43 protein-coding genes, 2 tRNA genes and 1 riboswitch (1 of these 46 cut by a window edge) are annotated in these 57,671 nt (G+C 41.8%); of the genes, 12 read left to right on the top strand and 33 right to left on the bottom strand.

Annotated elements, in window-relative coordinates:
- Positions 1 to 20 precede the first annotated feature (20 nt).
- Positions 21 to 1,697, bottom strand: a complete 1,677-nt coding sequence (lysS, locus tag HXT36_RS00630; RefSeq protein WP_421778841.1) for a lysine--tRNA ligase — start codon at positions 1,695 to 1,697, stop codon at positions 21 to 23.
- A gap of 140 nt (positions 1,698 to 1,837) precedes the next feature.
- Here lysS and HXT36_RS00625 point away from each other — a divergent pair.
- Positions 1,838 to 1,911, top strand: a tRNA-Pro gene (locus HXT36_RS00625).
- Between the two features lie 48 nt (positions 1,912 to 1,959).
- On the opposite strand, the gene HXT36_RS00620 is transcribed toward HXT36_RS00625, so the two are convergent.
- Complete coding sequence (locus tag HXT36_RS00620) at positions 1,960 to 4,284, bottom strand: BspA family leucine-rich repeat surface protein (protein ID WP_016787413.1); 2,325 nt, start codon at positions 4,282 to 4,284, stop codon at positions 1,960 to 1,962.
- A gap of 289 nt (positions 4,285 to 4,573) precedes the next feature.
- Here HXT36_RS00620 and HXT36_RS00615 point away from each other — a divergent pair, with 289 nt between their 5' ends.
- Both HXT36_RS00615 and HXT36_RS00610 read left to right on the top strand, forming a co-directional pair.
- The gene (locus HXT36_RS00615) at positions 4,574 to 6,610 is read left to right on the top strand and encodes a DUF4037 domain-containing protein (protein WP_421778840.1); all 2,037 of its coding nucleotides are present in this window, start codon (positions 4,574 to 4,576) and stop codon (positions 6,608 to 6,610) included.
- Complete coding sequence (locus tag HXT36_RS00610) at positions 6,610 to 7,254, top strand: DUF4125 family protein (protein WP_421779219.1); 645 nt, start codon at positions 6,610 to 6,612, stop codon at positions 7,252 to 7,254. Before HXT36_RS00615 ends, HXT36_RS00610 begins: the two co-directional genes overlap by 1 nt.
- Positions 7,255 to 7,259: 5 nt before the next feature.
- Here HXT36_RS00610 and HXT36_RS00605 read toward each other — a convergent pair whose 3' ends face one another.
- The 6 genes from HXT36_RS00605 to hflX all read right to left on the bottom strand — a co-directional run bounded on the left by HXT36_RS00605 (position 7,260) and on the right by hflX (position 13,258).
- Complete coding sequence (locus tag HXT36_RS00605; protein WP_421778839.1) at positions 7,260 to 7,961, bottom strand: HAD family hydrolase; 702 nt, start codon at positions 7,959 to 7,961, stop codon at positions 7,260 to 7,262.
- A 13-nt stretch (positions 7,962 to 7,974) separates the two neighbouring features.
- A complete protein-coding gene (locus tag HXT36_RS00600) occupies positions 7,975 to 8,436 on the bottom strand; it encodes a metal-sulfur cluster assembly factor (protein ID WP_421778838.1) in 462 nt (153 codons plus the stop codon).
- A gap of 54 nt (positions 8,437 to 8,490) precedes the next feature.
- Positions 8,491 to 9,117: a Fe-S cluster assembly sulfur transfer protein SufU gene (sufU, locus tag HXT36_RS00595; protein ID WP_421778837.1), complete on the bottom strand. Its 627-nt coding sequence runs from the start codon at positions 9,115 to 9,117 to the stop codon at positions 8,491 to 8,493.
- Positions 9,118 to 9,145: 28 nt separating this feature from the next.
- Positions 9,146 to 10,492, bottom strand: coding sequence for a SufS family cysteine desulfurase (locus HXT36_RS00590; protein WP_421778836.1), 1,347 nt, complete (start codon positions 10,490 to 10,492; stop codon positions 9,146 to 9,148).
- Between the two features lie 154 nt (positions 10,493 to 10,646).
- A complete protein-coding gene (locus tag HXT36_RS00585) occupies positions 10,647 to 11,609 on the bottom strand; it encodes an L-lactate dehydrogenase (RefSeq protein ID WP_004130300.1) in 963 nt (320 codons plus the stop codon).
- 131 nt (positions 11,610 to 11,740) lie between these two features.
- A complete protein-coding gene (gene hflX / locus HXT36_RS00580; RefSeq protein ID WP_421778835.1) occupies positions 11,741 to 13,258 on the bottom strand; it encodes a GTPase HflX in 1,518 nt (505 codons plus the stop codon).
- Positions 13,259 to 13,378: 120 nt separating this feature from the next.
- Here hflX and HXT36_RS00575 point away from each other — a divergent pair, with 120 nt between their 5' ends.
- Positions 13,379 to 14,119 carry a class I SAM-dependent methyltransferase gene (locus tag HXT36_RS00575; protein ID WP_421778834.1) on the top strand — a complete coding sequence of 247 codons (741 nt, stop codon included), beginning with the start codon at positions 13,379 to 13,381 and terminating at the stop codon, positions 14,117 to 14,119.
- Between the two features lie 28 nt (positions 14,120 to 14,147).
- Complete coding sequence (gene hrpA / locus HXT36_RS00570; RefSeq protein WP_421778833.1) at positions 14,148 to 18,227, top strand: ATP-dependent RNA helicase HrpA; 4,080 nt, start codon at positions 14,148 to 14,150, stop codon at positions 18,225 to 18,227.
- Between the two features lie 95 nt (positions 18,228 to 18,322).
- Here the strand turns inward: hrpA and HXT36_RS00565 are convergent, their stop codons facing one another.
- The 13 genes from HXT36_RS00565 to HXT36_RS00505 form a co-directional block, all read right to left on the bottom strand.
- Entirely contained in the window at positions 18,323 to 19,726 is a 1,404-nt protein-coding gene (locus tag HXT36_RS00565) for an MFS transporter (RefSeq protein WP_016635694.1), read from the bottom strand.
- 141 nt (positions 19,727 to 19,867) lie between these two features.
- Complete coding sequence (locus tag HXT36_RS00560; RefSeq protein WP_032813541.1) at positions 19,868 to 20,824, bottom strand: nucleoside hydrolase; 957 nt, start codon at positions 20,822 to 20,824, stop codon at positions 19,868 to 19,870.
- A 433-nt stretch (positions 20,825 to 21,257) separates the two neighbouring features.
- Entirely contained in the window at positions 21,258 to 22,595 is a 1,338-nt protein-coding gene (gene glnA / locus HXT36_RS00555) for a type I glutamate--ammonia ligase (RefSeq protein ID WP_004132594.1), read from the bottom strand.
- 175 nt (positions 22,596 to 22,770) lie between these two features.
- Positions 22,771 to 23,460 carry a hypothetical protein gene (locus HXT36_RS00550; RefSeq protein WP_016635698.1) on the bottom strand — a complete coding sequence of 230 codons (690 nt, stop codon included), beginning with the start codon at positions 23,458 to 23,460 and terminating at the stop codon, positions 22,771 to 22,773.
- A gap of 147 nt (positions 23,461 to 23,607) precedes the next feature.
- A complete protein-coding gene (dnaE, locus tag HXT36_RS00545; protein ID WP_421778832.1) occupies positions 23,608 to 27,168 on the bottom strand; it encodes a DNA polymerase III subunit alpha in 3,561 nt (1,186 codons plus the stop codon).
- Between the two features lie 52 nt (positions 27,169 to 27,220).
- Positions 27,221 to 28,177 (bottom strand): RluA family pseudouridine synthase, encoded by a 957-nt coding sequence (locus HXT36_RS00540; RefSeq protein WP_016840741.1) that lies wholly within the window; start codon positions 28,175 to 28,177, stop codon positions 27,221 to 27,223.
- Positions 28,170 to 28,664: a signal peptidase II gene (locus tag HXT36_RS00535; RefSeq protein WP_016808726.1), complete on the bottom strand. Its 495-nt coding sequence runs from the start codon at positions 28,662 to 28,664 to the stop codon at positions 28,170 to 28,172. Before HXT36_RS00535 ends, HXT36_RS00540 begins: the two co-directional genes overlap by 8 nt.
- A 68-nt stretch (positions 28,665 to 28,732) precedes the next feature.
- Positions 28,733 to 30,046 (bottom strand): DivIVA domain-containing protein, encoded by a 1,314-nt coding sequence (locus tag HXT36_RS00530; protein ID WP_016787380.1) that lies wholly within the window; start codon positions 30,044 to 30,046, stop codon positions 28,733 to 28,735.
- A gap of 271 nt (positions 30,047 to 30,317) precedes the next feature.
- The gene (locus HXT36_RS00525; RefSeq protein ID WP_421779218.1) at positions 30,318 to 30,611 is read right to left on the bottom strand and encodes a YggT family protein; all 294 of its coding nucleotides are present in this window, start codon (positions 30,609 to 30,611) and stop codon (positions 30,318 to 30,320) included.
- Positions 30,612 to 30,822: 211 nt separating this feature from the next.
- Positions 30,823 to 31,287, bottom strand: coding sequence for a cell division protein SepF (locus HXT36_RS00520; protein ID WP_016635704.1), 465 nt, complete (start codon positions 31,285 to 31,287; stop codon positions 30,823 to 30,825).
- A 24-nt stretch (positions 31,288 to 31,311) separates the two neighbouring features.
- Complete coding sequence (gene ftsZ / locus HXT36_RS00515; protein WP_032835871.1) at positions 31,312 to 32,520, bottom strand: cell division protein FtsZ; 1,209 nt, start codon at positions 32,518 to 32,520, stop codon at positions 31,312 to 31,314.
- 229 nt (positions 32,521 to 32,749) lie between these two features.
- A complete protein-coding gene (gene dusB, locus HXT36_RS00510) occupies positions 32,750 to 33,904 on the bottom strand; it encodes a tRNA dihydrouridine synthase DusB (RefSeq protein ID WP_116438596.1) in 1,155 nt (384 codons plus the stop codon).
- 81 nt (positions 33,905 to 33,985) lie between these two features.
- Entirely contained in the window at positions 33,986 to 35,506 is a 1,521-nt protein-coding gene (locus tag HXT36_RS00505) for a glycine--tRNA ligase (RefSeq protein ID WP_016635707.1), read from the bottom strand.
- A gap of 167 nt (positions 35,507 to 35,673) precedes the next feature.
- On the opposite strand from HXT36_RS00505, the gene HXT36_RS00500 reads away from it, so the two are divergent.
- Complete coding sequence (locus HXT36_RS00500; protein ID WP_016635708.1) at positions 35,674 to 36,063, top strand: MTH1187 family thiamine-binding protein; 390 nt, start codon at positions 35,674 to 35,676, stop codon at positions 36,061 to 36,063.
- A 64-nt stretch (positions 36,064 to 36,127) separates the two neighbouring features.
- Positions 36,128 to 37,357, top strand: coding sequence for a M20 family metallopeptidase (locus HXT36_RS00495; protein WP_016635709.1), 1,230 nt, complete (start codon positions 36,128 to 36,130; stop codon positions 37,355 to 37,357).
- A gap of 26 nt (positions 37,358 to 37,383) precedes the next feature.
- Here the strand turns inward: HXT36_RS00495 and HXT36_RS00490 are convergent, their stop codons facing one another.
- From HXT36_RS00490 to HXT36_RS00465, 6 genes are all read right to left on the bottom strand, one after another.
- A complete protein-coding gene (locus tag HXT36_RS00490; RefSeq protein WP_248899302.1) occupies positions 37,384 to 38,178 on the bottom strand; it encodes an isoprenyl transferase in 795 nt (264 codons plus the stop codon).
- 80 nt (positions 38,179 to 38,258) lie between these two features.
- Positions 38,259 to 39,500, bottom strand: a complete 1,242-nt coding sequence (locus HXT36_RS00485; protein ID WP_421778831.1) for a phosphotransferase enzyme family protein — start codon at positions 39,498 to 39,500, stop codon at positions 38,259 to 38,261.
- A gap of 103 nt (positions 39,501 to 39,603) precedes the next feature.
- Positions 39,604 to 40,527, bottom strand: coding sequence for an ABC transporter substrate-binding protein (locus HXT36_RS00480; RefSeq protein WP_421778830.1), 924 nt, complete (start codon positions 40,525 to 40,527; stop codon positions 39,604 to 39,606).
- A gap of 168 nt (positions 40,528 to 40,695) precedes the next feature.
- On the bottom strand, positions 40,696 to 41,316 hold the full coding sequence (locus HXT36_RS00475) for an ECF transporter S component (RefSeq protein ID WP_004130359.1): 621 nt from the start codon (positions 41,314 to 41,316) through the stop codon (positions 40,696 to 40,698).
- Between the two features lie 36 nt (positions 41,317 to 41,352).
- Positions 41,353 to 41,454: riboswitch (TPP riboswitch) on the bottom strand.
- Between the two features lie 86 nt (positions 41,455 to 41,540).
- Positions 41,541 to 42,293 carry a DNA repair protein RecO gene (recO, locus tag HXT36_RS00470; RefSeq protein ID WP_016787368.1) on the bottom strand — a complete coding sequence of 251 codons (753 nt, stop codon included), beginning with the start codon at positions 42,291 to 42,293 and terminating at the stop codon, positions 41,541 to 41,543.
- 54 nt (positions 42,294 to 42,347) lie between these two features.
- A complete protein-coding gene (locus HXT36_RS00465) occupies positions 42,348 to 43,706 on the bottom strand; it encodes a DivIVA domain-containing protein (protein WP_421778829.1) in 1,359 nt (452 codons plus the stop codon).
- Between the two features lie 163 nt (positions 43,707 to 43,869).
- Here HXT36_RS00465 and HXT36_RS00460 point away from each other — a divergent pair.
- Positions 43,870 to 43,943: transfer RNA gene (locus tag HXT36_RS00460), tRNA-Val, on the top strand.
- Here HXT36_RS00460 and HXT36_RS00455 read toward each other — a convergent pair.
- Positions 43,934 to 44,851 carry a PDZ domain-containing protein gene (locus HXT36_RS00455; protein ID WP_421779255.1) on the bottom strand — a complete coding sequence of 306 codons (918 nt, stop codon included), beginning with the start codon at positions 44,849 to 44,851 and terminating at the stop codon, positions 43,934 to 43,936. The two genes, HXT36_RS00460 and HXT36_RS00455, sit on opposite strands and share 10 nt — an antisense overlap.
- A 248-nt stretch (positions 44,852 to 45,099) precedes the next feature.
- Here HXT36_RS00455 and HXT36_RS00450 point away from each other — a divergent pair, with 248 nt between their 5' ends.
- Positions 45,100 to 46,893: a zinc-dependent metalloprotease gene (locus HXT36_RS00450; protein WP_421778828.1), complete on the top strand. Its 1,794-nt coding sequence runs from the start codon at positions 45,100 to 45,102 to the stop codon at positions 46,891 to 46,893.
- A 53-nt stretch (positions 46,894 to 46,946) separates the two neighbouring features.
- Here the strand turns inward: HXT36_RS00450 and HXT36_RS00445 are convergent, their stop codons facing one another.
- Positions 46,947 to 48,587 (bottom strand): ATP-dependent helicase, encoded by a 1,641-nt coding sequence (locus tag HXT36_RS00445; protein WP_421778827.1) that lies wholly within the window; start codon positions 48,585 to 48,587, stop codon positions 46,947 to 46,949.
- A 150-nt stretch (positions 48,588 to 48,737) separates the two neighbouring features.
- Between HXT36_RS00445 and HXT36_RS00440 the strand changes: the two genes are divergently transcribed.
- Both HXT36_RS00440 and HXT36_RS00435 read left to right on the top strand, forming a co-directional pair.
- A complete protein-coding gene (locus HXT36_RS00440; protein ID WP_421778826.1) occupies positions 48,738 to 50,306 on the top strand; it encodes a phosphotransferase in 1,569 nt (522 codons plus the stop codon).
- Between the two features lie 9 nt (positions 50,307 to 50,315).
- A complete protein-coding gene (locus HXT36_RS00435) occupies positions 50,316 to 50,540 on the top strand; it encodes a DUF3107 domain-containing protein (protein WP_020758939.1) in 225 nt (74 codons plus the stop codon).
- A 47-nt stretch (positions 50,541 to 50,587) separates the two neighbouring features.
- Here HXT36_RS00435 and HXT36_RS00430 read toward each other — a convergent pair whose 3' ends face one another.
- Positions 50,588 to 51,484, bottom strand: coding sequence for a PHP domain-containing protein (locus HXT36_RS00430; RefSeq protein ID WP_016787355.1), 897 nt, complete (start codon positions 51,482 to 51,484; stop codon positions 50,588 to 50,590).
- 79 nt (positions 51,485 to 51,563) lie between these two features.
- Here HXT36_RS00430 and HXT36_RS00425 point away from each other — a divergent pair, with 79 nt between their 5' ends.
- Positions 51,564 to 52,190: a vitamin K epoxide reductase family protein gene (locus tag HXT36_RS00425; RefSeq protein ID WP_415680728.1), complete on the top strand. Its 627-nt coding sequence runs from the start codon at positions 51,564 to 51,566 to the stop codon at positions 52,188 to 52,190.
- Between the two features lie 31 nt (positions 52,191 to 52,221).
- On the opposite strand, the gene murI is transcribed toward HXT36_RS00425, so the two are convergent.
- From murI to HXT36_RS00410, 3 genes are all read right to left on the bottom strand, one after another.
- Positions 52,222 to 53,004 carry a glutamate racemase gene (murI, locus tag HXT36_RS00420; protein WP_421778825.1) on the bottom strand — a complete coding sequence of 261 codons (783 nt, stop codon included), beginning with the start codon at positions 53,002 to 53,004 and terminating at the stop codon, positions 52,222 to 52,224.
- A gap of 721 nt (positions 53,005 to 53,725) precedes the next feature.
- Entirely contained in the window at positions 53,726 to 57,136 is a 3,411-nt protein-coding gene (gene ileS, locus HXT36_RS00415) for a mupirocin-resistant isoleucine--tRNA ligase (protein ID WP_421778824.1), read from the bottom strand.
- 263 nt (positions 57,137 to 57,399) lie between these two features.
- Positions 57,400 to 57,671 carry the 3' portion of a type II toxin-antitoxin system mRNA interferase toxin, RelE/StbE family gene (locus HXT36_RS00410; protein WP_016635844.1) on the bottom strand. It continues 34 nt past the right edge of the window, so only the last 272 of its 306 coding nucleotides appear in the window; the start codon falls outside the window, past its right edge — the gene reads right to left on this strand; the stop codon is at positions 57,400 to 57,402.

The raw sequence follows: 57,671 nt of genomic DNA, 5'->3' as shown, positions 1-57,671 counted from the left end.
ACAACTAGCGATAATCACAACTAGCGAAGTGGCTTTACGAGTGGGAACGTAATCGTCTCGCGAATGGTTGCGCCCGTAAGCGCGATTAGCAAGCGATCAATTCCCATTCCCATGCCGCCAGCAGGAGGCATACCAACGCCGAGAGCCTCAATAAAGTCCTCGTCAATATCCATTGCCTCAACATCTCCAGCCAAAGCATCCTTAGCTTGAGCAACAAAGCGCTCGCGCTGCACAACAGGATCGTTAAGCTCGGAGTAGCCGGTTGCAAGCTCAAAGCCACGCACGTACAAATCCCACTTTTCAACCATTCCTGGCTTTGTGCGGTGACCCTTAACAAGAGGGCTGGTCTCCACTGGGAAGTCGCGCACAAATGTTGGCTCATAAAGCTTATCCTCGTAGAAGTGCTCCCACAAGTGCTCAACCAACTTGCCGTGATTCTCCACTTCGTCGCGCTCAACGCCAAGCTTGTCTGCGATTGCGCCCAAATGCTCAACGGAAGTTTCTGGCGTAATCTCCTCACCCAAAGCCTCGCTAAGCGAGCCATACATAGTGATTTGCTTCCATTCGCCGCCAAAATCGTATTCTTCGCCGTTAAGCAAAGTCACCTTAGTGGAGCCAAATGCGTCTAGCGCAGCCTTTTGAATCAGCTCTTTAGTAAGAGCGCCAATAGTATCGTAAGTGCCGTAAGCCTGGTAGGCTTCGAGCATTGTAAACTCCGGAGCGTGAGTTGCATCCACGCCTTCGTTTCTAAAATCACGGTTGATTTCAAACACGCGGTCAATTCCACCAACCAAGCAGCGCTTAAGGAAAAGTTCTGGAGCAATACGCAAGTAAAGATCAATGTCGAAAGCGTTCATATGAGTTGTAAACGGACGAGCAGCAGCACCGCCGTGAACCGTTTGCAACATTGGAGTTTCGACTTCCAAGAAGTCGTGGCTGTCGAAAGTGCGACGAAGAGAAGCCACAGCATGCGAACGCCTACGAACCATATCGCGAATCTTCTCGTCTGCAATCATGCCAATATATGGCTTGCGAGTACGAGTATCGTCACTTAATTCCTTATGCAAAGCTGGAAGCGGCTGCAAAGCCTTAGCAGCAATCGCCCACTCTGTTGCAAATACGGAAAGCTCGCCAGTCTTAGAAGAAATCACACGACCGCGAACATACAAATGGTCTCCCAAATCAACCATCTGCTTGAAGCTCTTAATGGATTCTTCGCCAATTTCCTTCTTGGAAACCATCGCCTGAATCGTAGTGCCGTCACCAGCAGCAAGCCTAACGAAGCACAAGCCACCAGCATTGCGCAAGAAAAGCACGCGGCCTGCAATGCCAACCTCGGTATCGGTTTCTTCGCCAGCTTGAAGTTTGCCATCAAAATCGGCGCGCACTTTTTCGATAGTATCTGTAACGTTAAGATGCACTGGGTATGGTTGCACGCCTTCCTTAAGCATCATCGCGCGCTTTGCAACGCGCATTTGCACCTGCTCTGGGTGAGCAAGAGGACCAAACTCTTTATTGCTTGGATCAATTGCTTCATCCAGGCTTGCGCCTTCGTTTACACGCTTGGCGATTGCCTCGTCTTGCGCGAGTAGCATTTCGGCATGCTCAACGGTGTCGATTTCGTTGGCGTTATCTGTTGCGTCATTTTCTGCTGCGGCGTTTTGCGCGGCAAGCATTGTAGTATTCGTGTCACTCATAGACGCTAATTGTAGCTACTAGGTAATACAGCTAAGGACACAAGATAAGCAAGCGCAACAAAATATTTGTATGCGCCAGCCTGTAACATTGCGGACGTTGTTAAAGTTTTGTACGAAAATATTTTGTACGAGTTTAACATCGGGCTGTAGCGCAGTTTGGTAGCGCGCTTCGTTCGGGACGAAGAGGCCGCGGGTTCAAATCCCACCAGCCCGACTTTTGATTTTTGCACTAGCGCAAGCGTTTTAGTTAACCACTTGCTAACTATCTGGCAGCGAATTTACGAGTTGCAATTGCAAGACCAGCAAAGAATCCAGCAAACAGTGCAGCAATTGAAGAAATAACCCAACATATTGCTGCAGTTCCAGTAGTTATTAAATACCCTCTACGCGCGCCGTCACTAGAAAAATCATCGCTCTTATTAGGCTTATTTTCTTGAGCATTATGGCATATGCACTTACTTTGCCCTGGCGTATTATTTGGTATTGCAGGCTTTCCGCCAAAACCACTAAATCCGCCAAGATCTGGAGTAGGATCAGGCTTCAACTCTTGTTTTGGCTCTGGAAGAGGCGCTGGAGCAGGGTTTGGAGCAGGGTTTATAATCTGCGGAATGCATGGTCTAGGCTTATCTGGCTTCTTAGCGTTCTTAATCGTTGCAGTAAACGTTGCATCAACCCATGCGTATAAACGCGTATTTTTTACAACTTTATCGTCTGGAATAAACTGTTCAAATTTTGATCTAACGAATAAAGAATTACTACTACTCTTATTTGATGGACTATAAACACCTGTTTCAGAATCTTGCGCAATAAAATCATAAGGAGCAACCTTATTAATATCCCAAACAACAGTATCCTTCTTATCAATTCCAAGAACAGCTTTTACTTGATTAAAAGTCATAGGAGCAGACCTAGAAGACTCTGCTTCTTTGAGAAGATTCTTTAATGCCGAAATAGAACTACTCTTAGAATTACGAATTATCTTAGCGGTATAACTTAAGCCTATGCTTTCTGCATACTTTGCTAATTCTTCCTTCTTTATACTTAAATCTTTTGTATCGCTTTGTTCATCTGTATCTGTTTTATCAAAATTATCATTACTATATTCATGATGACAATTCAAGAATTTAGCTTCATAATCACCACTATGCAATTCATAAGACTTAAGTCTATATCTTGTATTTGAACCTACTTTAAACTGCACAAGACCTTGCAATGCGTCAACAGAACAAACAAGATAATCATTATTATACGTAGTATTGAAGGTAACTTTAATATAATCTCGAACTATGCGAAGAACATTTTGTTTTCCATCATTTTGAATAAGATTTTCACCAGGAGTTTTACCTGATTTACCACCAAATATTCTCCAAATACCAGGAACAAGACCAGATATAAAAGCTTTTGAAAGATTGCCTCTGCTATCTAAAACATCATACGTAGCATTACCGGCCGTGTTTGGATCAGTATAATCATATACTTTTGGTTGCTCTTTTTTATTTGCAGGAAGGGATAAATCTCGAAGCCCTACCGAATTAAACATAGCACCTATAGAATGATGCACTGTGTCATCAGTTCCCTGTTCAGGAATACTTTTATTCTGAAACTTCCACTTACTTAAATCTAAAACTTCAACTCCGCTACCCTGGAACATTCCTTCCATATCTTCAGCTTTTAAGGTATCCCAATCTTTTATGCCATTAATCTCTTTTAGTTTTGAAGTAAAGTAAAACATTTCCTCCATAGTTGTCACATTTTTGGTATTCAATTTTTCTAAACCTTCTACACTTGAAAGCTTAGATTGACCCCTCCAGCCCATGTTGAACATATCATTTATTTTTGTTAACTTTCCACTTTGGGAAGCAAATAACTTAACACTTTCTAAATTAGAACACATTTGAAACATGCCACTAGCATTACTTATATTAACTTTCTGCCACTTGGATAAATCAATTGATTCTAATTTTTTGCAATAAGCAAACATCAAACTAGCGTCTTCAACATTTTCCATATTCCAGTTTTCAATGCCAGTTAAGCTTAGCAAATTACCGCAACTATAAAACATTTTAGAAATGTTTACAGCTTTTTTATCTTTTTTGACGAACTGTATCTTGTTTAAGCCTTTTACAGACTCAAGACTAGAAAAATCAAAAAACATACTCTCTGCATTATTTATTTTAAAATCATTTCCGTCTATAACAACCTTTTTAACACTTTTGTATCTATCATTATTATTAAGCAAATCTTTAAGATTACTTGCATTAACAGAATCATTAGAATTATTTGCTTGTAAATGCAAAACTGAATTACTTTCTCCGCCTAATCCATATTTAAGATTGCGATCAGAATCTGTAGTCCAGTTTAAAGGCTGCGAATCCGCATCTGATGACCTAGATTGGGAAGCAGAAAAAGAACTGCTAGATAAAGTATGAGTAGAATCCGAAGGAGATTGCTGGTCTAATTTCTGCGTAGATCTCTGACTACCAGACAAGCCAACAGCACTAGTAACGGTCGGAACTAGCATTGCCAGAGCAGCAATAACAGACGCACAAATCGCAATGCTTTTATATAGTCTACGTTGATTCTTCATCTTCTAGTCCTATGTAAATAAAAACACTAATCTAAATAAATCAACGCTAGCACTTTAAAAAAAAAAAATGGAAGAAAAAATGTAAAATTCCCTAAAAGATGATTCTTCTTTATACAAAAACTAATCTTAAACAAAAAAATTTAATATAAAATTATTACAAATCATAAAAAACAAGAATAACGTATATTGCAACACTCTTATAAACTTATAATTCTGTATAAACGCATAATTTTGTATGATTAAGTAGTGAGCAAAACGGAATTTAATCGCAAGAAGCAAGGTGGCTTAAATGTTAAGCGTTTCGCAATTGTATAAAGAACTAGACAGTATGTTTGCTAATCACGCAAGCGCGCAAGAAATCGAAAAATACTTGCTAAACGCTCTAAACCAATCGCAAGCAAAAGCAAACCAAGAAGCAACAAACCAAGAAGAAGCAAACGCTCAAGCATTTCAACTATCTGTATTAAACGAGTTGATGGGATTTTATAGGTCTAGAGGAGAACACGCAAAAAACAAGCCAATCATTGACAATGCGCTAGATTTGGCAAAAAAGATGGATTTAGCAGGCAGCGAAGCTGGAACAACCACTTTGATTAACGCTGCTACTAGCCTACGAGCCGCGGGCAGCTATGAGCGCGCAACAGAAATATATTCTCAAGCTATTAAAGAATCATCGAAAACACTAAAACCAAACGATAGAAAACTCGCTGCCCTTCACAACAATCTTTCAATGCTCTACAGCGAAACAGGCAACACGACCGAAGCAATTAATGAACTTAATATTGCGCTTGAAATATTGCAAAAATCGAGTATCGATCCTTCAACAGACATAGATATAGCAGCAACTCACACGAATCTTGCGCTTGCGATTTTGCAAGAGTGTTCGCAGAACAGCGCAAACACAAACAGCGAAAGCACAAACAGCAAATCCGCTACTCTTAACTCTGCTTTTGAACACGCTTCAACCAGCGTTCGCATGTACATTGCAGGAAACAACCAAAATCAGCCGCATTATGCATCAGCTTTGGCAGGTTTTGCGCAAGTTCAATACGCACGAAAAGAGTATTCCGACGCTGTAGACACATACAGTAAAGCGCTTGATTTGATTGCACAATGCTACGGAAAAGATAGCGAGTCGTACGCGATTACGTTGGAAAATTTGCAGCAAGCGCAGAAGGCAGCAGAAAAATTTACGGCGAGCGGCATGGCGGATGCGATTCAGTGCGCTGCGGAAAAATCGCAAGCAACCGATGATCTGCAGCCAGAGTCAAATAAAACTAAAAAAGCAGAAGATAATCCAAAAATAAAAAACGGCATGCAACTTTCAAAAGAATATTGGCAAACTTACGGAAAGCAACTACTGGAATTACCAAAATTTAGGGACTATAAAAACCGCATAGCTGCAGGATTAGTAGGTCACGGATCGGAATGCTACGGATTCGACGACGAGATTTCGCGCGACCACGATTTTGGCCCAGGATTCTGCATGTGGCTTACAGATGAAGACTATGCGAAAATTGGCGATGATTTGCAAGCCGCTTACAACGATTTGCCGCAAGAATTCGCTGGTTTTGACTCTCGCGAAGAAACGCCGCGCGCTAAATCATGCGAAAGCAGCAAGCGAGTCGGAGTATTTAGCATAAGCGAATTTTTTGAAAACATAACAGGATTTTCCGCCGCACCAAGCAAAAACGAGCCGCATTTATGGCTTTCGCTAAGCGAGCCAACACTTGCTGCAGCTACGAACGGCCAAATTTTTGCAGACCCACTTGGAGAATTTAGCAAAACGCGTCAAAGTTTTAAGCTTATGCCAGACGATGTGAGAATCTCGCTAATCTCTAGAAGGCTTGGCATGATGGCTCAAGCAGGTCAATACAATGTTCCACGAATGCTAGCGCGAAAAGACGGAGCTGCAGCGTGGCTTTCTATAAACGAGTTTGTGCGCGCAACCGCTTCAATCGTATTCTTGCTAAATAACCCAATAAGCGCAGGATATTTGCCATATTATAAGTGGCAATTTGCAGCACTTCGCAAGCTAAGCGCGCGAATGGCGTCTAGGCTTTCTGGCGTAGCAAATCAACTTGAATCGCTTATGCGACTAAGTAGCGCGGCGTGCTTTGGCGGAATCGGATTTGGCGAAGGCACAAAAGGCAGCAGCGAAGCTGAATCTAAAATAAACGAGATTATTCAAAACGTGTGCAACGAAGTAGTGCAAGAGCTTAAATATCAAGGTTTAAGCAATTGCAATGAAACATTTTTAGAATGGCAACGCCCGTATGTTGAAGTGCATATTAATTCGCGCGCTGCGTGCTTAAGGAGCTTATGATGTGCAATTCATTATCAAATCTAAAAACGCAAAATCTAAAAACGCAAAAGCTTGCAGAAGAAATTACAAAACTAGAATGGCAGCAATTCCAGCTTACGCAAAACGAAGGCGGACGCGCGAATTGTCAAGGAAACTGGCCAACATTCCACATTATGCGAATGAGCCAATTTTTAACTTGGCCTCTGGATTTACAAGAGTCTTATAAAAAAGATCTTGAGCACGCAAATAGTGATGGCAGAAATTTGATAACAGAAAAATATGCAAGAATGATGGAGTCTACTGCTCCAGAAATTTTTGAGCGCACGATTAAGCCTTATATTAAGCCGATTTTAGAGCCTAGAAAAAGCGAGCAAGAGAAGATTATTTTAACGCAAGTTAAATGGGCCGACGATTTTCGCAATCACTACCCTCATTTAGGCCTTGCAATGCGCGTTCTAAAAACAAGCGAAGATACAGCAGAAAATACGTCTTTTGAAACGTATTTGCGAGGAGAATTAAGCACGTATTCTGATGATACTTTTGCTAAATATAAGGCTTTTATAGAAGATTTGCTTGCAAAAAATCTAAATCTTACTCAGATGATTATTGAAAATACTGTGCACATGTATGGCTACGATTCACTCGAAGCGGCCGACAAATGTTGAGGCAACTATAGTGTGAATAGTTTTGCAAATGCACAGTCGATTCTTTGCGCAGTTTTTAAGCTACGCAAATCCGATTCAACAAAAACAGTAGAAGATGCGTTCAAAGCATTTTTGTGCAAAAAATCTCGATAAATCATAATATTCGGCTTGCGTAAATGAGATTCGCAAGATGCACTAACGCCATTTATCTCGCCAAGTATTGGGCAAGTTTCGCGCGCACAATCCATCCACTCTTGCGAAGCGTTTCCAAGCGCCCAAACGCGCACACCTTTTGCGATTAAATCGCGAGCAAGAGACGCAAAACGCGCTCGCTCCCCTAAAAATCCGCGTGAAAAATTCTTAAAATACAGGCGATAAAGCCAAGTTACAGCAGGACCGTGATGCTCGCTAAACGATTCCAGTGCGCGCTGGCTGCTCCATGCCGCCTCTCGCAAAGCTTCGTGAAACTCAAAACCCCATTCTGGCTCGTAACTAAACAGAACTTCGCCAATATAATCTGGGTAATCTGACTCCAATGTGCGGCGCGCATCCCAATCAACAAGAAGATGCAAGTCAAAAACAACATCTGTTATGCGGTTTTCAATAATTTTTTGCGCGCACAAATCGCAATAATCGTCGCTATTCTTAATAAAATTATCGCCATTCTTGCAATCGTCACTATTCTTAAAATCATTGCAATTAGGCGAAAAATCTTCTGTGCAAGCCATTAAAAATCCTAAATTATTCAGTTGGCGAAATTCCGCCAATATAGGACGACATTCCAGAAGCGCCAGCAGACCCAACAGCTCCAACACCAACCCCAGCACCAAAGCTAGCAGGCAAATTGTTCAAATTATAGCCAAGCGCCTCAAGCTGCGCGCGCCCATCTTCCGTAATATTTTCAACACTCCAACGCGGCTTCCAAGTCCAATCAATCCTAAATTCGTCCACTAATCCAACAAGCGCACTCGCGCACTCGTCTTCAATCAAATCCGTAAGCGGGCAAGCAGGCGTTGTAAGCGTCATCGTAAGGATCGCGCGACCAAGCTCATCAATCTCAATCCCGTAAACTAAGCCCAAGTCAACAACATCAATACCAAGCTCTGGGTCCACAACATTGTGCAAAGCCTCTTGAATATCTTCCTCGCTTACGCGCCCAATATTGTTTGCGCTAAGAGTTGATTCTGCTTGATTTTCTGCCATCTTGTTCCTTATTTTTAAGTGTTACAACGCGATTTTATAAAGCTACATACGATTTTATAAATCCTCAATAGCCTTTGCAATACCGTCTTTTAAGCCTTCCCACGCAAGCAACGCACACTTGATTCGCATTGGATATTTAGAAACGCCTTGAAAAACCATTGCATCTTCCAACTCATCTTCGTCTTGCTCGTTTTTTAATCCCACTCCCCTAGATTCCATAAGCTTGTGGAAAAGAGTGGCTAATCGCAAGGCATCCGCAACAGTTTTTCCCTCAACCAAATCAACCATAATCGAAAGACTCGCTTGCGAAATTGAGCAACCGTGGCCATCCCACTTAATACTTTTTATAAGCGCATTGCTTGAATTATCAACGTTTTTAGCGAGTTCCACGTGCATAGTAACCTCATCTCCGCAAGTTGGATTAAATTGATGAGATTCCCCAAATGCATAGTCTTTACTAGCTTCTACAGCACAATTTTCGTGATGATTTGTAATTTTTATATTAGAATCGTTTTTTAGCTCATCGGTTGCTTGCGACTCTGCTTTAGAAAGGCTCTCCGTGCTTAAAAAATGCGCCTTTCCGTGCGGATTTCTAGCAGCATCTAAAATCACTTCTTGATACATGCTTTCTAATCCGCTACTTGCACCGTTACCGTCATCATCAAAACTCATATCAAACATGCGCTCTCCTTGCATTAAAATATTACGACTATGCGCCAAAATATGCGCGAACTTGGGAAACAGCTTCGATTAATTCGCGAGCTTCTTCGATTGTGTTATAAACTCCAACAGAAACGCGATTCGAAGCGTACACGCCAAAATGGCGATGAATCGGTTGAGCGCAATGATGCCCAACGCGAATCGCAATACCTTGCGCATCCAAAAACTGGCCAACGTCATGCGGATGCACTCCTTCAACTTCAAAAGAAACCGTTGCAATGCGCTTGCTTAAATCAAGCGGGCCAAGCACGCGAACTCCTGGAACATCTTGCAATTTAAGCAATTCTTCAGCAAGTTCCTGCTCATGCTTTGCAACTCGATTCATGCCCAACGAGCAAAGCCAATCCGCTGCAACTCCTGCAGCAACCATTTGTGCAACTGGCTGAGTTCCCGCCTCAAAACGGTAAGGCGCTTGCATATATTGCGCTGGCTTGTTAAGCCACGCAAGCTCCACCATAGATCCCCCAAAATTAGCTGGCGGAAGAGCGTTCAAAAGATTGCGGCGACCATACAAGAACCCAACTCCCGTCGGACCGTACATTTTATGCGCACTAAAGGCTGCAAAATCAACATCTAGCGCGTGAAAATCAACTGGAATATGCGGAACGGACTGGCAAGCGTCAAGAACAAAAATCGCCCCAACCTGGTGCGCGCGCTTGCAAATCGGCGAAACATCCGTGATTGCGCCCGTAACATTGCTAATATGCGTAACTGCAACGATTTTCGTGCGCTCATCAATAACAGTGCTCAAATAATCCGCGTCTGCGCGCACGCGACCATCTTCACTTACATCGATCCATCGAAGCTCCGCGCCAGAGCGAATCGCAAGCTCTTGGAATGGCAATAAAACGGAATGATGGTCTGCGCGAGAAACAACAATATTATCTCCCTCATTAATCACAAAATGCTGGCGCAAAGTTAAGTTATCTTCCGCAAAACCAGGGCGATTTAACCTAGAGTTAATAGTGGCGTTTCCAATAGAAGTAGCAAGAAGATTCAACGCGCCTGTAGCGCCAGGCGTAACAACAATCTCTTCGCTGCCTTCTTTGCTACAAGCACCAACGAGTTTTGCAACCTTTGCGCGCGCTTGTTCAAACGCAACTGTGCTAAGCGCTGCCAACTCGTGCGCGCCTCTATGCACACCAGCATTAATCGTTTTGTAAAACTCGCTTTCGGCATTAATTACAGCTTGCGGCTTTTGAGAAGTTGCTGCAGAATCCAAGTAAATCAAGGGTTTTGAATGTACTTTGCGACTTAAAATCGGAAATTGGAGCCTTAAATCTTCAAAATCACGCATTAGCGCAAAGTCTGTATCAAGATTTTTATGATTAAACATTCAAATCACCTTTTAATCAAATTTATAACTTAAAAGCCGCTCCCCCAAACAAAGATTGAAGGAGCGACTTTCAAGACTTAAATCTTAGTAATTAGCGCTTTACGAACAGCCAAGCATAAAAGCATAAAAGCTTAAATCATAAAGCAAAAACTAATTAGAATCCAAATTGTGCCGCAGCTTGACGAAGAGTCTCTGCAGAACGCTTCAAAGCAGCAAGCTCGCGATCCGAAACTGGAGTATTCAAGCGAGAATTTACGCCGTTGCGGTTCAACAAAGTTGGAACCGACATGCAAACGTCTGAGATTCCATGGAAGTCTTCAAGCAAAGAAGAAACTGGCAAAATGCGGTTGGTGTCTCGAAGAACAGCCTCAACAATATCTACGCCAGACATTGCAATAGCGTAGTTTGTAGCACCTTTACCGTTAATAATCTTGTATGCTGCGTTCTTAACTTCTTGATGAATCTCTTCGCGCTTAGCTTCATCCAATGGCTCATGACCTGGAAGAGCATTCCACTCGCACATTGGAACGCCACCAATAGTTGCAGAAGCCCAAAGAGGAACTTCGGAATCGCCATGTTCGCCAGCAATATAAGCGTGAACGTTCTTAACATTCACACCAGTGTGCTGAGCAATAAGGAAGCGCAAACGTGCAGAATCAAGGTTTGTACCCGATCCAAACATTTGATTAGCAGGAAGACCAGAAAGCTTCATAGAAACATGCGTAACAACGTCAACAGGATTTGTAATAAGCATGTAAATTGCGTTTGGAGCAACCTTAACAACATTAGGAATAATCGACTTCATAATATTGATAGTTGCACCTGCAAGCTCCAAACGAGTCTGACCAGGCTTTTGACGAGCGCCAGCAGTAATAACAACCATATCGGCATCGCGGCAAATTTCAACATCGTCGGAGCCAGCAATAGAAACAGCTGGGTAGAAGCTAGAACCGTGCTGCATATCGAGCACTTCTGCTTCAACACGTTCCTTAGCGATATCCTCAAGCACAATTTCACGAGCAACACCGCGCTGAGCAGCAGCAAACGCAAGCGTAGAACCTACTGCGCCAGCACCAATAATCGCAAGCTTTGTTGGCTTAACCTGAGAATTCACCATTAGAAAACCCCTTTTCCACAAAACAGAGTCAACCCTCTAGCTAATAAATAACTCAAAATATAAGGGCTGCTCTAACAATAGAGATATATGCATGAACAGTTTTTACTTTAATCACACCTAAGGAATTTCGACTAAAACGCAATTTGCATAAGTTTTGAAGCCATTGAATCTCCAACAAAAGCATCTAATTCTATGCCAGAATCCTTATATTCCACTGATTTTACAATGCCATTTTCTCTAACTTTAGATAGCAAAGATCCAGAATAATCACTATAAGGAAGCTTAACTTTAACGTGAACATGTGGCGAAGGTAACAAATTTTCTACGCGTGCTTTTAGATGCTCAATATTTTCACCACTTTGCGCAGAGACAATAATAGAATCAGGATACAACGATTGCAAACGCAAACGCATTGGCTCTTGCATAACATCCGACTTATTAAACGCAATAATTTGCGCAATGTCTTCTACTCCGTCAATTTGAGCTAAAACCTCGTTAACTGCCTCAATTTGAGAAACAGGGTCTGGGTGAGAACCGTCAACAACGTGCAAAATAACGTCTGCTTGTCCAACCTCTTCCAAAGTGGACTTAAACGCTTCTACTAGCTGAGTTGGCAGCCTTCGCACAAAACCAACCGTGTCTACAAGCGTATACGCGCGACCATCTTTAGTTAAAGACTTTCGAACAGCAGTATCCAAAGTGGCAAAAAGCGCATTTTCTACAAGCTCCTTAGAGCCAGTAAGTCTATTTATAATCGAAGATTTTCCAGCATTTGTATACCCAACTACTGCAACAGTTGGAATATCTTGACGACGCCTAGATCCACGCTTTGTCTCGCGAGTTGGTGCCATTAGCGCAATGTCGTGACGCAATTTTGAAATTCGATTCCTAATTGCACGCCTATCCATCTCGATTTTTGTTTCGCCAGGGCCTCTAGAGCCTATTCCAGCGTCTCCAGCAGCGCGTCCGCCAGCCTGCCTAGAAAGAGCAGCACCCCAACCTCTAAGTCGCGGAAGCATGTATTGAAGCTGAGCAAGCTCGACTTGCGCCTTTCCTTCCCTGCTTGTTGCATGTTGAGCGAAAATGTCTAAAATAACAGCCGTTCTATCTACAACCTTGACTTTAGTAGCGTCTTCCAAAGCTCTTCTCTGGCTTGGTGGAAGATCGTCGTCTACAACAATCGTATCCGCATCATTTTGAGCTACAACCGCTGCAAGTTCACGCGCTTTTCCAGAACCAACATACGTTGCTGCATCTGGCCTATATCTTTGCTGCAACATGCCATCGCACACTACTGCTCCAGCTGTTTTAGCAAGAGCCGCCAATTCTCTAAGAGACTCTTCTGCTTGGCTTAGAGTTCCGCGAGCGCTAGACCACACGCCTACTAAAACAACGCGTTCCAGCCTTAGTTTTCTATACTCTACTTCGGTTACGTCTTGTAATTCTCCAAGACCAGCAACTCGTTTTAACTCGTTTCTTGATTCACGCTCTTGCCAAGCTTCATCGTTACTTTCTATGCTTGATCCAGAGTTTGCATCGTCTAGCAGAACTTCACTATGGCCTGAAAGAAAGTCTTTATGCTCATTTTTATGCTCGGGCATATTATTATCACCACTTGCCAAATCACTATTTGCTAAAGTATCTACCAAAACTATGCCCTTTGCTATTTTTCTTTAACTACTTACGTTAAATCCTTTATTAATACGCGATTTACAACGTTTGTTTTATTATTGTGAATCTAGAAGACATAATTTTTAACCAACACTAAAATGACTATTAACACTTTTAATAAAACTAAAAAGACGAGCAGCATTAATGCTACTAAAACAAACAAAAATGCTAAAGAATCTAAGACTAGCGGCGAACAGTATTTTTCCACTAATCCAAATTCTTTAGACTTAAGACGAACTTTGCAAGTTGATTTGCGAGGCAAAGAAGTTAGCGTGCAAGTTTCTAACGGAGTTTTTAGCTCTTCTAAACTTGATTTAGGAACTTCAGTTCTTCTTAAACACGCTCCACAACCCCCAGAAAATGGGCGATTTTTCGACATCGGTTGCGGCTGGGGCGCTATTAGCTTGGCTTTAGGTTTTGAATCCCCTAATGCGCAAATTTACGCTGTAGACGTTAACGAGCGCGCTCTAGAGCTTACTAATATTAACGCTAAGAATGCTGGATTAAATAACATTCACACTTATCTTGTAGAAGATGCGCTAAAAGAACTAAAAGAAAATGCGCTACAGGAAAATACACAAAGCGAGGACGCACAAAAAAACATTGATCTTATTTGGTCAAATCCTCCAATCCGCGTTGGAAAAGACGTTTTGCACAATATTTTGCTAACATGGCTTCCTCGATTAAAAGTTGGTGGAGCTGCTTATTTGGTTGTTCAAAAAAATCTTGGTTCCGACTCCTTAATCCCTTGGCTTTCTAAAAATCTTGGTGAAGATTTTAGCGTTGAAAAATACGCAAGTTCTAAGGGATACAGGATTATAGAAGTCTTAAGAAAATAGGATTTAGCAAGATTTAACAGGATTGAATATGAACTTTGACTATCCTAGTGAACTGCCGATTTGTTCTGCACACGATCAGATTATTGAAGCTATTAAAGAGTCGCAGATTATAATCGTATCTGGTCAAACTGGTTCTGGCAAAACCACTCAAATCCCAAAAATGGCTTTGGAACTTGGCAGAGGCGGTCGCGGAAAGCAAATTGTTCACACGCAACCTCGCAGGCTTGCTGCGCGCACAGTTGCCGAGCGAATCGCAAGCGAAATGGGTGTTAAGCTTGGCGAAGAAATCGGCTACCAAGTGCGTTTTAACGACGAAAGCTCATCTAAAACAAAGCTTCGCATAGTTACAGACGGTATTCTACTTGCTCAAATTCAGCGCGATCCACTTCTTACGCGCTACGACACGATTATTATTGACGAAGCTCACGAGCGCAGCCTAAACATTGATTTTTTGCTTGGATATTTAACAACTCTTTTGCCAAAGCGCAAAGACTTAAAGCTTATTATTACTTCTGCAACAATCGATTCTGCAAAGTTCAAAGACCATTTTGAGCAAGCTTTACACATTAAAGTTCCTGTTATAGAGGTTTCCGGGCGAACATACCCCGTGCGCGTACTTTACGAGCCGCTTGGAAGCGCGCCTTCGCTTATGAAGCATGTTCCAGGTTTTGCCGATATTGCTATGGACGATGAAAGCGTTGCGCAAAGCCAAAGTCTTTCTAGTTTTTCGCAAAGCGGAGATATTTGCGATGAAGACATTGCTTCTGCTGTAACTCGCGCATGCGCTCAACTTGTGATTCATTCAAACCACACTCAAGGCGCGCGCGATATTATGGTTTTTGCTTCTGGCGAGCGCGATATTCGCGAGTTTGAAGCATCGTTGCGTTCTTATTTCGGTGCGCGCACAAGCGACATGAATCGCAGTGACGCCATTGAGATTGTTCCACTTTTTGCACGTCTTTCTTCTAAAGACCAGCATCGTGTTTTTGAGCATCACACGCATCAGCGCATTGTAATCGCCACTAATGTTGCAGAAACTTCTCTTACAGTGCCTTCGATCCGCTACGTTGTAGACCCTGGCTTTGCTAGAATTTCGCGATATTCTAAGTCTGCCAAAGTTCAGCGTCTTCCTATAGAACCTATTTCTCAAGCGAGTGCAGATCAGCGTTCTGGTCGTTGTGGGCGAATCGCAGATGGCATTGCTATTCGCTTGTATTCTAGGGAAGATTACGATACTCGCCCGCGCTTTACCGATCCCGAGATTTTGCGCACTTCACTTGGCGCTGTTGTTTTACACATGCTCTCTGTTGGTGTTGCTAAAACTGGCGAAGATATAACGAATTTTGGATTTATTGATCCTCCAGATATTAAGGCTGTAAGCGACGGTTTTAACGAGCTTAGTGAGCTTGGTGCAATAAGTAGAAAATCTGGTGTTATAAGCTTGACTCGAATTGGCCGCGAGCTTAGTCATATTCCAATTGACATTCGCCTTGGACGCATGATTATTGAAGCTGCGCGAAACACTACGCCTAATACTTTAGCTGCGATTCTTGTTATTGTTGCGTTTTTGAGTTTGCAAGATCCGCGCGAGCGCCCCGAGGAAAAGCGCGAGGAAGCCGATAGATTACACAATCGTTATGCAGACGAGTTAAGTGACTTTTTAACAGCATTGAATATTTGGGATCGCATATTCCAGGCGGATGGCGAAATCAGCAACAACGCGCTAAGGCGACTTTGCAAAGAGGAATTTTTCCACTTTTTACGCCTAAAACAGTGGAAAGATTTAGTTAATCAGCTTAAAGATTTATGCAAGGAGCTTCATTATAATGTTGGCGAAGCGCTGCCGATTAAACGCGCAAGCTTGCAAATCCGCCAATTGCCAAATAATCAACAAGCAGCTCACAGTCTTTGTTGCACTTGGGATTATCAAGGAATCCACGCTTCTATGCTTTCTGGCTTGCTTTCTATGATTGGCATGCAAGTTATTCGCGAGCCTAAGGCTTCGGATTTTGCAGGACTTCGCGGAACAGCCAAAATTCGTGCCATTAAGCGCGCTCAAAAAATGGCAAAAAACGATTATCAAGGCGCTAGAAGCACAAGGTTTGCAATCTTCCCATCTTCATCTGTTTCTAAAACAACTCCTTCTTGGATTATGTGTACGGAATTAGTTGAAACTTCTAGACTTTGGGCAAGGTATTGCGCGCAAATAGACCCTGCTTGGGCGGAGTCTTTAGCCAAGAACCTTACTCGCGTAACATATTTAGATGCTCATTGGAGCGCAAGCAAAGGTGCTGCAATTGCTCAATCGAAAGTGCTTTTGTACGGCTTGCCTATTGTGCAAAATCGCACTGTTCAATGGTCTAAAATCAACCCTTACGAATCTAGAATGTTAATGATTCGTCAAGGCTTAGTCGAAGGAAACGTTCAACAGCGTTTTCCATTCAACGATTTTATCTCCTCAAATATTAACGTTTTGAACGATGCCGATAATCAAACAAATCGCACTAGACAAGCAAGCGAAACCGTAAACGACGAGGATTTGTTTACTTTTTACGATAATAAACTTCCTCAAGAAGCTACGACCATTGCAGATTTGGCTAAATGGTGGAAAAATTATAGGCTTCAAGACCCACATTTTCTTGATTTTAACCCAGATTGTGTTGAGCGCTTGCAATACGCAAATGACACTGATTTAGCAGACTACCCCGATACTTGGCATACGATTGGAACAGACGGCCAGAGAATTAATTTGCGCTTAAGCTACATTTACGATCCGCATAATCCTTTAGATGGCGTAACCGTACACGTTCCACTTCATGCGCTTTTGCGACTTAAGCCTCAAGAGTTTACTTGGAATGTGCCAGGCTTATTAGACGAGCTTATTATTGGCATGATTAAGTCTCTTCCTAAGACTTTGCGCGTGCAATTCGTGCCAGCTCCAGATACTGCGCGTAAGATCCGCGAGTGGATTGACGAAAACTACGATTATCTTCCAGGAATAAATGAGAATCCGCAAGAAGATTTTATTTGGCAAGACTTTAGCGAAGTCTTTACTAAAGCTGCGATTAATGTTGTTGTAGCACAAATCCACCCAGAAGTCTTAAGCGAAGATCAGCTACAACGACTATCTCCTTATTTGCGCGTAACTTTTAGCGTTGAGCAAAAGAAAACTAATAAAAACAAACCTAATCAAAACAATTCGCATAATCAAAGCAACAAGCGCATTAAGCCTACTGTTTTAGGAACAGATAAGTCGCTAATAAGCCTTCAGCATCGCTTTGCAAAATCAGCTCAAGAGTGTGCGTTAAATGTTGTTAACAGCAAGGCGATTAAAGCAGCAGAGGCCGGAAATGTTGTTGAGAGAGCAGATTTGTTACACAAGTCTGGAGCAACTAATCTTTCTAGATCTCAAATGGTTTGGCAAGGCGCACTTAACATGCTTATTTTAGACGATAAGCGCATTACATCTAGATGGCTCGGCAGCGAGGCTTTGCTACTTGCTTCTGCACCTTATAAGTCTTCTAAAGATTTGGCTCAAGATTTGCAAATGGCAGCTATTAAGCGACTTATACCAAATACGCAAAAAATTACTAACGATGTTGAACTTAAAGAAGCCGTTGGCAATATTGCCGAAGTTTACGAAGACACGGTTTATAGCGTTGCACACAGTGTTATTGCTATTTTGGAGCGATTTGCTAAAGTCGAGTCCGCTGTTAGCGGCAAAGCCGACTTGCCAATGCTTAGTGTTCTTCAATCGATTAAAGAACACGCATCTTCGCTTGTTTTTCCTGGATTTATTGCAAAAGCAGATTCTAGCGCACTTAGTTCAATAGAGCGCTACTTACATGCGGATTTGATTCGACTTAACAAAGCAAAGTCAAACAAAGATCGAGATGTTCAATGGGCTTGGCAGGCAGATGAAGCTCATAAGCTTGTACTAGAAGCTCAAAAGAGAGCAGAAAGCTTGCCTGCTGGGCCTAATAGAGATGAAGCTCAAGAAAAAGCTCAAAAACTAAAGTGGATGTGCGAAGAATTCTACGTTTCTCTTTGGGCGCAAGAGCTTGGAACAGCATACCCAATTAGTATTCAGCGTATGAAAAAGATTTGATAGCACGCAAGCAAAATAATACAAAAATGGTCACTATCCACGCAGCCAAAGATGACTGCAAGATAGTGACCACTAACATATTGAGTAAATAATAATTACTCTTTAACCATAAGGCTACGAGCAATGTAAACTACTAAGCCAATAAAGGCTACAATAGCGCCCATCATAAGCAAGTTAGAATAACCTGCACCTAAGCCTTGGATTCCAGCAAAAGAGAATCCTTTTAGCAAGTTTCCGCCAAAGAATCCGCTGAAAATGGAAATACCGATTGATGCTGTAACATTCATAACTAAATCGTTCATACCGCATCCACGACCCGATTCTTCAACAGGCAATGCGCTAAGAACCGTTGAAACGATTGGCGAATACATAAGTCCGCAACCAGCGTAGTAGACGCATGCGCACAAAGTTAGAACAAGGAATCCGCAATTGATGAATACAGCAGCTCCAACCCATCCAAGAATCATAAGAACAGCAGCTATAATAATGCCAGCTTTACGTCCAATGAAACCGATAATTGTTCCAGAGCATGTTCCAAACACTGCTGCTACAACGAATGCCCATACAAGGTAGGAAGAAACTGCCTCAGTGCTCATATGATACAAAGCTCCACCAATCACATTGTAAATTGGAGGCATGCAATAGTTAGTAAAGTAGAAGATGAAGATCAAAATAATGCCCGAAAGCCAACGCTTATTCTTAAAGAATGCAGGAGTTACAAACGGGTTCTTTGCCTTCATAATGTATCCAGCAAACACAACAAACAGCACGATGGATCCAAGCAACAATCCCCATGCCTTGTACGAGAAGAACAAAGTCAGCAATGCAACAGCAATACCAAACACTGTAAAGCCAAGCTTATCTATCTTTCCACCAATACCGTTCTTTGTAGGCAAGAACTTAACAAGAACTGGCAAGAACAGAATAGTAATTGCAGGAATCAAGAACAAATACTGCCAAGCAATAGAGCTAAGAGCACCAGCAGCAAAAACGCCAATAGAAGCAGAAAGCTGATAAGCAGCAGTAAAGAGTCCAAAGAAAATTACCTTAAGATCGTTGCGCAAATACTTAGTTGCAATAACAAGGAAGGAAGAACCTGCTACCTGCTCGCCAGCTGTTTGTAAAATACGCGCAATAATAACAGTCCACAAGTTTGGAGTGAAGAAGAAGTTTGCAATAAAACCAAACAACGATCCAACAAACAGTGTTACAAGTCCGATTGTTATGAGTCTACGAAGCGACACAAAGTCACCCAAAGAACCGTAAATAAAGCACACAATGCCTAAAACAATAATTGGCAAACTCGTAATAAGAGAAGCTTGATCAGGCGCGCCAACAGCTTTACCAATCTGATCAAATACCAGATTAAATCCTTGCAAACACAATGTTCCAAGAATAAAGGTTATAAGAAGTAAAATTAGCGAGTAAATCGCCACTTTGTCGCGGGTTTTTGGATCCTCGTATGGGTCTACCGCACTAGATTTTGCAATCTCAGTCATAATAATCCAATCAATTAATATTTTTAGTTTTTACATTGGCAAATAAGGCACATCGCATATTGCGGAAAATGTTGCGATTTGCGGCGTGTCGAACAACAAAAAGCGGAGTTAAAACGGAACTAAAACTCGTAAAATCCACACTCAGCCAGCGATTTTTGCCAAGCCAGAAATGCGCGTCATAAACTCGTTCAAGAATCGTGGAACATCAACACCAACAGCAACTTGCATTGTCTTAACAGGGTCATTCAAGCGCGTAACATCACCAATTGTGCGTCCACGAGTTGGACCTTCAACATCAACTTGCATATTGATTGGAAGCGTTGTAACAAGCGTTGGATCCACAGCTACAGCCACTGCCAAAGGATCATGCAAACCGCATCCGCCAAGGTGTGGAGCCGTTGTCTCATATGCCTTAATGTAAAAGTCGGTCATATCTGCAAGGAACTTGCCAGCCTTTGTACCAAGGTCACGCCACTGCTTTGTCTCCTTGTAGGTAAGCAAAGTCTGTAAAGTAACATCCAAACCAATCATTGTTACTGGAGCACCAGAGCGGAATAGTACATCTGCAGCATCTGGGTCTTGAGATATATTCGCTTCGGTCCAAGCATTTACGTTTCCATGAATGGTAAGCGCTCCGCCCATAAGAACAATCTTTCCGATTTCGTCCTTGATTTCTGGAGCTTTCTTCAACGCAGCAGCGATATTTGTCATTGGTCCTGTTGGAACATACACCAAGTCCTTGCCATATTTCTTTACAGAATCGATAATAAAATCAACAGCTGATTCATCTTCTGCTTTGCGCGCAGAATCTGGAATCTCAACATCGCCAATTCCGTTATCTCCATGAATAAATGCAGAAATTGGAAGAACTTCAAAAGAATCTTTTTTGCTTGCGTGCGAAAGTCCCTTATAAACTTTTACTTCGGGATGCCCAAGTAAGTCTGTGATTGCAAGCGCGTTACGAACACCTTGCTCCATTAAAACGTTGCCATACGTGCCAGTTATGCCAATAAGCTCCATTTCTGGGCTTCCAAGAGCATAAGATATAGCGAGAGTATCGTCAACACCAGTATCAAGATCAAGAATCAGCTTCTTCACTTGAGTTACCTCCCTTTGTGTATTTGGCATGATTTTACAGTCGTTGTAAATCATGGATTGCGCGAATATTTTCAAAATTATTCAAATGCAACCAAGCAAAAATTCTATTATCATAATTTTGAAAATCAACATTACAATTGGATAATTTTAGATATATCATTGTTTCTTTATTGTGCAATAGTTTGCGATTTTTGTTATAAAATGTTTCAATCGCCAACAAAAGTTAAATTAAATAAACAAACGTTTAAATTATGCTTAGAAACTAGCATTCAAACATAAACATTCAGATATAACAATATGAAAAAATTTTGCGAAAAATGTTAAAAAATAATCAAAGAAAAACCTAAAAATAAATCGCGCGACACGCCGCCACAGCACATCGCGCGATTTTAATAGTCAACACAAACTAAATTCGCAAATACGTTGCAAAAACCTACAGTCTAGGCAAGTATTTCTCTAGCTCGTAAGGTGTTACTTGGCGACGATACTCTTCCCACTCTTTATGTTTATTGCGCAAGAAGTATTCAAACGCATGCTCACCTAAAACGCTAGCTACAAAATCAGACTTCTCCATAATCTTCAAAGCTTCATCCAAAGACTCAGGAAGAGGCTGAATGCCCATAGCTTGACGCTCAGCATCCGTAAGCTCCCAAACGTCGTCGCTAGTAGGATCGCACAAAGTCATTTGCTTTTCAATGCCATCTAAGCCAGCAGCCAACAAAACAGAGTATGCAAGATACGGATTCGCAACAGGGTCGAGCGCGCGAAACTCCATTCTGCAAGAATTACCTTTGCCAGGCTTATATTGCGGCACACGCAAAAGCGCAGAACGGTTGCTATGACCCCAGCAAACATAGCTAGGAGCTTCCGCCCCACCCCACAAGCGCTTGTAAGAATTAACGTATTGATCTGTAACAGCGCAAATTTCTGCAGCATGATGCAAAATACCAGCCGCAAATTGGCGAGCAATAAGCGACATATTAAACTCTTGCCCAGCCTCATAGAAAGCGTTTGAATCTCCTTCAAACAGGCTTAAATGCGTGTGCATACCAGAACCAGGCTGGTCAGTTAGCGGCTTAGGCATAAAGCTCGCATACATTCCGCGCTCAAGAGAAATCTCCTTAACAACAGTGCGGAAAGTCATAATGTTATCTGCAGTAGTAAGAGCGTCTGCATATCTTAAGTCAATCTCATTTTGACCAGGACCGCCTTCGTGGTGAGAATACTCAACAGAAATACCCATCTGTTCAAGCATGCTCACAGCGCTACGACGAAAGTCCATTGCCGAACTTCTTGGAACGTGGTCAAAATACCCACCTTCATCAATAGGAACAGGTGTTTTAGACCAATCGTCTTGCGCTTCAAATAAGTAAAACTCAATTTCTGGATGAACGTAAAAAGTAAAGCCTTTTTCTTTAGCTTTTGCGAGCGCAGTTTTAAGAACATGACGCGGATCTCCAAGAGACGGCTCCCCATCTGGCGTTAAAACGTCACAAAACATGCGCGCCGTACCTTCTGGACCGCCATGCCATGGCAAAAGTTGGAAAGTCGAAGGATCTGGCTTAACAATCATGTCGTCTTCTAAAACACGAGTCATGCCTTCAATCGCAGAACCATCGAAGCCAATACCCTCTTCAAACGCAGCCTCAAGCTCTGCTGGAGCAATAGCAACCGATTTAAGAGTTCCAAGAACATCCGTGAACCATAGTCGAATAAAACGAACGTCACGCTCTTCAACTGTACGCAAAGCGAATTCTTGCTGTCTATCCATATCTACAGTCCAATCAATTTAAGTGTGTAACTATGTGTTTTTCTCTCATACTCTTTAACTAATATTTAAGAGATTAATTTATATTATCTCTTACTTTTCACTTTTATTTAGTTTTATGAGCATGAATTTACTTATTTTTAATGTAGCAATCTAATAGCAATCTACTTAACGTGGATTACATCTTTTTGCCATATTTATAAAAAATCTCTTTGGCTTGATCATCGCTTAAATCATCTGTACTTGTAACTTCAATCCCAGATTCTTTAAGATCTTTAACACTTGAGTAACAAATCATAAGGTCTTCAACACATCTAGCAGCCATTGCAAGAATCATAGGAGGAACAACGTCTAAAACGCCTCGATTGTATTCATAAACTTTTGCATCAATCTTATTAGCGCGATTTACCATTAGAACAGCAGGCATTCCACGAAAATAGTCGGTAAATTTTTTAACTGATTTTTCTGGATTATCTTCGTCTAAATCACGTAAAACTGCGACTCCACCATTTTCATCGTTAAAACAATCCGCATTAACTCCAGCCATTTTGCAAAAAGATGCAAGAAGCTCTCCCGGCTCTATAGCTGTTAAGAACAGCGCGCACTTTGCCTTTTTTCCAAGCAAACCTTGCAAATCTTCTTCAAAATCTGCTTGCTCAATCTTTTTTACAGCATCATCGATTGAATCACGATTTTGCTCTTCGCTAAACTCTTTTTCAAAACCAAGCAATGCATCTTCCAGCTCTTTATCGGTAAAAGAAGTACGAACATCGTTGGAATCATTGGAGCCAACGCCATTATTGCCATTAACTCCATTATTATCACTAACGTTATTGCTTTTATTCAAATCGTCGTTATCTTTACACATATCTTTTTACCTTCTAAATCAAAAAGCCTTATTTTTACTTGTTTTTACTTATCTTTACTTATCTTTACCACTTCTTAAAACGCTTAAAATCACTCTAAAACACTCTAAGAATATTCTACGCGATTAGCTTATTTTAATCGGCTCATTTTAGGCGCCTGGCAAACAAGCTGGGCCAAACAATATTTTTAGCTCTGCAAAAAGTGACATATCTCGCTTAACTCTAAATCTATCTCCAAAAGCTAAGACTTTTGCGCGCCCCTTAGAGTCAATCAAAGCAAGTCTTACTTCGCAACACCCAGGATGCTCACATAATATAGAACTCAACTTGTCTAATTTAGATTTATCGATACTCATATTAGGAAGAACAATATTAAGAGGTCTTGAATCTATAGATTCCAAAGAAGGTATTTCAAAATATTTACCACGCAAAGAAACTGTTTCATCGCGAACCTCAACTTCACCTCGAATTTGAGCTACTTGATCAATCGCAAAATCATTTGCAGCAGCTTCGTATGCTTTGCTGAAAAACATACATTGTATGGAACTTTCCATATCTTCCAATGTGATTATTGCCCACGCATTACCTTGTTTAGAAACACGTCTATCTACACCAGTAATCAGACCAGCTAAAGTCACTTTAGTGCGTTCATTCATAGTTTTTGCTTTATCAATCAATTCAGCAATACTCATATCACTCAAGCTACTTAAAACAGCAGAAAGACCGCTCAAAGGATGATCAGAAACATAAAGTCCTAACATCTCACGCTCAAAGTTTAGCTTTGTTTTTTTATCCCATTCTTCTACATCAGGAACATTTATTTCAGCATCGCCTAACGACAGATTATCTGTATTATCTTCATCAATACTAGAGAATAAATCAAACTGACCTTCCAATTGCCTACGCTTAATAGGTATTACGGAATCTATCGCTTGTCCACAAATTTCCCAAATAGCACGCCTATTAGGATCAATAGAATCGAAAGCTCCAGCTTTAATCAAAGATTCAACAAGCCTTCTGTTAAGAGCATCGAAAGAAACTCTTTTAACGAAATCTTTGAAATTCACAAAACGTCCTCTAGAAGATTCACGTTCAGCAATAATATCTTTTACAGCTTTATCTCCAACGTTTCTAATTGCTCCAAGACCGAATCGCACAACATTGCCTACAGCAGAATACTCTAATACTGATTCATTAACATCAGGAGGTAAAATGCGAATTCCCATGCGCCTTGCTTCACCCAAATACAGTGCAGTCTTATCTTTATTCGTACGTTCGTTTTGGAGTAACGCAGCCATAAATTCAACCGGGTAATGCGTTTTTAAGTAAGCAGTCCAATATGAAATCAAACCGTATGCAGCAGAATGAGCTTTATTAAACGCGTAACCAGAGAATGGAACTAAAACATCCCACACAGCTTGAGCAGCTTCTTTAGAATACCCATGCTCTTGCATACCTTTAAAGAACGGGATTTTCTCTTTAGCCAACACTTCTGGCTTCTTTTTACCCATAGCTCTACGCAAAACATCTGCTTTGCCAAGGCTATACCCTGCTAAAATACGCGCAGCAGATTGCACCTGCTCTTGGTACACAATCAAACCATAAGTTTCGCCTAAAACATCTTTTAGCGGCTCTGCAACTTCGGGGTGAATAGGCGTAATCTTTTGCAAACCGTTCTTGCGCTTAGCGTAGTTTGTATGGGAATCCATATCCATAGGACCTGGCCTATAAAGCGCAATCAAAGCAGAAATATCGTTAAAGTTATCTGGTTTTAGAGTGCGAAGAAGCGCACGCATACCGTCGGAATCAAGCTGGAAAACTCCTAAAGTATCTCCTCTTGCAAGAAGTTTGTAAGTTTCTTTATCGTCTAAAGGTATTTTCGTATAATCAATTTTTGTATGACGATTATTCTCAACATTTCGAATAGTATCCCTAATAACCGTTAAGTTAGAAAGACCCAAAAAATCCATCTTAACTAGGCCAAGAGTTTCGCAAGTGTGATACTCAAAAGTTGTTGTAATTGTGCCATCAGTGCGCTCCAAAAGAGGAGACGTATCTGTAATAGGCTCCGAACCCATAATCGTTGCACAAGCATGCACACCCGTTTGGCGAATCAAGCCTTCAATACCCTTTGCTTCTTCTGTAATTAGCTTTGTATCTGGGTCATCCTTGTACATCTCACGGAACTCACGAGCCTCCGCGTATCTCTTTGACTTTTCGTCAAAAATTTCATGCAAGCTCATATCTTTGCCATTTTTTGCAGGAGGCAAAATCTTTGTAATTTTTTCTCCAACAGAAAACTCATAACCCATTATTCGAGCAGCATCTTTAAGAGCTTGCTTAGTTTTAATCGTGCCATAAATCACGCATTGCGCTACTTTGTCTTTTCCATATTTTTCGCCAACGTATTCCAAAACTTTGGCTCTACCTTCTGGATCAAAGTCAACGTCAATATCTGGCAAAGACACGCGCTCTGGGTTTAAGAATCGTTCAAAAATCAAACCATGCTTCATTGGGTCAAGCTCTGTAATGCCCATTGCATACGCCACCATTGCTCCTGCAGCGCTTCCTCGTCCAGGGCCAACCATAACCCCGTGCTCTTTTGCCCAATTAATATAGTCTGCAACAACTAAAAAGTAGCCACAAAATTGCATTTGGCATATAACGCCACACTCGTAGTCTGCTTGTTTTAAGACTTCCATTGGAACATTGTTGTTGTATCTGCGTTCCAAACCCTCTTCAACTTTTTTAAGGAATAGCGAAGTCTCATCCCACCCTTTAGGACAATCAAATTGCGGCATAAAAGCGCCATCTTCGCCGTCATCAAACATAACATTGCAACGGCGCGCAATCTCAAGCGTATTATCGCAAGCTTCTGGAAACTCCTTAAAAAGCTCACGCATTTGCTCAGCAGACTTCAAATAATAGCCAGAACCGTCAAACTTAAAACGATCTGGATCATCTAAGCGAGATCCAGAATTAATGCAAAGCATTGCATCTTGCGCTTCTCTATCTTCTTCGTGCACATAGTGCAAATCGTTAGTAGCAAGAAGAGGAGCATTCAACTTTTTAGCAATCTCAAGCAAATCTTTTGTAACGCGTGTTTCAATAGAAAGCCCGTGATTCATAAGCTCAATAAAGAAATTATCTCGACCAAAAATATCTTGGAACTCACTTGCAGCGCGTAAAGCCTCATCAAATTGACCCAAACGAAGACGCGTTTGAATAATTCCAGACGGACATCCAGAAGACGCTATAACGCCTTTAGAATACGTTGAAAGCACATCTTTATCCATTCGAGGATATCGCATAACGCGACCTTCCAAATTGGCTATAGACGATGCTTTAAGCAAATTTGTTAAGCCTTCATCATTTTCGGCCCACATTGTCATGTGAGTAATCAAACCACCGCCAGAAACATCGTCGCTTCTTTGCGCGTCCGTTCCCCAATGAACTCGGCTTTTGTCTTGTCTGGCTGTTTCTGGAGTCACATAAGCTTCGATTCCAATAATCGGCTTAATCCCAGCTTTTACAGCCGTGCTCCACATCTCGTACGCGCCATGCATATTGCCGTGGTCTGTAATAGCAATAGCTGGCATACCCAATTCTTTTGCACTCGCTACTAGGTCTGGTATCTTTGAAGCACCATCCAAAAGCGAATAATGCGTGTGGTTATGCAAATGTACAAAGTTTGTTTCTGGCCTAGTCATGCTTGCTATTTTATAGATGCAATATGACCTGTTTTGCTAAATATGCTCGCTTTTATAATTGTCGCACGGCTTGTAAAGCGTGTTGCAAATCTAGCGGATACTTCGATTCAAGCTTAACTAATTTTCCTGTTCTAGGATGCTTAAATTCTAGCTTAGTTGAGTGAAGCCATTGGCGTTGTAACTCTAGTTTTTCTGCGAGTTTTGGGTTTGCTCCATACATTTTATCCGCCACTAATGGATGGCCAATCGAAGAAAAATGCACGCGTATTTGGTGAGTTCTACCCGTCTCTAAATTTACGCTAACTAAAGTTGCAATTCCAAAGCGCTCCAAAACATCCCAATGCGTTACAGCTGGCTTGCCATTTTTAGTTACAGTAAACCTAAAGTCAGATACTTTCGACCTTCCAATCGGAGCTTCAATAGTCGCTTTGTTTTGCTCCAAATTTCCTTGCACTAATGCCGTATAAGTTTTTTTAACACTATGACTAGCAAATTGCTGCTTCATCTTTTCGTACGCAAAATCCGTTTTGCAAACGAGCATAAGGCCGCTTGTTCCAACGTCTAACCTGCTTACGATTCCTTTGCGTGATTCGTCGCAAAGCGTTGTGTTTATTTTAATCCCAGCGTCTTCTAGGCATTCTGGAACAGTAGGCCCGTTCCACCCTTTTGCTGCGTGAGACGCCACAGAAACAGGCTTATTTATTACTACAACATCGTCATCATTGTATACGATTTCTAAATCGCATATAGAAGGCTGGCTTTGAGGATTACTGGAAGAATCGCGAGCAGTAGCACAATCGCAAGCACAATCGTCTTCTTTATTTACAACAATCACATCTGATTCTTGCAAAATAGACGATTTTTGCGACTTTCTATTTAAGATTTTTGCTTTGCCACTATCGATTAGCGATATTGCGTTTGCACGCGATACTCCCATAAGCTTCGACAAACATACGTCGAACCTGCATCCTGCAAATTGACTCGTAACTGTAAAACGAATATCACTCATCAGCGCGCTCTATAAGAGGAATCCCAATCAAAATAAGGCATATAACTGCGATTCCTGCAAACATAAGCTCAATATCTGCAACATTTCCAACGGACCATCCGTAGTTTATAAAATCTACGACTTTTCCGTTCAAAAAGCCCTGAGCATATTGCGCTCTATCAATAAGATTTCCAAAAGCTCCAGCAAAAGCTAAAGCAAGCGCAATAGTCCAATATAAGGATTTTGTGTGCTTAATAACAGCAGTCATAGCACCGCAAGCAGCGCAAGCTAACACGCTAATAACCCAAGTAAAAGAAGAGCCTAAGCCAAAAGATGCTCCAGGATTCCTAACAAGAGTAAAAGAGAGCAAGTGTGGAAGAATCTCAATGTTTTTTCCACCACTAAGCGCCGCTAAAGCCCAAACTTTTGTTACTCGGTCTAAAACCACGCCAATAAAAGCAATCAGTGCAAAAACGGCTGCGCGATTACGCAGCCGTTCTACACGCACATAACTATGCGTCAATGTATTTTCCAATCTAAAGGGATTTAGTAAATACTACTAAATACTAGTAAATACTACTTATCCTGCTTATCTTGATTTTCCATAGATGTATACGTGTTTTCGTCGGAAACTTGAGCAACAAGCTGACCCAAGAAGTCGGTCAAGCGAGTACGATACTCAGTTTCAAACTGCTTAAGGCTTTGAATGTTTCCTTCAATAACCTTAGTTTGCTTCTCGAGATTCTCACGTACTTGGCGAGCATATGCGTCTGCAGAAGTGCGAGTAGTGGAATCGTAATCCGCAGCTCTGTGCTGAACTTCTGCTTCGTATTGATCAGCTTGATCGTGAGTTTGCTTGGAGTAGTCATCCGCAGCTTGACGAACCTTGCCCGAGTAAGCGTCTGCCTCGTTGTGAGCACGAGCCGCATAAGCATCGGCATCTCCGCGAGTACGAACCGAATAATCATCCGCATCCCCGCGAGTTTGCTTATTGTATTCGTCAGCCTCGCTGTGCGTGCGACCAGAGTATTCGTCTGCCTTGGCAATTATCTCGTTATAGCGTGCCTGGCTTTCTTCAACAATCTGCTGAGCCTTTGCCTTGCCCTTGTCTACATATTGATCGTGCAATTGCATTGCAAGAGTCAACATAGCAGTAGCACGCTCTGGCTCCGAGCCCTGAGCTTCCGCACCAGCGCCTGCAATCTTTTGCAAGCTACCAGTTTCTGTGCTTGGTTCCATCTTAGAAACTTGCTCGCGAAGCTGTTCTTCTCGCTTATGCGATTCTTCGAGCTGCTTGTTAAGATCTTGAACCTTAGCATTTTCTTGCTGAGTTACAACAAGCTGCTGGCGAACCTCTTCTAGCTCACGACCCAAGTTTTCGCTGCTTGCACGGAAGTCATCGCGCTCGCGCGTAACGTTTTCAAGCTCTTCTTGAATCTTCTTATCAGCGTCTGCCTTAGCATTATCTGCATTTGCAGCTTGAGCGGTAAGCTGATCTACTTGAGCACCCAATCCATCCAGTTGCTCCTTAAGCTGCTGATTTTGCTCGCTCAATGCACGGTTGTTTTCTTCCGCTTCCTTAAGCTTTGCTGCAAGATCGTTATCACTCTTGCTTGCATTGCTGGATGCTTCTCGCAAATCATTATTTTCTTTAGTTAAAGATTCAACCTGATTTGTTAAGTCTGCAATCTTATTGTTTAAGCTAGCAACATCAGCGCCAAGAGACTGCGTAGAAGCCCCGAGTCCTTGCACGGCCTGCTGACCAAGCGCTTCGATTGTTTCTGTAACCTGATCTAAAAAGTCATCAACTTCGTCAACGTCATAGCCTCCCTTGAATCTAACGATCTGGAAGGTATGCTCGCGAATGTCTTTAGGCGTTAACAGAGCCATAATGCATTACACCTCACTTTTGGGCGCGCAGCCCTTTTGATATATCTCTTCGATGCTATCACGTCCATAGAAAAAATTGTGTAAAAAGTAATTATTTTTTACGAAATCTGCCAATATTTTATTATTCAGACTTATTTTTATTATGAAGACTTACGTTTAGTAAATGTTTAGTAAATAATGTGATTAATAGATAATAATACGAATATCATTTAAGAATAGTGGCGATTGCGCGCGTATAGTAAACATTCTTAAAGTCTTAATAAAAAAAATCTTAATAGATCATAGATAAAATCACTTGTAAAACAATTATCAAAAAGTAAACAACCATAAAACTTACGTCTAAACTTATGTTACCAAGCCTTACGGATGGTATGAATCTACGCGCAAATCTTAAAAGCGGTTCCGTTAAATAATATATGATTTGAGCAAATTTTCTAACAATCGCATTTGGCCTAAATGAATGGAATACGATTGGAATCCAGTCTAAAATTGCGCGAATAAATAGCACTGTTAAGTATGCGCTTAGAAAAAGATTAATGATTAATATTAAGCTGTTAAAAATCATAAACTCACTTCCGTAAATAAACTTTCTTAAAACAATCACAAGTAAACAATCATCACAATAAAAGTTAAGAAGATTTTTGTTATTAAATAATTTTTATTCGATAATTGATATTAGATAATTTAAGGCAGAAATCTCAAAGAGACTCTGCCTTAAATCTAAATAACGCATAAAGCAAATGCTATAAGCGGTCTTTGTTACTAAGCTTGTATCTTTACGAGAACAATTCTCTAGCAGAACCGCCATTAGGAGCGTCTTCAACCTTTATGTTTACTTGCGAAGGACTTAGAAGAAACACTCTTGGCGTTACTCGCTCAATAGACCCACGAACACCAAATACAACTCCAGCAGAAAAGTCAACAATGCGATACGCAACAGATTCACTAACACCAGTAAGATTCAAAACAACTGGAGTTCCATCTCTTAACGCACGCCCAACTAATTGAGCATCGTCATAAGACTTTGGATGAATCGTTGTAATGCGACTCATGCGGACTGCTCCAGCACGAGAAGCAGTGCCATTACCCAACTGCGATTCTGAATTATGCAGACTTATAGGAGCAACGTTGTGATCGTTGTCAAACGAAGTTTCTTGCGCTTGAGAATCAACGAAATCATCGTCGTCTTGAACATCACTCATGCCTACGTAAGACATCATGTTCTTCATAAAGCCAGCCATTAAGCTGCCCTCCTATCGCTATGCTTAACGTAGAAAATCAGGAATATCCAATTCGTCTGGTTCGTCTTGAGGCTTATCTTTAGAAGCCGATGCTTGATAATTCTGGCTTGGTGCAACAGAATCAAACATAGAAGAAACAGGCTGCGAAGATTCTTCAGCAACAACAGGCTTTGCGGAAGGCGCGACTGGAGTTGTTGACTGAGCTGGGGCAACAGAATCAACTCCTGCTTGCATATCTACAAAAGCACCAGCCTTATCGTCTTCCACCTTAGGGTGGGAATCAAAACCAGCAGCAATAACAGTAACGCGAACTTCGTCTCCGTAAGAATCGTCCAAAGAAAGACCCCAAATAATCTGGGCTTCTGGATGAATTGCCTTGCGAACAAGTTCTGTTGCAGCGCTTGCTTCTTGCAACTTCAAATCGCTTGGACCTGCAATATTAATCAAAGCACCGTGAGCGCCTTCAATGCTCTCTTCAAGCAATGGGGAGCTAATAGCAATTTCAGCAGCTTGAGTAGCTCTGTCTTCTCCCTTTGCAGCGCCAATTCCAAACAGCGCGGTTCCAGCACCACGCAAAACGGCGGTAACATCCGAAAAATCAACATGAATATAAGAATTCATGGTAATCAAATCGGTAATACCTTGCACGCCTGCAAGCAATGCGGTATCTGCCGTCTTAAAAGCTTCAATAATTCCGATAGTTCGATCTGAAATTTCCAACAAACGATCGTTTGGAATAACAATCAAAGCATCGACTTCTTTACGAAGATTTTCAATACCAAGTTTTGCTGATGCAGCACGCTGAGGGCCTTCAAACCCGAAAGGACGCGTAACTACTGCGATTGTTAAAGCACCTTGCTGGTGTGCAGCTCGCGCAACTATTGGGCTTGCACCTGTACCAGTTCCACCGCCCTCGCCGCAAGTTACGAACACCATATCGGCGCCCTTTAATGCTTCTTCAATGTCGGATTGATGATCTTGTGCAGCTTTTGCACCCTTTTCTGGATCAGCACCAGCACCGAGACCACGACTTGAAGCATCAGATAATGAAATCTTTACATCAGCGTCGGAACGCAACAAATCCTTAGCATCAGTGTTGATAGCTACGAATTCTACGTTCTGCAAACCCTCGGTGATCATTCGGTTGACGGCGTTACCACCGGCTCCACCGACGCCGACTACCTTGATTATGGTTTTGTCGTTGAAATTGTCAGTCTGGGCAATCTCGCTCACCGTTGTCTCCTGTCACTCACACGCACGTTTTACGCAATACTTTAGCGCAAAACGCTCGATAATGGCGACGTTTTACAAATAAAAACTTAAAAAATGTCACCGATTCGATAATACACCGTGCTATACGCAAATATTTAAGGCGTTTTATCAACAAAAGTTTGGAACATTAAGCAATAGTTTAGACGCCATTTTTAACAGCCACTAAACCCTAGAAAACTCTAGAAAAACGCTAGTAGCTAGCATCCATTGGATCATTGCCAAAAAGCTCTTTGCGCTCCTCGCTAGTAGTAATTCTTGAATCCAACCAGCCATATGGCAAATGAACTTTTTTAGCAAAACGAACTCGACCACGCGGCGTGTCTAAAATCTGCTCAGGAAGCTTAAGTGACGAATCTAACGCATCAATATTGCGTTGAACGTCATCAATAGACTCGCATTCCATAAAGCTTTTGCGAGTTCCTCCTCCAACTGGGAAGCCTTTCAAATACCAAGCAATATGCTTTCGCAAGTCATGAACTGCCATTCGCTCATCGCCATCATAAAAGTCAACAAGAAGCTCCAAATGCCTTAAAATCACCTTGCAAACTTCGCCAAGACTTGGATTAACGCGATTATCGCTGCCATTGCAGGCAGAGCGAATATCTGCAAAAATCCAAGGACGCCCCTGGCAGCCTCTACCAATAGCAACGCCTGCACACCCTGTTTCTTTAAACATTGCAAGAGCGTCGTCCGCGCCCCAGATATCACCATTGCCAAAAACAGGAATATCTAAAGCCTCTACAAGCTCGCCAATACGGCTCCAATCGGAATGACCACCATAATATTCTGCAGTGGTACGCGCATGCAAAGTAACAGCCGCACAACCCTCTTCTTGCGCAATATGGCCAGCTTGCATAAAAGTCTCGTGAGCTTCGTCAATTCCAACACGGAATTTAGCTGTAACAGGAATTCCCGCTGGATTACACACGCTTACAACGCGATGTAAAATCTCTTGAAGCAAATCTGTTTTCCAAGGAAGAGCAGAACCGCCGCCGCGCCTTGTAACTTTAGGAACTGGGCAGCCAAAGTTTAAGTCAACGTGATCTGCCATATTTTCGTCAACAACAATTCGAGCAGCTTGCTCCACAATTAAAGGATCTACTCCGTAAAGTTGCAAGGAGCGCACTTTCTCGCTAGGCGCAAAACGGCATAAACGCAAGGCTTTTGGATTTCTTGCGACTAGTGCGCGTGCAGTAATCATTTCTGCAACATACAAGCCATCTGGCCCGTACTCTCGGCAAATCACGCGAAAAGGCCAGTTAGTAATACCAGCCATTGGAGATAAAACAACAGGAGTTGCAATATGAATTTTCCCTAAATCCACTGGTTTAATAGAAAAATCCATATTGCTTTAACTCCGTTCACTTTAATATTTTTGCTAGCGATTTTACGCGATTTTTTACTAGCGACTTTTACTAAATACTTATTAGTACAATCCGCCAGCTTGAGCAATCTTTACAGGCTGCGACTCGTCAACGCCGCCTTCCTTAGAAACATCCACACCGCCATCTGCAGCGCGAGTTCCAACAATCTCTACAGGACCTTGCGGATACTTAACGCGCTTTTCATTAATGCGGCTTGCTACGTAATCTGCAACCTTATCTAAGGAAACACGCTCTTGTTGCATAGTGTCGCGCTCGCGAATTGTAACAGCGTGATCTTCCAAAGTATCGAAGTCAACTGTTACACACAAAGGAGTACCAATCTCGTCTTCGCGGCGATAGCGGCGACCAATAGCACCAGCCTCATCGTAATCGATAACCCAATCATGCTGTCGAAGATCCGCAGCCAAATCTTGAGCAACCGATTGCAATTCTGGCTTCTTGCTCAATGGCAAAACAGCAGCCTTAACAGGAGCCAAACGAGGGTCAAGTCTAAGAACAGTGCGCTTATCCACTCCACCCTTAGTGTTTGGAGCCTCGTCAACGTCGTAAGCATCAACCAAGAACGCCATAAGCGAGCGCGTAAGGCCAGCAGCAGGCTCAATAACGTAAGGCACGTACTTTTCGCCAGTTGCCTGGTTAAAGTAGCTCAAATCCTCGCCAGAATGCTTAGCATGAGCAGACAAATCGTAGTCGGTACGGTTTGCAATGCCTTCAAGCTCTCCCCAGTCAGATCCTTGGAATCCGAATTTGTATTCAATATCTACAGTGCGCTTGGAATAATGGCTTAGCTTCTCTTTAGGATGCTCATACATGCGCAAATTCTCTGGCTTTACGCCCAAATCAACATACCAATTTACGCGAGTGTCAATCCAATATTGATGCCAAGCTTCGTCGGTTCCAGGCTCTACGAAGAACTCCATTTCCATCTGCTCAAACTCGCGAGTGCGGAAGATGAAGTTTCCAGGCGTAATCTCGTTACGGAAAGACTTACCAATGTTTGCAATGCCGAATGGCGGCTTTTGACGCGTAGAAGTCATAACGTTCTTAAAATCAACGAAAATACCCTGCGCTGTTTCTGGTCGCAAGTAATGCAAGCTGTTTTCGTCTTCTACTGGCCCCAAATGCGTGCGAAGCATCATGTTAAAATCGCGAGGCTCCGTCCAATTTCCGCGAGTACCGCAATCTGGGCAAGCAATGTCTTTTAAGCCATTCTCTGGCATCTTGTCGCCATGCTTTTCGGCATAAGACTCTTCCAACTTATCTGCACGATGGCGCTTATGGCAATTCAAGCACTCAATAAGAGGATCGTTGAATACAGAAACGTGACCAGACGCAACCCAAACTTGAGAAGGCAAAATAACAGACGTATCTACGCCAACAACATCGCCACGAGTAGTGACCATATAACGCCACCATTCGCGCTTAATATTATCTTTTAATGCAACGCCCAAAGGGCCATAATCCCACGCGGAGCGAGTTCCGCCGTAAATCTCTCCAGCTGGGAACACAAATCCACGACGCTTAGCCAGCGACACAACTTCATCAAGTTTTGAAACAGCCACAATACACCTTTTTCGTAAATCTAGAAAATTCGGGTGAAACGGTGTTTATTATAGAAAAACCCTGTGACGCTAATAGAAACGTATAAAGCTACATATATAAGCTAAGCGAATACAATAAAGTGTAAGCATAATTTTGAACACACATTTGCATTTTGAAAGGATCTAAAATGAGCGAAAACAATGTTGAAAAGACTAACGATAACAAGACTTGCGATACTTGCAATAACAAAAATTCCCACAAAACTAATACAGTTGCAGCATTATGCATTGCTCCTAGCGGAGTTGGCGAAGAACTTAGCGAATACGTAGCAGATTGCGTTAAAGTGATTCGTGATTCTGGATTAAAAAACGAAACAAACGCAATGTTTACAAACATCGAAGGCGAATTCGACGACGTTATGCGCGTTGTAAAAGACGCAACTATGGTTCTTGTTGAAAAAGGCTACCGCACAGGCGTTATCTTAAAACTAGACATTCGCCCTGGTTTTAGCGGTCAAATCGACGCAAAAGCTGCTCTTGTAGACAAGATTCTTGAAGAACGAAATAAAGAAAAATAAAACTAAAATCAAATAATCTCAAAACTCAACAAAGTTATAACAAAACAAAAGAAAGCAGGAATTTATGCTGCAACTTACGGCAGTTCAGAAAATATTGTCCGATTTAGATAAAACCCAAGCAGAACGAGAAAGACAATACAAATACTTTCATCAACATCCTGAACTGTCAATGAAAGAAGATCATACAGCTCAAACAATTATTGATATTCTTAGCAAAGCTGGGATTGAAACAAAGCGAGTTGGCAAAACAGGCGTTGTGGCAGAGATTAAAAACGGCGAAGGTCCTGTTGTTGCTATGAGAGCGGATATTGATGCGCTTCCAATTAAAGAAAATTCAGGAAAAGATTACAATTCAACAGTTAGCACGCAAGACGAAAATGGCAAAACGGTCGGAGTTTCACACGCTTGCGGTCACGATTTTCATATTTCCAGCCTACTTGGTGCCTTGAAGGCTTTTAACAAGCATAAAGATGCTTGGAGAGGAACGTACATTGGCGTTTTTCAGCCTGGAGAAGAAACAGCTCAAGGCGCAAAAAGCTTGGTTGAAAATGGCATTACACGCATTATTCCAAAGCCTGACGTTTACCTTGGTCAGCATGTGTTGGGCGCTATTCCTGCAGGAACAGTTGGTATTCGATCGGGCGCGTTCTTAACTACTGCAGCTTCGATTCGTGTGCACATTTTTGGTAAAGGTTCACATGGTTCTATGCCTGAGTTGAGTGTTGACCCAGTGATTGTTGCTTCGTCAATTGTGCTTAAATTGCAAACGATTGTGTCTCGCGAACTTGCAGCTAAAGATTACGCAATAGTTACAGTCGGCGCAATAAACGCTGGAAGCAAGTCAAACATTATTCCAGACGATGCGGAACTTTTGATTAATACTAGAACATACAGCGAAGATACTCAAAAATTTGTTCACTCTGCTATTGAGCGAATTGTGCGCGGAGAGTGCGAGCTTGCAAGATGTCCTAAGAAACCAGAATTTACATACTATGACCGCTATCCGCTTACGAATAATGATCAGAATTCATCTTTGCGCGTGCGTAAAGCTTTTGATGAATACTTTGGAGAAGACTCTGTAAATATTTCGCGCGCTTCTGCTTCAGAAGATTTTTCTATAGTCGCGAACGCTTTCAATACACCTTACGCATACTGGGGATTAGGTGGATTTGAAGACATGAAAAATGCTCCAGGAAACCACAATCCAGCTTTTGCTCCAGATTTGCAACCAACTCTAAATCGTGGACTTGAATCAGCTGTTGTTGCAGCTTGTGCATGGCTAGCTTGCGACTAATAAATTAATTCTACTAACAGATAAGTTTAAGCGGTTTTTACGCCACCAAATCTGCGGTCGCGATGCGCATAACGGTCGATTGACCTCCACAACGCTTCGCGACCATAATCTGGGAAGAGTTCTGGCACAAAATCAAGCTCCGCATAAGACGCCTGCCAAGGCAAAAAGTTGCTAGTGCGCTGCTCTCCCGAAGTGCGAATCACAAGATCACAATCTGGAATATCTGGATTATACAAATGTTCTGCAATCATCTTCTCGCTAATGCGATCGCCCTTAATTTTGCCGCTTTTAACTTCCCTAGCAATTGCCGCGCAAGCGTCTGCGATTTCCGCGCGACCACCATAGTTTAAGCAAAAAACAACGTCAATCGTAGTGTTATTTTTTGTGATTTCTTGAGCTTTTTCCAACTCGTCAATAACAGACTTCCACAATTTCGGCCGTCTTCCAGCCCAGCGCACGCGCACTCCCCACTCATTCATTTGCGCAACTCTGCGGTGAATAATATCTCTAGAAAATCCCATCAAAAAATGCACTTCTTGAGGAGATCTCTTCCAATTTTCAGTAGAAAACGTGTACAAGCTTAAGTAGCGAACACCTGCTTCTATTGCTCCTGCAATAGTGTCAAAAACCACTGGTTCCGCCGCTTTATGCCCTTCTGTGCGAATCATTCCGCGCTCTTTGGCCCATCTGCCATTGCCGTCCATAATCACGCCTACATGGCGAGGAACTTTACCTTTAGGAAAATCTGGCACACGGCTAGTATCACTAAATGGAGCCGCTGGAATATTTAACGAAGTGTAGTCAACGTTTTCAAAACTCATAGTTAAAATCTAACAACCCCATTGAACGAATAGCTAAAGCGTTTTGCAAAGCTTGACTAAAAAGCACACTAAAAAGCACACTATATTTTTTGCAAAACTTCTGTTAGATAATTCAAATATCTTTTCCCAAAGCAAGATTTGTACCATCTAGCATACTCTAAGAATCCAGTATCGTAGCCCCAAATCTTAAAATCGTAAGATCCATTTGACTTTAAGTAATAGTCTACAAATTCTACGCATTGCTCGATTTGACTTACAGATAAAACAAGCGGAAGCAGCTCTTTTTCAACATCTGTTAATGATCGAACGCTAGCATATCCTTGCAAAATTGACTTAACTAAGTCCGTTCTAAATGAATCTTTTTTGCCATTCGCAATATCTACCCATTGAATTGTGTTGCGTTCTAAAGTCATTGCCAAATCGTAGATTGCTGTGTTTTTATACGCCATTCCAAAGTCAAATACTGCGCTTGGAGAGCTATCTTTCCACATAAAATTAGATATATGCGGATCTCCATGAGTCCACTGCTTTTTTAGATTCACATACCCCAAATCGTAAATTTTTTTGCATTTTGGAGCAAATTCACTTAAATCTTTTACAAAATCACGATTCTGCTCTTTTAAGAATTTTGCTAAATCAGGTCTATTTTTTAACCAAACTTCTGCAGCTTTTTGCACATCTTCGCTTGCACAAAGACTAAATCTTGATTGAAAAGCGTTGATTTCCTTAGGATTTGGCTCGTCAAAACTTTGCGAAGCTAAGGCGATTTTTGCCATCATTACTCCAAGATTTTTGGCTTCTTCACACGTTTTAGGCGGATCCCAAGTGTACGCGTCTTTGTATCTATCTTCTCCGCTAGCTTTTAAAGTCACTTCGTAAGCGCAATCACCTATTACAAGAAGAGTGCCGTCTACGTAAATATTGCCAGAAGTATCGCCACAAATATCGCCAGCAGTATTCTTTTCTAAACCTAAAAACTCGCTATTTTTGTTAAAATACAAGTACTTTGGCGTGCTTATTTTATTTTTTAAAAGATGCTCAGCAAAACGATGATACGGCCTAATTGTGCTTGCTTGCCTAACTTTTGTGCTGCATCTTTTAATATAAACGTCTAAACTTTGCGATTTTTTTGGCGAATCATCTTTGTAATGCGCGCGAATCAATGAACCTGCAGCCATCGGGCGCAAACTATGGCTTAAAACGCAATCAGCTTCTAGCGGATTCTCTAAAAGAGAACACACAATATTTGCCTCATCTAAATCAACATTTGCCCATCTTTGAGCAACAATATCTAGCTGAGGGTCGTTGCTTTCGTTTTCCATATTCGCTCCAAATTATTTACTACAGGCTCATTGTTTTTCGCAGATTATTTGACACCAACTAGCTTATGCACGGTTGCTTGCGATTCAAGCACATGCTGGCCGACTATTCTGGCAAATACTCGTTTGTTACGCATCCGCTTTCTAGGCTCTTTAGCGCGCAATCAAGAGGCACGCTTAAGTGGCCATTTTCACCCATCCAACGAGTGTAGTTTTCCACCAAAGCCATGTCTGCTGTACCCCAACGACCATTCTTGTCGTACCAAGACGGAATCACTTCGTCTAGCGAGGCGCGCAAAGCCTCTGGGCTAATATGGCAAAGCGCATTTTGCAAAGCATCAACGCCAGCCTGCAGGTCTTTTCCTGCAAGTTCATAGCCCTTAACTGTTGCGCTTGCAAAGTTGCGTATTAATTGCGGATTTCGCTCAATCATCTCTTGGCGAGCGCAAACATAGTAAGAATGATGCGGAGCTACGCCAATAGAATCGAATGGAAGAACAACAACTTGGTCAAATGGAAGCGAACCCTGGTATGGCTCCCACCAAGCTACGTTAATAAAAGCGTCGCACATTCCGCGCTCTACTGCTCGAATATCTGGCTCCCATGGGCCTGGATCAATTGTAATCAGCTTACTAAAGTCACCGCCGTCTGCAGCAACCGCCTGCTGAAGCTCCGTGTATAAGCGCTTAACGCCCATAGGGATTACTACGCGCTTTCCTTCTAGATCTTTGAATCGCGTAATACCAGTGTTTTTATTTGTTATAATTCCGCCAATTTGAGATTGATTCATTACAGCAAATGACGTTAGCTTGTTTGCACCATTTTGATGAGCCAAAAGCTGATTTAAGCGAACAAGAGCTATATCTACTTCTCCACGCTCCAAGCATGCTGGAACATCTCCGCGCTCCGTATCTGTGCTTGTAAACTCTACGTCTAATCCGTATTGCGCATATAATCCGCGCTTTCTTGCAAGGTACATTCCTGTGTGATTCGTCCATGGATGCACATATTCAAGACGTACTCTTAGCATACTAACTCCTTTGTTTTATAGTGATTTGTGATTTTATTTTGACTTTTATTTGCGACTTTTGCGCGCTGCTAACTTGCGATTTTTCTTGCGACTTTTATTTGCGACTTTACAAAAGTGGGCGAGGTAATCCCCGCCCACAAATCAAATCTTACTAGCAAAAGTTAAGACTTAAGCGCGTACTTCTTTGCCAGAAGCAAAACGGCTCAATGCGCCAGTAGCAGCAATACCCTTGTACAAGTACCACATAACTACACCACCAATTACAGCACCAGAAATCATGCTGCAAAGTGTGTGAATCATCATGAATGCGCCAAAGATTGGAACACCTGCGTAGTAGAACGGATAGGTTGAAACGATTCCACCCAAACCAGCTAACGCGCCAGAAAGTGCAGTCAAACCAACGTTCCACTTGCGATACATAACAAACAAGAATGCAAACTCAGCGAACAAGCCCTGAACAAAACCAGGAAGAACGGTACCAATACCGCCCCAGTGGCTACCAACAGTCAACTCAACCATTGCAGCAATAAACTCGCCGAATAGTGCAGCGCCTGGCTTGCGAACCATAATAGCAGCTAAAGGACCAGCGAAGTAGAACAAACCATAGTACAATGCGCTAACGCCTGGAACTGGAATAAGCTTAAGAGCAGCAGAAATAGGCTCACTAATCAAGCCGATGCCCCAGAAGATAATACCAGAAGCTACAGCAATAACAACCGTGAGCGTAACATCAGCCACGTTCCAGCGCAAGGATGGACGCACGGTCTCTTCTTCAACAGATGTACCCATTAGGGTCTCCTTTCATCTTTAACCAATCAAACAAAGGCGACCCTGCAGAAAACTCCGTACGTCGGCATTACCCGATTCACGTTAAACGGTTAGACAGTAATCTTCTCAGCTCTTAAAAGAGCACCCGTGCCTGATATCATTCATATTGCATCAGACAGCGAGGACAAATTTTATAAAATTCAAACATAAAATTAACAAAATCGCTCATTAAGATAATAGAAACTCTAATCAAAATACAGCGAATTAGAATTTTTTTCGCTTAAACGCATAGATCTAATAGGCTTTTCTAACCAATATTCACACCATTGTTCAACACATTTAGATGTTAAATCGTCTATACTTGTTCCGTCTAAATTTTGCCAATCGCCATTAATTAATGAAATCATTTGAAAACGCGCTAGATCATTGCACTTAATAGACTCTAAAGCATGATCTTTAGAGCACATAACTCCACCACTAGCTGCCGAAAAATAGTCTAAATCATTGCGTGTTGAACAAATAACGCACTCATTTAACCTAGGAGACCATCCAGCTAATTGCAATGCTCTTAAAACGTACGAAAGCGCGATTGATTCAGCACTATGCAAACTTTTAGAAAGAGCAGACAAAGCAGCTATAAGAAGATTGTATTGTGAGCAAGAATCCGAATATTGCGAACAAGACGAGACTAAATCGTCTGCAATCTCTGCAATCATGCTAGCGCAACTATACAGATTGTAATCCGCACAAATGCTACCAGCATAAGGCGAGACTAAAACCGCTTGAGAAATAACATCAAAAGTTTTGCCAGTTGCAAAAAGTGCATTAACACGCATAAATGGCTCTAAGCGCCCACCAAATCTAGATTTTAACCGCCTTACACCTTTTGCAACAGCTCGAACCTTGCCATGCTTTTTAGTGAGCATAACAATAACTCGATCAGCTTCCCCAAGAGGAAAAGTCTTAAGAACAACAGCTTCATCGTTATATAACGGCATTAATCAATAACTCTTAGCTTGTATAATCCCTAAATCTAAGTGAAAAATAGATTATTAATTATGATTTGGGTTTACAAATCCGCCAAAATTAGATTCGCCAGTATCGTCAAAATCGTATGAATCATTATTTGCTTCGCGAGAAGAATCTTCAACCGAAGTGTCAAAATGGTTCATAACAGGGAACGAAAGATCTGGAATATCTAAATTAAGACTTTGCGAAGGCTCAAACTTAGGCGAAGCAAGAAGCGAAAGATTCAAATCTCCAATGGATTTAGAATCATTTACATTGTTATTACTTGCATTGTTAGCATTTGCATTATTTACACCATCAGCATTCGCACTAACAACATTCGCGCTATCTTCCTTCTTTTCTGCATCTTTAACTTTTCCAAAATCATTATTGTTATTAGCAAAATTGTTGGAAGCAGCATTAGGAGCATAAGACGGAGGGAATGCTGGAGGCATAACAGTAGACGCTTGCGACATTTCGTCGTCTGTATCGCCACTAGCTTCAACACTCACAGAGTGAGGAGTAAAAATCGCCTTCTGTGCATGATGCTCAACAGGAATAGATGGAGGAATTGCTGGAGGCATTAATGGAGAGGGAGCTGGAGCTGCCTTAGGTTCAACAGCACTAGGCGCAACAACACTAGGTTCAACAACACTAGGCGCAGAAGATGTTTTAGAAACAACATTTTCTTGTAAATCATTATTAGACTTAACAGAAACGCCAAAATTAGCAGAATCAACAGAATCACTAGGATCAAAGTCTGTATACTTAGCAACTCGATCATAAGACTCAAGTCTGCTTAATAAGCGAACGCAAGCATTTAGATAATAGTCCACCTGACGCTCGTCATATCCTCGTTTTCCAGAACGTTGAGTAAATAGAACATTAGAAACAAACATTGCGTCAATTTTGTCTAAATCGCTTAAACTGCTTCCCCAAACTGGATTATATCCAAGAAGAACAGCAATCTTATCTAGCGACTTATTTACAACATTGTCTACTTGTTTTTTATCGTAAGAAGGCTTACGCGATTGCGCGGAATCAAAGCGCATTTTATAATCGCGCTGGGAATGAGAAAGCAAAACTCTATATTCTTCGTCTGCTTGCGCCTTCCAAACAACCTTGCCGCGATTAGAAATCTCGTACTGCGTAGTCTTATCTACAACTGCACGCTCTAATCTAGAAAGAGCAGCATCTACTTGAGGAATGGCATATCCTTCATCTTCTAGATCGAAAGATACGTCTTGAATATCTTTTTGAGTAAGACTAATGTCGCTAGATTCATACAAAGAATGAGCACGCTCAAGAAAATCATTAACTTGCTCTACGCTGTAACCCTTCTTGCGCTTACCTACACGCTCAATACCCGAAGAATTACGCGCGGTATCAGGTTTACTCGCCATAAACAATAGACCTCCTGAACAGATTCGTATTCAATACACTTTACGCGATTGTTAAGACGCATAAACAAAAAACACGCAAAACACGCAAATGATATATGCGCAAAACACGCCTAAAACACAAATCAACGTTCTAGTACACACCATACTGTATCTTGTTTCAAGCGGGCGATTAGCTCAGCTGGCTAGAGCGCCACCTTTACACGGTGGATGTCGGGGGTTCGAGTCCCTCATCGCCCACTTTCCGCTTTACAAGTTCTTAAAGAATCTAGATTTTTCCCAGCCTTTATTTTTACTAACGCTTTGTATGCGTCATCCAATGTTTTTACGCTTACAACTTTTAAGCCTTGCGGAATATTCCCAACAACTTCATTGCAATTGCTGTTTGGCGCTAAGAACCATTTAGCTCCGTCTCTTTTTGCAGATATCATCTTTAATCGAATACCGCCAATCGGACCAACTTTCCCAGAGTTATCAATGGTTCCCGTTCCAGCGATTATTTTTCCACCAGCCAAATCTGTGTTTGTAAGCTTGTTCAAAATACCCAAAGCGTACATCATGCCTGCAGAAGGTCCACCAATATCGTCTATATGCAACTTAATTTTTACGTTTTTTACATTCACATTAAGATGATTCTTCGCATAATCCAAAGCCGCCACTTGCGCAGAAGATTGCGAAGAAGCCATTTGCTTATTTGTTTCTTTCTTATAATCGCTTGCGTTTTGATTTACTGGAACAAGAACTTCTCTAGGTAAAACTTGCTTTTTAGAATCAAACCAAGATGCAATCGCATATATATTTGGAATCTCGTAACCTGGTATTCCAGACGTATTTACTGTTACTAAAAGAAGCTTTCCACTTTTTGACGAAGATTTATAGTCAGTATTCTTAACAGCGCCATTTTTAACATTAATCACATATTTTCCAAAAGACTTTCCTAGAACATCTTGAGTTGGCCCAGGTTCTTCAACAACGTATGCACTTGGTAGAAAAAGCGCGATAATCGACATAACTACAATAAATAACCCAACAAAATACCTAAATGACTTAGCGGAAAAATATTCAATAAGATCCCCAACAGTATTTTTAAGAGTAGCGAATATATTTCTATTGATTTTATTAAACACGTACGTAATCTTATTAGACATCTTATTAGGCATAAAATTAATAGTATATGTAAATGTGCATAACCTACACTCTAAAAACCCTCACAAGATGCGGTTTTTGAAAAAATTTGAAAAAGTTATACACATTATTAATTTATTAGCAAAAATCACCATGTATCGAGTAGAATCTTTTATACGTAGTTAAAACTGTATAGTTAAAAACTATGTAAACAAACATAAAATATACGCAAATATATTTAACTTAGGTACAAACTTCATAAGGATTGAATATGAGCGAAGAAGAAATTCACCAATGGCTTGTTAGCTGCTTTGGCCCCGAAGAAGGAGAAAGAGCTTGGTCTAACTTTGAAAATCTTCCTTTTGAAGTTCGCGATGACATTCTTACAAGATGTTCAAACGGAGGCCTTCCATCTCCAGAAGAAGTTCATTCGTTAATGAGTGCCTTTGCCAATGGCGGCTTAAACACGCCTTTTGAGATGACGGAAACACTTAAAGAAGGTCCAATCAATAAAAGACTTGCACAATTGCTTGCTTGCCAAAAAGCAACTGGAGACGGCGGTACAGTAAACGCACAAGTTGCAGATGCAACAAGAAGAGCGCTAAGTGAAGCAAACTTATGGCTAGACGCGAATTGCAATCTAAATCCAGTATCTGGAACCCCCGATGTTCTTTCAAGAGAAGACTGGATTAATGGAACTATAGATTCGTGGATTAAGTTTGCAAATCCTGTTGCCAAATCGGTTAGTAACGCTTTTTCGGATGTTATTGCCGAAAAATTTGGAGAAGACCAAGACTTAGAAGTAGAAGGATTATACGACGGCGTTATGCCAATACCTATGCCAGATGGCGTAAAAAAGCCAGAACAAATGATGAGCCTTCTTGCTAACACGTCTTTTGCAATGCAATTAGGATATGCTGCTGGAAATTTATCTCACGAGATTCGCGGAAGCTTTGATCAAGGTATTTCACTTCTTAAAAACCCTGCAGGCGGTCTTGTTCCTTACAATTGCATAGATTATGCAAAAAAGTGGGGATTAGACATTAACGAAGTTATGAATTATCTAGCATTGCGAGAGCTTGCTCACGCACGATTGTTTGCATCTGCACCTTGGCTTATGCCTCGTTTTGAAGCACTAATAATAAAGTATGCAGCTGGAATTTCGATTGACTTAAGCGCTATGGAAGAACAGCTTAGAGATATTGAAGGAATGAACCCAGAGTCTATTTCGGGAGCTGTTGACTTATGTAATATTGCTCGAAACGATACAGAAGGTCAAAAACAAGCATTAAAAGGATTAGAAACACTTCTTGCACTTAGTGAAGGTTGGGTTGATTGCGTTATTTGGCGTGCTGGAATGGCACACATTCCACACATTGAGCAGCTTAGAGAGATGACTAGGAGAGAACGCGCTGCAGGCGGCCCTTCCGAAATGACTTTCCAAGCTTTAACTGGATTAAAGTTGCGTCCTAGAGCAATGCGCGAAGCTGCTGCAATGTGGGATGCGATTACAAACGAAAAAGGCATTGAGGAACGCGATGCCATGTGGAACCACCCAGATCTTTTGCCAGAATTACCAGATTTTAGCGAAGATAAAGAAGATAATAAGGATAATAAAGATAAAGAAGATAATAAAGACGATACTAATAAAGTAAATGAAAATAACGAAAACAACGAAAACAACACTAATAGTCAAAACAATACGAATAGTCAAAATAGCGATAGTAGTCAAAACAGCGATAACACGACTAAAAAAGAATCTGAACAAACAGATAGCAATAATTTAGCAAACGTTAATCTAGAAGAATTAAGCAAGAATATGCTTGATTTAGAAGATTTTAAGAACAGTGACGATTTAGAGCAAAAACTTAAAGACGTTAATTGGGACGACGAATTAAGTAAATTATTGGCATCTAGCGATAATAACAGCGACACCCAGAACAATAAGCAAGACTCAAACCAAGATTCTAATGCGGACTCTAAAGAAGACTCCGAAGAAGACTCTGGCAAGGATTCTGGCGAAGACTCTGGCACAGATTCTAATCAACAAAAAAGCGACGAATAAAGTCACAAACTAATTTATAAGCTATTTACGTTAGAACAATTGCATAAATGCATTTATTCTAAAAAGTGGCTTACAGACCTTTGCATTCCGTTGCCATAGTCTTTGCAAATTGCATAAGATATGTGCAAGGTTGCTTCTGCGCGCGTTATTGCAACATACATAAGTCTGCGCTCTTCTTCGTCTGCATCTTGAGTTCTATTAACGCTTCCAAATGGCAGTAAGCCTTCGCTGCAGCCGATTAAAAACACGTGCTTAAATTCCAAGCCTTTAGATGCATGAATCGTAGAAATCGTTACAGGAAGTAAAGATTTTTTGATTAAATCTACTTTTTCGCGCTCGCTTTCGCTTTCTTTTGCAAAGTCAATGTCTTTTGCATCGCCACTTTCGACGTATTTTTCTGAATCACTCAAATCGCTAGCGTTTGAATCTTCAAAATTGTTTTCTAAAACATCAATCTGCAAACCAGCATCTTTTCTAACAGAAAAATGTATTCCTAAATCACCCAAAGTTTTGCAAAATATATTCTGTTGAGCATTAGTGCGAGTTAGAATAGCAAAATCTGTAGGGCACGCTTTGCCTGATTTAACAGCATTATAAATTCGTTGAGCAACATCAACAGCTTCGTCGTAATCCGTGTTGTAAACAGTTTTAGTAACGCGAGCGCCACCCTTATTTTTTGACACAAGTCTTAAATAATCACATCTAAAAGCAGACTTAGAAAGAACCCGATTAGCAAGCCCTACAATACGTTCCGTAGATCTGTAATCCGTATTTAGATTAATGTCTGCACAAAGCGGCGCAAACTCGTTAGGAAATTCAAGTAAATCGTAGCTGCTCGCTCCTGCAAAAGAATAGATCGTTTGCGCAGGATCTCCGACAACGCAAATATTTCGATTATTGCCAAGCCAACATTTAAGAAGCTCATGTTGAAGAGGAGAAACATCCTGATACTCGTCAACAGTAACCCAGCCGATTTTGCTACGTATTTTCTCACATGCTTTAGGAAAAGCACGCAAAATGTGGCACGCAAGAAGCAGCAAATCGTTAAAATCAATAAGATTCCTTGTGTTTTTTTCTAACTCGTAAGCTTTATATGTTTCAACAAATTGATTAACGTCTAGAGCTGCAGGAAGATCTCGACTAACGCAAGAATATGCGCGCGCGTAATCATCTGGCGCAATAAGACTAACTTTTGCCCAGTTGATTTCCGCAACAATATCTCTTATTTGCGCAGAAGTCATATCTGCAAAATCTGTGTAATGACTTAATGCTTGCTCAGTAACGCTTTTTGGATCATCCATTATATTTGGAAAAGGAGCTTCGCAAACGTCATTCCAAACTCGTCTTAAATGTTGTAAAGCTGCGGAATGAAAAGTTGCAACAGTTGCATTATTTACGCCTAATTTTTTAAGGCGATTTTGCATTTCTTTAGCAGCTTTTACAGAAAAAGTAACAGCTAAAACGCGATTTTCGTCCCACTCTCCTTTTGCACACGCGTACGCGATTCTTCGTGTAATAGTGCGAGTCTTACCTGCTCCAGCGCATGCAGTAATGCGCACTGGCCCTTGTAACGCCATTGCTGCTTTGCGTTGAGAATCATCTAAACCTTCTAGCAAAGATTGAGCATAATCTTTACCATGATTTTCGTTAGATTCGCGCTTTTTGCTTTCTAAAGACTCTTGAGTAGAAATCATAATTCTATTGTTACAACAATTAAAGAAAAATAAAAGCATAAAACGCTAATGTGGTTAAAGGCTATTTAGCTATATCTCGTTGCTTTGTATTAATGTTGAACTGTGACACAGATAAGCAGATTCAAGTTGGTAGCGCTGGCCTCATCGGTCATGCCAGAAGTACAATTCGCCGGAACGCGCCAAAGCGAGCAGGCAAACGCCACCGATGCCGCTGCTGGCATATCTCATGCTGTTATTCAAGACGTTTCTGGCAGCCTTTACGATATTTTTGTTAGCTCTAACACTAAAGGTCAAAAGCGTTTGCACGACAGAGCACGAGCAGCATGGGTATTGCAAAAAACTAAGGGGCTTGCAGCTCTTGGATTTGCTCACGAAGAAATGCTTAAGTTTGTTCCTGGGTCGCTTTCAAATAAGGCAAATCAAACTAACCAGCAAAACCAAGCAAATCAACAAGATTCTACTAATAATCAAAGTCAAAGCGAATTACATTTTGGCTCCATAGGAGAAGCTGATTTTAACAATCCAACAGTACTTATTTGTAATCATCTAAACGGAAATGCAAGAGAATTAAGTCTTCTTACAACAGATGATTGCGTAAACGCTGGAACGGCAATAGGCGCGATTCATAGACTAAGTCCGTCATTTTTAACTAAAAGCGATTATCCTTCCTTTACTACTGGTCAAATTCGCACGCAATTAACATCTTGGATTAAAAGATTGCGCCAAGCAGGCCATATTCCTACAGAAATAACAGACAATTGGTCTAGAGTTTTAGAAACTGATGGATTATGGTCATTCGACACTTGCCCAGTTCACGGCGGATTCAAAGATGGTGATTTTCTATTTTCTGGCTCCACGATTACAGCTGTAACCAATTGGCAAAGCATGCAAATCAACGATCCTGCTCGCGATTTAGCGTGGATTTTTGCAAAGCTTAACGAGCAGCATAGAAACGCTTTGCTAAGTGCATATGGAAGAATACTTGGGTCTAGATTAGACAGCATGATTATGCTTCGAGCAAATCTTTGGTTGCAAATGGAGCAAGTTGGAGACTTTATTCAAGCTTTGCAACGCGCAGATACAACTGGAATAATGCGATTTAAAGCGCAAGTGGAACGTCTTGCTCACGAGCTTACTCGCATAAATAATTCTAGAGCAGCAAGCGCAAATCAAAACAATAATAGCGCAAATCCAGCGTCTTCTCTTACTGTAGGAGATATTGTTAAAGACGATATTGTTAAAGATAATTCTATTAAAGATGATGTTGTTAAAGACGATACTATATCTTCGGACGCTACTAACGAAAAAACTATTGTAACGCTCAAGCAAGAAGATCAAAAAGATTATAAAGATAATACATACGAACAAACTATAACTATAAACGACAACACTAATTCCACTGAAGCTGCTACTAAAACCTCCACTATTGCAGACGGCTTAGAAACGCAAGTTATAAGCAGCGTTAGTAAATCTAACGATGCAAATAACAATTCAAACAACGAATCCAACAGTAGCAATAATGCTGATGCAGAAAATAGTGATGACGCCAATAGCAAGAATAATGAAGATGATGGTAATAATGAAAATAATGGCAATAAAAATGAAGATTTAGACAAGCCAGCAACGATTATTATTCCAATGCTAAAAGATGCAGAGCTTGCTATTAAAGATGCAAAAAGCAAACTAGAAAACAATACCGAAAACAGCGAAAACAATTAAGGAACAAAAATGAAGGTAACAATTGGCGTTAAGCACGTAAAAGACACTATTAGCTTTGAAAGCGATCAAAGCGAGCAAGATATACAAAACATTATTGAAAGCGCTATTAAAGACGCAAAAGCGATTAATCTTACAGATAAAAACAATCGAAAAATTTTTATTATGGCAGACTCTTTTGCATATGCAATTATAGGAGATACGCCAACTCACACAGTTGGTTTTAACGCGTTTTAACACTGCTAGAACACTTAACACGTTTATAACGTTTTAACAGCGCAATTTTAATTCATCTGGTAATTTAGGATTTTAGAAACAACATTGCAACTTGTTGTTTCTTCTCCGATTTTATTTGGCTTGCCACTTCCATGCCAATCGGAGCCGCCAGTAACAAGCAAATTCAAGTCTTTTGCTAACTCCAATAGTCTTTGTCTTTGCGTTAAAGAGTTGCCACGATGATATACTTCTAATCCATTAAGGCCAACGCTTGCATAGTGTTCTATTTGAGAGTCCGAAAGAATAACAAGATTCCTGCTATAATCCGCAGGATGTGCAATAACGCTTACTCCCCCAGCGTGTTTAATAACTTTAATAACTTCATCAACACTTGGAGATGGCGTTGGAATGTAGTATGGGCCGCGTGGAGCAACAGGACCTGCAAAAGCTTGCGACCTTGTTTCAAAAACGCCTGCAGCAACAAGAGCGTCTGCAATATGCGGGCGACCAATCGTAGTTAGCTCACCTTGTCCTGCTTGAGCAAGAACATCTTGCCAAGTAATCGGAAAATCGTGCGACATAAGGTCAACCATTTTGCGCGTGCGTTCCAATCGGCGTTTTCTTGTAGTTGCAAACATTTCATTAATGCACTCGTCATTTGGATTGTAGTTATAAGCAAGCATGTGAACCGATATATTCCCCTCTACAGATGTTATCTCTGATCCAAAAATAACTGGAAAATCAGCGTTTTTAGCAGCTTCTTCAAAATCATGCCAACCAGCAGTAGTATCGTGATCGCTAATAGCTACTCCACTAAGACCAAGATTTTTAGCTTCATCTACTAATTCTTTTGGAGTTTTAGTGCCATCGGAATATAAAGTATGACAATGCAAATCCCACCCTAAATCTTGCGATTTAGAATCCAAATTAAAATCGTTATTCGCACTACTACCTATTACAGTCATATAATTATCGTAAACTGTGGCATGTAACGTTTTTAAGTCTAAACAATATCTAAATACATTAGCGCTTTGAGGAGTGTTTATGGGTAGCCACAATAATCGCATGAATTCTTGGCGACATTCTGCCGCTTGGGTTTACATGATTATGCTTATTTCATCCGCAATTGCACTTTTAACATCGCTAATACTTTCTTCCGAAACTTTAGCTCTTGCACGCGCACCGCACAAAGCGCTTGGATGCGACGTAAACACCGTTGTTTCGTGCTCTAAAGTGGCTCAATCTTGGCAAGCGGAATTCATAAGATTTGGAGAACTAAGCTTCCCTAATGCTTTCTTTGGAATTGCAGCAGAAAGCGTTTTCGTAACGCTTGCTGTAGTTGGAATAGCAAAAATAAAACTTCCAAAATGGCTAGCAACTTTTAGCTGGATTGGTGGATTATGCGCACTCTTGTACGCTTATTGGCTGTTTACGCAATCTATGTTTGTTATACAAATTCTTTGCCCGTGGTGCCTTGTTTTAATGTTTTGCACAACTTTGCAATTTATGTCACTTACACACGCAACATTTAGTGTGCAAGAGATTGGATTAAAAAATAAGATTTTAAGCGCTTACTACCGACTAAATTACGATTTAATTGTGGATTTGCTTTGGATTTTTGCTCTTGTATTGCTTATTTTAGGCAAATACGGCAATGCCATATTTGCTTAAGTCGCAAGTAAAGTCGCAATTTAATTTTCAATCAGAAATCACCATTAAGTAACGATTGCGATAGCTTAGCAATACGATTACTTGAATCGGAGTTAGTAAGCAGAACACTTCCACTATTTTCGATTGGCGCAAGCAAATCGTTAGATTCTAAAACGCTTTTAAGATGATGAATAGTGCCATCATTACCGTCTACAATCTTCACGCAATCAGGCAAAAACTCACGGAAGTAGCTTTTATAAAACACAAAATGAGTGCATCCTAAAACAACTGAATCAATATTCGTTAAATCGTAAGAATCAAAATACTTGTGCAAAGCGCTCATAACAATATTTTTATTGCCTAAATCGCCATTTTCCACAATTTCTACCAAATCTGGGCACGGTCTAGAAAAAATCTTGTGATTTTGCGTAAAACGATTCATAAGTTCTGCAAACTTGCGTTCTCTAAGAGTTAAAGGCGTAGCTGCAACGATTACGCGCTGAGGCTTGCCGCCACCCAAATCGCAAGCAAGCTTAAGAGCAGGCTCCATGCCAATAATCGGCATATTGTAATGTGCGCGCAAATCTTTTACAGCAGCAGAAGTGGCAGTATTGCAAGCAATTACAACAGCTTTAACATTAAGACTTGCAAAATGCTCAACAATCTTAAAACTAAGATCTCGCACTTCTTGAGGAGTTTTTATGCCATAAGGCGCGTTTGCAGAGTCGCCAAAATAAACAATGCGCTCATTAGGCATAGATGCGTGAAGTTGACGAACTACAGAAATGCCACCAAGCCCTGAGTCAAACACACCAATTGGAGCGCATGAAGTCATAAAAACCTCCTAATAGACTCTTATTATGTTACTTTTTAGCACAAACATAAGCTTTACAAGACGGAGTCAATAAGATTGCGCGTGTAGAAATTCTTAGTGAAACGCAAGCAGTGGCAGAGATAAACCTAGTAGCTAAGTACCACGGGTTTACCAATGCCCACTGCGCTGCGCACATATGGAGCGTCCCCACTAATGCAATGGCGAATTTATGCCCAAAGTGTTGCATGTTTTCTTATAAAACTGACAAATACAAACATGAGTAAATTTGTACTGTTGTTATAACGAATCTATAGGAAGGTATGGAAATCGGAGTGTCGCATCACCTTGCTTTTTCACTTGAAGCGTAGCGCGAATCGACTTGCATGAGCGCTTAAAGCGTAGCGCGCGAATGCACTTCGATTCGCTGAGCCGCTCAAAGCAGAAGCACTGCTTCTGCGCGGCGAAGACGTGAGCGCGCGTAGACCGCGCGAACGATATGACGCATTACACAAATCTGTAGCGTGAAAAAGTGACTCAATGCGATAGCGCTTGCTCAAAGTGGAAAGCTAATACGCTTTCCACGCAAGCGCGACCCCGATTTCGCCTACACTTAGGCGAAATCCGAAGACCAACAAAACGCACGCCACAAAACAAATAAATGCCTAATTGCTTATATATCCAAAATAAAATTGCCTCCGCGCTAACTACATAACGCGAAGGCACACTATACAATACTTAGCTTTTACGCACGCTTAAGACTTACGCTAAGCTCGGTTGCACTAGGATCAGCCTCTGTAACTTCTAAGCTTGTAGCCAAAGTTTCTTCCGCAATCAAGTCACGGAACTGATTAACTTTAGCAACGTCCACAGCTGGCACGCTCAAAGTCAAAGAGATTCTATCGCTAATATCTAAACCGTTCTCCTTGCGAGCATCTTGAACAGCACGAATAGCGTCGCGAGCGTAACCTTCCGCAAGCAAATCGCTAGTCAAAGCAGTGTCAAGCATAACGAAACCGCCAGTTGGCATTGCAGCAGAAGCAGTATTTGCAGCCACTTGAGCATCCGAAGACTCAACGCGATTTACAAGCTCATATTCGCCTTGTTCAAGCGCAACTTCGCCATTTGGAGTATTAACAACAGGAACACCAGAGCCGTCAACACGCCAATCACCACTCTTCGAAGCCTTAATAGCAAATTGCACCTGCTTACCCAAACGAGGACCAGCTGCGCGCGCATTCACCTTAAGCTCGTGAACAATCTTCAAACCGTGGTCGCCTGCATCTTCCAAAGTGCAGAATGTAACATTCTTAACGTTAAGCTCGCGCTCAAGCACCTGCTCGTAAGGCTCTACAGCAGCAGTATTTTCTGCAACAACAGTCAAGTTTGCCAACGGCTGACGCACGCGCAACTGTTCTGCCTTACGCAACGAAAGCGTAGAAGAAACAACCTCGCGAACCTTATCCATAGCAGCAACCAAAGCATCGTCGTGAGCAAGAACAGCACCAAGCTCAGTGACTTCGCCAGCCTTAGGGTTCTTCTCGCCATCTGAAAGCATTTGCGGCTCAACCAAATAAGGCCAATCAGCCAAATGCACGGATTCGCCGCCAGTAAGACCACGCCACACAGCCTCCGCTTCCATAGGAGCAAGAGGGGAAATCGTGCGCATAAACACTTCCAACACAGTGTAAAGCGTGTTGAAAGCAGTCTCGTCTTCATTCCAGAATCGGTCACGGCTGCCGCGAATATACCAATTCGTAAGCACGTCAATAAAATCGCCAACTGCCGCGCAAGCATCGCTAATCGCAAACTCGTTCAAGCACTTTTCTACGCGCTCAACAAGCAAACGCGTGCGAGCAAGCAAGTAGCGATCCATGTTACAAAGGCCTGCAACCTCGTCTGCGCGAAGCATACGAGCATCGTAGCCCTTACCACCATTTGCAGCGTTAGCATACAAAGTGAAGAAGTAGTAAGAGCTCCAAACTGGAAGCATAACCTGACGAACCGTATCCCTAATGCCGTCTGCAGTCACAATCAAATTGCCGCCGCGCAAAATTGGCGAAGACATGAGGAACCAGCGCATTGCGTCCGAACCGTATTCGTTGAAAACGCCATTAACATCTGGGTAGTTGCGCAAATGCTTACTCATCTTCTGACCGTCGGAACCAAGCACAATGCCGTGGCAAATCACGTTCTTAAAAGCTGGGCGATCAAATAGAGCCGTAGCCATAATGTGAAGTGTGTAGAACCATCCACGAGTCTGACCAATGTATTCAACGATGTAATCGCATGGGAAGTGCTCTTCGAAGAAGTCCTTATTTTCAAAAGGATAATGGAACTGTGCAAAAGGCATAGAACCAGACTCAAACCAGCAATCGAGAACGTCCGTAATGCGGTGCATTTGCGACTTTCCAGTAGGATCGTCTGGGTTTGGTCGAGTAAGGCGATCGATATACGGGCGATGCATATTAACATTGCCATCGTCGTCGCGAGGATAGTCGCCAAAATCAGCCTTAAGCTCATCCAACGAACCATACACGTCTACGCGCGGATACTTTGGATCGTCACTCACCCACACTGGGATTGGCGAACCCCAGAAGCGATTACGGCTAATCGACCAATCGCGAGCGTTAGAAAGCCACTTACCGAACTGGCCGTCTTTAACGTTTCCAGGAATCCAATTAATCTGCTGATTAAGCTCAAGCAAGCGCTTCTTAATCTTTGTAACAGAAACAAACCAGCTAGAAACAGGCTTGTAAATAAGCGGAGTTGCGCAACGCCAGCAATGAGGATAGCTGTGCACGTAGCTTTTTTCTTGGAATAGCAACGCGCGCTGATCTTCTGGCATCTTGGCAAGCGGGCCGTCTCCTGCACGCAAGTTGCGCAAAATTGGCAAGTTGGCATCGAAAACGTACAAGCCTTCGTAATCTGGGCAGTCGCTTGTAAACTTGCATCCTGCGTCGAGCACGTCAACGCTGCGAATCTCGTGCGCGTTAAGCGTGTTCATATCGTCCTCGCCGTAAGGAGCTTGGTGAACAAGGCCAGTACCTTCTGCAGTGTCAACATAATCTGCTGTAAAAATCGTAAAAGCATTAGGACCAGGAGTACCACCTTCGGCGAGCGCAGATTCGCTTGCAAAGTATGGGAACACTGGGTAGTAACGCCAGCCTGCCATTTCAGCGCCCTTAAGCTCGCGCACAACCTCGTAATTTTCGCCAAGTTCCTTAGTGTAAGATCCAAGCAAAGGCTTGCCAATGTAGAACTTTTTACCAGCAAACTTGCCTTCGGTTGGACGAACTTCCACGTAATCAATGTCTGCGCCAACTACGATTGCGAAGTTTGTTGGAACTGTCCAAGGAGTGGTGGTCCAGAATACTGCGTAAGCGTCATCTTCGTCTCGAAGCTTAACAGCAACGGAAACAGTGGTATCCTGGCGATTCTGGTACACATCCGCATCCATGCGAAGCTCGTGCGCACTAAGTGGAGTCTGGTCCTTTGGGCAGTACGGAAGAACGCGGTAACCCTTATAAGCTAAGCCCTTATCGTAAAGCTGCTTAAACGCCCACATTACGGATTCCATGTATGGAATGTTCAGCGTCTTGTAACCGCGCTCGAAATCAACCCAGCGAGCCTGACGATGCACGTAGTTTTGCCACTCGTTTGTGTACTTCAAAACACTGGCGCGGCAAGCATCGTTGAACTTTGCGATGCCCATTTTTTCGATTTGATCAACAGACTCGATGCCAAGCTCTTTCTGCGCTTCCAACTCTGCAGGAAGACCGTGAGTATCCCAGCCAAAAACGCGGTTTACTTTGCGTCCGCGCATAGTCTGATAGCGCGGAACCACGTCTTTTGCATAACCTGTAAGAAGGTGACCGTAGTGAGGAAGACCGTTTGCGAATGGAGGGCCATCGAAGAACACGAACTCGTTTTGGCTACCCTTGCCAGACGGGCGGTATTCGATTGACTTGCGGAAAGTGTTATTTGCATCCCAGTATTGAAGAACGGACTCTTCAAGCTTTGGGAAGGAAGGATTCGGTGCAACTTGCGCGGCGGCGTTTTCTTGCGTTGATACAGAAACACTTGCCTTTGGATATACGTTATTTGCGCATGACTTTTCGGACGCGTTTGCTGCTGGATTAGTGGATTCGCTCACTGTGCTCTCCTCGCTCAACAGGGTTAATATTTCCCTGCGAGGACGACAGTTATTGCCGCGGTACCACCTCGCTTGCTGCAAAATGCTTATGCAACGTTTGCAGCCTCTCGTGTTTGGCTATACGGGCCAACCCCGTCGGTTCTAATAAGCGAGAACCTTACGAATCCTCGCCGTTCTTCCGAAAACTCCCCGCCGATAACGGATCATCGCTTAAGTTAGAAATAATCTAACACTATCCCCTAACATTGGCAACTTTCAAAATATCATTGATGCACATTATGAAATAAATTATTATGAGATCCTATTCGCACAAACCTAATAATAGGAACATTATATCGATAATTATAAATGAGAATTACATCAAATTTTCCTTCTTGCAAATGCAATTCCCAATATCCACTGTACATTCCACGAGGATGACTCAATTGGTGTGGATTGTAAGATTCAGGAACTCCTTCAAATTCATAAATACTATCGATTAAGTCCTCTAATTCTTGTTTAATTAACGGATTATCTCGAAGCAACTTCCGTAAAT

It is taken from the genome of Gardnerella sp. DNF01144, from assembly GCF_049244245.1.
Taxonomy (GTDB): Bacteria; Actinomycetota; Actinomycetes; order Actinomycetales; family Bifidobacteriaceae; genus Bifidobacterium; species Bifidobacterium piotii.
This window is presented reverse-complemented; position numbering and strand designations above follow the sequence as displayed.

Coding starts and splice junctions, on each gene's coding strand:
- lysS (WP_421778841.1), bottom strand. CDS start 1,697: ATGAGTGACACGAATACTACAATGCTTGCCGCGCAAAACGCCGCAGCA.
- HXT36_RS00620 (WP_016787413.1), bottom strand. CDS start 4,284: ATGAAGAATCAACGTAGACTATATAAAAGCATTGCGATTTGTGCGTCT.
- HXT36_RS00615 (WP_421778840.1), top strand. CDS start 4,574: ATGTTAAGCGTTTCGCAATTGTATAAAGAACTAGACAGTATGTTTGCT.
- HXT36_RS00610 (WP_421779219.1), top strand. CDS start 6,610: ATGTGCAATTCATTATCAAATCTAAAAACGCAAAATCTAAAAACGCAA.
- HXT36_RS00605 (WP_421778839.1), bottom strand. CDS start 7,961: ATGGCTTGCACAGAAGATTTTTCGCCTAATTGCAATGATTTTAAGAAT.
- HXT36_RS00600 (WP_421778838.1), bottom strand. CDS start 8,436: ATGGCAGAAAATCAAGCAGAATCAACTCTTAGCGCAAACAATATTGGG.
- sufU (WP_421778837.1), bottom strand. CDS start 9,117: ATGTTTGATATGAGTTTTGATGATGACGGTAACGGTGCAAGTAGCGGA.
- HXT36_RS00590 (WP_421778836.1), bottom strand. CDS start 10,492: ATGTTTAATCATAAAAATCTTGATACAGACTTTGCGCTAATGCGTGAT.
- HXT36_RS00585 (WP_004130300.1), bottom strand. CDS start 11,609: ATGGTGAATTCTCAGGTTAAGCCAACAAAGCTTGCGATTATTGGTGCT.
- HXT36_RS00575 (WP_421778834.1), top strand. CDS start 13,379: ATGACTATTAACACTTTTAATAAAACTAAAAAGACGAGCAGCATTAAT.
- hrpA (WP_421778833.1), top strand. CDS start 14,148: ATGAACTTTGACTATCCTAGTGAACTGCCGATTTGTTCTGCACACGAT.
- HXT36_RS00565 (WP_016635694.1), bottom strand. CDS start 19,726: ATGACTGAGATTGCAAAATCTAGTGCGGTAGACCCATACGAGGATCCA.
- glnA (WP_004132594.1), bottom strand. CDS start 22,595: ATGGATAGACAGCAAGAATTCGCTTTGCGTACAGTTGAAGAGCGTGAC.
- HXT36_RS00550 (WP_016635698.1), bottom strand. CDS start 23,460: ATGTGTAAAGATAACGACGATTTGAATAAAAGCAATAACGTTAGTGAT.
- dnaE (WP_421778832.1), bottom strand. CDS start 27,168: ATGACTAGGCCAGAAACAAACTTTGTACATTTGCATAACCACACGCAT.
- HXT36_RS00540 (WP_016840741.1), bottom strand. CDS start 28,177: ATGAGTGATATTCGTTTTACAGTTACGAGTCAATTTGCAGGATGCAGG.
- HXT36_RS00530 (WP_016787380.1), bottom strand. CDS start 30,046: ATGGCTCTGTTAACGCCTAAAGACATTCGCGAGCATACCTTCCAGATC.
- HXT36_RS00525 (WP_421779218.1), bottom strand. CDS start 30,611: ATGATTTTTAACAGCTTAATATTAATCATTAATCTTTTTCTAAGCGCA.
- HXT36_RS00520 (WP_016635704.1), bottom strand. CDS start 31,287: ATGGCTGGCTTTATGAAGAACATGATGTCTTACGTAGGCATGAGTGAT.
- dusB (WP_116438596.1), bottom strand. CDS start 33,904: ATGGATTTTTCTATTAAACCAGTGGATTTAGGGAAAATTCATATTGCA.
- HXT36_RS00500 (WP_016635708.1), top strand. CDS start 35,674: ATGAGCGAAAACAATGTTGAAAAGACTAACGATAACAAGACTTGCGAT.
- HXT36_RS00495 (WP_016635709.1), top strand. CDS start 36,128: ATGCTGCAACTTACGGCAGTTCAGAAAATATTGTCCGATTTAGATAAA.
- HXT36_RS00490 (WP_248899302.1), bottom strand. CDS start 38,178: ATGAGTTTTGAAAACGTTGACTACACTTCGTTAAATATTCCAGCGGCT.
- HXT36_RS00485 (WP_421778831.1), bottom strand. CDS start 39,500: ATGGAAAACGAAAGCAACGACCCTCAGCTAGATATTGTTGCTCAAAGA.
- HXT36_RS00480 (WP_421778830.1), bottom strand. CDS start 40,527: ATGCTAAGAGTACGTCTTGAATATGTGCATCCATGGACGAATCACACA.
- HXT36_RS00475 (WP_004130359.1), bottom strand. CDS start 41,316: ATGGGTACATCTGTTGAAGAAGAGACCGTGCGTCCATCCTTGCGCTGG.
- recO (WP_016787368.1), bottom strand. CDS start 42,293: ATGCCGTTATATAACGATGAAGCTGTTGTTCTTAAGACTTTTCCTCTT.
- HXT36_RS00465 (WP_421778829.1), bottom strand. CDS start 43,706: ATGGCGAGTAAACCTGATACCGCGCGTAATTCTTCGGGTATTGAGCGT.
- HXT36_RS00455 (WP_421779255.1), bottom strand. CDS start 44,851: ATGTCTAATAAGATTACGTACGTGTTTAATAAAATCAATAGAAATATA.
- HXT36_RS00450 (WP_421778828.1), top strand. CDS start 45,100: ATGAGCGAAGAAGAAATTCACCAATGGCTTGTTAGCTGCTTTGGCCCC.
- HXT36_RS00445 (WP_421778827.1), bottom strand. CDS start 48,587: ATGATTTCTACTCAAGAGTCTTTAGAAAGCAAAAAGCGCGAATCTAAC.
- HXT36_RS00440 (WP_421778826.1), top strand. CDS start 48,738: ATGCCAGAAGTACAATTCGCCGGAACGCGCCAAAGCGAGCAGGCAAAC.
- HXT36_RS00435 (WP_020758939.1), top strand. CDS start 50,316: ATGAAGGTAACAATTGGCGTTAAGCACGTAAAAGACACTATTAGCTTT.
- HXT36_RS00430 (WP_016787355.1), bottom strand. CDS start 51,484: ATGACTGTAATAGGTAGTAGTGCGAATAACGATTTTAATTTGGATTCT.
- HXT36_RS00425 (WP_415680728.1), top strand. CDS start 51,564: ATGGGTAGCCACAATAATCGCATGAATTCTTGGCGACATTCTGCCGCT.
- murI (WP_421778825.1), bottom strand. CDS start 53,004: ATGACTTCATGCGCTCCAATTGGTGTGTTTGACTCAGGGCTTGGTGGC.